Genomic DNA, 57,671 nt, shown 5'->3' with positions numbered 1-57,671 from the left:
CCAGCCCGAGGAAGTTGCTCTCTTGCACACCGACACCCCACACCAGGTTCTTGTACTTCCATTCGCGGCCACCGAACCCGAAACTTATCGGCAAGGTCAACGTCCAGTTATCGCTCGTGTGCACGCTCACCACATTCTTCCCGCTATCCTGTTCCACCGTGATGGTGGCATCGCTCAGGAACCGCTGTTCGCGCAGGAACCGCTCCGATTCGAGCATCAGGTCGAGATTCACTATATCGCCCGTATTGAAAAGGAGCAGTTTGCGGACAGTATGCTCGCGGGTTTCGATATGCACTATGTTCAGGATGTCGTAAACCAGCTTGTCGTACTTGGTATGCACCCGCGAATCGTCAAAGGCATCACCGATATCGTAGGCAATGCTATCGACGCGGAAAAGCGCAGAAGAATCAGGAGATTCAGCAACAGAAGAATCTATAGCGGAGGAATCTACAGCGGAGGAATCCGGTTCGGCGAATGCCGATACCACAAAGACAAGCGCAAAAAAATAGACGCGGAACGATTTAGCACTAAAAACCATAAAAACAAAGTAAATATACAAAAAAGTGGGGCAATCGCTCCTTGCACAAAGCAATCCCGTTTGCTAGATTTGTTCGCGGGTAGCGGATGACCGCCGGCAGCAATGCTGGAGGAAAGTCCGGGCACCACAGGGCAGGATGCTGGATAACGTCCAGGCGCGGTAACGCGACAGACAGTGCAACAGAAAGCAAACCGCCAGGTTCGGGCGCAAGTTCGGACAAGGTAAGGGTGAAACGGCGAGGTAAGAGCTCACCGCATTCCTGGTGACAGGGATGGCACGGTAAACCTCATCCGGTGCAAGACCAAGCAGGTCTCCGTCCGCAAGGACCAGTCGCTGCCCGCGGCTGTTGGATTCCGGGTAGGTCGCTTGAGGCGGTCGGTAACGATTCGTCCAGAGAGATGGTCATCGCCCCGTAAGGGGTACAGAACCCGGCTTATAACTACTCAACACGAAGGCCTCCGCTTACCGCGGGGGCCTTCTCCTTAAGTTATTGTTCGCGCTGAGTGATTTATGGCGCGCTACTGCTCGTCGTTGTAGAACGGGACGAGTTCCACGCGGCGGTTCTTCGCACGGCCGGCCTTTTTCTTGTTGTCGGCAATGGGCTTCGTGGGCCCGAATCCCTTCGCACGCAGGCGTTCCACAGGAATCCCCTTACGGATAAGGTAATCTACCGCCGACTGGGCACGGCCCTGCGAGAGGTTCATGTTGTACTCGTCCTCGCCCACGTTGTCCGTATGGCCCTGGATTTCGAGGTTCACATCCGGGAACTTCGTCAGCAACTTCACGATATCGTCCAGAGTCTTGAAACTCGGCTTGGTGAGCACGGTCGACCCGCTCTTGAAGTTGATTCCCTTCTTGAGGCGTTCCAGGTCTTCCCTCTTGTTCACGGGGCAGCCCTTCTTGTCGATCTTCACGCCGCGGAGCGTATTGGGGCACTTGTCCTGGTAATCGGGCACGCCGTCCTTGTCGGTATCCATCGGGCAACCCGTAGTATCCACGGGAATTCCCTTCCCTGTCGCCGGGCACTTGTCGTTATCGTCGGCAACGCCGTCGCGGTCCTCGTCCTTCGCGCATCCGGTCGAATCCACGCCGATGTTCGGGAGCGTGTTGGGGCACATATCCTGGTAATCGGGCACGCCATCCACGTCAAAGTCACGCGGGCAACCCGTAGTATCCACGGTAATACCCTTCGGGGAATCCGGGCACTTATCCAGGTCGTCCGAGACGCCATCTTCATCCGTATCGGACATCGGCAGAACCTTCACGAACGATTCCGTCTTCTCGACCGTATCGACCTTCACGAGAGTATCCACATGCACAAGCGTATCGACCTTGAACAGGGTATCCGTCTTCGCGACCGTATCCTGCGGCGGCAGCCCCTGCGGGCATTCGCGTTCCGTAGCCTTCTCCGCCCCGCCAAAGTACCACGTGAGCAACCCGGTGAACGCATAGGTCGCGGCAGGCACGTAGCCGTAAGTCTTCACGTAGCCCTTCTCGTCCCTGTAAGTAATCGTGTAGTCCTCGGCACCGCGCATTTCCTTCGACTTGCTGCGGCCAAAGTTACGCATGGAGCGTACCGACAGGTCGAGACCGCCCGCGATATCCACGCCGAACGGAGTGTGCAGGCGGATACCCGGCGTAAGTGTCATCGGGTCTTCGAAGACATCGATCGGGTACTTATCGCCTTCTACGCGGAACTCGCCGGAAAATTCGACAAACGGGATAATCCAGTCGGTCATGAACCAGTTAAGGCCCGTCGAGTAGACAACCGTGTTCGAGCCCAAGTTCGCGTACATGAACCCGCCCTCCAAGTTGAAACGCAGGGGAACATCGCGCTTGGTAAAATCAAGAGTCATGATGCCATGAGCCCCCACCACGACTTCATCGGCGGTATAGGGATTGGTATATCCTTTATCCTTAAGCATCCAGGCATGGCGCGGACGCAGGCCAATTTCCTTCGAGCCCGTCGGCAGCATCATGTGCAACTGCATCGCAAGCCCGAGAATGTTGTCTTCGGCCAGGAACGGAGCAGACACCTTCATGAACAAGTCAATGTCACCCGGACGTATGTTGCCGGTCGCTTCCATGTAGCTATCCGCATAGGAGCGGTCGTAGTTGATAGGGAGCGCAACCGCCACATCGATATTATCGGCCAAGCCAAACCCGATGTAGAAGCTTCCCGTCGCAGAGATTTTGAAATCCTGCAAGTGCTGCTCGACACCATCATCGTAAAAAACGCCACCACGGGTAAGCGCCCACGGGTCGATAGTCACGTTACCGCCGGTTCCGAGCGAGAACCTGTACTTGCCCAGCGTTTTCGAATTGATCTGGTGGATACCGTCGGTTCCGCCCATAAGGCCACTTTGAGCAAAGGCTAAGGCCGCGGCCATCAAAAGAACGAAAGTAAAAAAACGTATTTTCATAATATTTAAACCCAAAAATCCTCGCCAAATTTAGAAACTTCTTCCTATAATCCAACACTGCAAAAGGGTTCAAATCGCGTATTTTACGCAATAGCAGGTATTATTTACAAACCGGCAGGCAACGTTTTCATATTTTTGTAACGTACGTCACGCAATAATGCACATAGGCGAAATGCACCTTTTTTGAACAAGCCGAACAAGGAGAAGAGAGGCTTTAAATGATTTGCAAAAAATGCGGCAGGGAATACGCCGACGACATGTTCAATTGCCTCTGGTGCGACGCGCCCAACGAGCACCACGTTCCGCCCGAAGTTCCCGAAACGGTCGACATCTCCGAAGTTCTTGATGTGCAGCAGCACGTAGACGACATCATCCTCAGCAGGATACCCGAGGAACACAGGGAACTAGACGAAGCAGGCGAAGCAAAAGTCGCCAAACACCCCGCCGGAAACTTCATGTGGTGTGCAGCCATTCTCGGAGCGGGCGCCTACGCCATATTCCTCGTGCCATTCTACGTAGCCTTCTTTCACCGGAAAGAAATCCTGAAAAAAAGTTCCATGCTGAAATTCATCGGAGCGTACGTATCCTCGATGGCAGCATTCACCATCCTCATGAACATACTCGACCTCAAGAAGCTCATCGAAAAGCTTCCCCTGCACGGGAACTCGGCAAATATTCTCCAGGCCTTCACGACACTCGGACAAGCGCTCGTCTACCTTTTACTCTGCGGCTATACTTCAGCATTCATCATGAAAAGGCTCGCACCGGACTACAGTGCAGAAGATTACGCGAAATGCTCAAAGGCAGCAACGCTCTTTGCCGTACCGGCAATGATTCTCTCGTGTATTCTAGAGCAATATATAAAGTAACGTTGTACGGGCTACTTTGTTAGGTAGCCCGTACAAGGCTACTTTTCTTCGGGCGGAGGTGGGACCGGATCAAAGCGGTTCAGGATGCGGACAACAACCGCATAGACAATTCCGCCGATCAGGCCGCCGGTAAGGTCGGCCACGAGGTCGAACACGCTGCTTTCGCGACCATCCACGAAACTCTGGTGGAATTCATCGGTACAACCATATGCAAGCGCGAGTACGCCCACAACAAGTACGCGCAGCCACTGCCGCTTGGACCACTCGGCGCGGGACCAGAGCATGGCATAGCAACCGGCAAGAGTCGCGTATTCGCAGAAATGCGCCAGTTTGTCCCAGACCTGCGGGAAATCTTCCAGTTGCTCGTTCGTGAGCGAAGATATCTTGAAGATTATCGCCATGCAGAGAACAGCGGGAACAGCACGGAAAAACGGGTACTTGTCAAAAAGGCTTTCAAACATCTTGACGCCAAATATAAAAAAACGCCCCGCCCAAACTGCCATTTTTCTACATTTGTATGCATGAAAGCGATTACCCTGAAGGCCGGACGCGAGAAGTCCGCATTGCGTTACCACCCGTGGATTTTTAGCGGGGCCGTCGACGAAGTTGTCGGCGACCCGGAACTCGGCGATACCGTCGAGGTGTACAGCTACCGGAGCGATTTTCTGGGTCTTGCGGCGTACTCGCCCAAGTCCCAGATTCGCGGGCGCTTCTGGACGTTCGGCGAGAAGGCGAACATCGACCGCGAATTCTTCAGCGACATTCTGGACCGTGCGATTGCCGCCCGCAAGAGCCGCGGCTTCGACATCGAGGACAAGGAATCCGCTTTCCGCCTGATTAACGCCGAGAACGACGGCATTCCGGGCTGCATCATCGACAAGTACGCCGACATCTATTCTGTCGAAATCCTTGCAGCCGGTGCGGAAGTCCACCGCGAAACGATTTACGAGTTGCTTGCCGAAAAGACGCACTGCAAGGGCATCTACGAGCGCTGCGATTCCGAGGTGCGCCGCAAGGAAGGCCTGCAACTGCGCACGGGTGTCGTTTATGGCGAAGTGAGCGACGAGCCCGTAATCATCAACGAGAACGGCATCCTCTTCCCCATCGACGTGAAGAACGGCCACAAGACGGGTTACTACCTCGACCAGCGCGACGCACGCAGGCGCATCGGCGAACTTTCCAAGGGCAAGAAGGTCCTGAACTGCTTCTGCTATACCGGCGGGTTCGGGCTATACGCCCTCCGTGGCGGTTGCGAGAAGGTTTACCAGGTGGACGTCTCGAAGGACGCCCTCAAGCTCGCGAAGGAAGGCATCATGCGGAACAAGCTCAGCACCGCACATGCCACGCACGTAGAAGCGGATGTATTCCAGTACCTGCGCAAGTGCCGCGACAAGGCAGAAACCTTCGACCTCATCGTGCTGGACCCGCCCAAGTTCGTGGAAAGCAAGGATAACCTGCAGAAGGGCGCCCGCGGGTACAAGGACATCAATCTACTTGCAATGAAGCTGTTGGCCGAGGGCGGCATGCTCGCGACCTTCAGTTGCTCCGGGCTCATGGAAATGGACCTGTTCCAGAAGATTATCGCGGATGCCGCCGCCGATGCACATCGGCGCGTTCAAATCATTGAACGCTTCGGCCAACCCGCCGACCATCCCGTAAACACGGCATTCCCCGAAGGTCAGTACCTCAAGGGATTGCTCGTACAAGTCGTTTAACCATTCTCTTAAAACAGAAGATGCCCGACTTGATCGGGCATGACAACGTTTGAGCGAGCACGACAGCGGGCTCGCAAAAGTTGCTTCCTATTTCTTGAACCGCCGGATTTCCGTGCGGTTCTTGTTCTGCACGGCAACGTGGTAAATGCCCACGGGCAAGGCCTGCACGTCGAATGCAGCCGAACGCACCGCCTGCTTGCGCATCACCTCGCGCCCCTGCAGGTCAAGAATGCGCACCATCGCACCATCAATAAACGTGCTTCCGAGTTCTACAAACAGATGGTTGCCTGCATAATGGACCGAAGTTCCGTACACGCTTGTGAAATCACCCAGCGCCGTCGTACCCGTGTCGGTTTTTGCCGTATCCTTCTTCGTCGTATCCTTCGAGGGAACAACATCGTCCTTGCCCACCAGGCGCCACATCTGGTTCCATTCCCAGTCGTCGGCCCAGCTCTGCACCACGCGTTCGCCATCGGTAGTTGCACGCAGGTACATGTTGCTGTGTTGCATCTTCATGCGCACCACGGAGCCCTCGTAACCGGACTGCTTTTCCATTACCACCTTCTGGTGAGCGCCCCCATTCCACTTGTAAAGACCCATCGTGATGCCCGCATCCGTAGATTCGTTCGGGGTATCGAGAGAAATGTCGCCGAAGTTGATGCGGAACGTGGTAGAAGATAGCGGCGTAACCGTCGCAACAGCATTATCGCCATTGCAATCGCCGAGAGCAAGCTTGTCTTCGGATGTACGGACCATGCAGGTACCAAAATTCATTGACATGATGCGCACCGTATCGGGTTTCGCGGGCTTGGCCTGCCACACGCGCACCCAGTCCGCCTCGAAATACGCCGGCTTGTCGGAGGTAATCTCGATATCATCGCCCGCCCAGCCACCGATGGCGAGGTTCACGATGATGTACTGAGCCGCAAGCTGCTTGATTTCTGTCGGGCGCGTGTAGCTTGCAAACCGCTTGTCGTCAAAGTAAAAACTGAGGGTCGACTCGTCCCATTCCACGCCGTAGTTGTGGAAACCCGCGGAGCGGTCCACGTCATCGTCCTTGTGTCCGCCGAAGGACGCCTCGTGGTCCCACGCCGAACCGTGGCTGTTATACCAGCTGGGGTCAGTGTAATGCAGGTAGTAGTGGTGCTGCTTGCGCGACGCAGGGATTTCGAGAATGTCGATTTCCGGAGGCCAGCCGTCCTGCAGGGTCCAGAACGCAGGCCAAGTTCCCTTCTGCCACGGGGCCTTGAAGCGGCCCTCGATGTAGCCGTACTTCACCTCGAAATGGCCCTTCGTGTCAATCGCGCCGCTCGTATAGTCGACCGGGATTTCCTTGTTGTTGAACTTCGCCTTGCGCCCGTTGGCATCGGGGTGCACCTTCTTTTCGCCCTTCAGCTTGAGCGTACCGTCAGAGACAATCACGTTCTCTTCGGCACAGTAGGCGCGATGGTTGTGCGTCGGGCCCCAGTTGTACGTGGGGTTCCACTTCTTCTTGTCAAGAGAAGTACCGTCGAAGTTGTCCTCGAACACCTTCTCCCAGCCGCTGAAGTTCGCCGGCGGGTCTGCAAAAGCTAGCGTTGCTGCAGCCACACCCGCGAGAACCAAGAATTTTCTTTTCATATCCTAATCCAACCTCATCCAAACAAGGAAATTAGTATTCCTTCATTAATTAGACAATTCCTTTTGCCAGAAGTTACGTATATACTTTATAAAATCCGGAAACTCGACATCTGTGCCTTTCACGATTCGTTCACGAATCTCATCAAGACGGCCAGATTCATCGGCATCCTTTGCCCATTCGGCAATTTCCTTCTTCTTTTCCGGATTATTCCATTCACCATCTTCGGTAATACCATTTGCAATTTCAGTCAAAAGTCCCCTAAATTCAGGAATTTGTCCCTTTTTTAGTTGAAAATCCAGGTCTCCAACTGGTGTAAATCTAGGCTATTAGCGCTTCATTGTCAAGTAATTTCATGCTCTTTTCCCGAAGTTTTTCGACAAGTTCGGGGATTTCCGCATAGCCGTCCAACCGTCTCCAGTTCTTTTCGCGGTGGAGGACCTCAGCGGCCATCCAGCGTTTGAACATTCCAATGTCCCTGTAGCGCTTCACGTTCTTCTCGATGGCGTCGAGACCGTTGAAGGTGGACTCGATTATGTTGGTCGTTATGAGCGACTTGCGCAGGAGCGCGGGGATGCCCAGCCGGTGGACCGTAAGCAGCCTCTCGCCGCCCTCGGAAAGCGATTTGGCGGCACTCGTGTTTATGCCTTCGAGCCACTCGTGGACCTTGAGAAGTTCCCTTCTCGCGTCCTCGTAGCCCACCATCCCGATGGCGTTGTTGTAGCGCCTGTCGAACTCGGCCCGGTACATCTCGGGCAGATGGGACTCGACGTTGCGCCTCTTGTGGATCACGCAGCGCTGGTGCTTGAGGTCCTTGCCGAAGCGGTCCTTGAGGGCGCGGTTGAGGCCCGTCCCGCCGTCGGTCACGAAGATGATGTCGGGGTGCAGGGCGAGGCCCCTGCTCTCCATGTCGGAAAGGAACGAACGGCACATTTCGGTGTTTTCCGAACTGCCCTGCCAGAGGCCAAGCACGCGCTTGTAGCCTTCCGCGTCAACGCCTATGGCGGCCATCACGACCTCGCCGCAGCGATGCATTGCGTCCATGAAGACGGCAACCGCCTCGAAGTCCTCCAGCCTGCGCTCGTTCAGTTCCTTCAGTTTCCTTGTGCATGCGGCAACGACCTTGCGCGACACCGACGACTTGCTTACGCCGAACGCCTCCCCGGCAGTCGAGAACACATCCTCGTAACGCCTCCCGGACAGGCCTGAGAGGCATGCGTGCAGCAGGTGCTCGGAGAACGCGTCGGGGTCTTTCAGACGGGCGTAGATACGCGATTTGACCTCGCCGTTTTCGTCCCTGAGCCTGGGTACGCGCACCTTCGCCTTGCCACCCGCGATGTACACGGAACCACCCTGGCTGGACCACTTCTTGAAGCCCTTCCTGGGGTGGTATGCTGCACCGCCGAGCTGTTCCCTTTCGGCCAGGAGTATCGCCTCCACGAGCCTTGCGCCCATCTCCCTCGACAGCGCGTCAAGGCAGCTTTTCCCCTGTTCGGCAAGGTCGGCCAGAACCACCCCGACACTGGTCGAAATGTCGATTTCTTCGCGGCGGACGATTGACAGTTTGGGGGTTCTTTTTGTACTTTTCATCATGGTGGTTATCCTCTTGCTTGGTGTTTTTTTGCTGAACCAAATTTACAAGTTGGAGACCACCTTTTTCTTTTTGGTTGCAGAAATTTCAACTAACTTTGGGGCATCTTCAAATTCAGCGTCAGTCCTTTCACCCAACAATAAGATGGTAATCGCAAGCAATCGAGCATCGGTTTCGTGAGAACCAAACAATAACAGGCTTTCAGCATCAACATAATCCGTCGTATCAACATGGAACATATTCAATATTTCATAATTTGCCCGACGCTTCGCCTTTTTCACAGTAAGCGTATCACGCGTCACCAAGTAATAGACTCGGTCATATTCTAATTGCGTTAGCACATTTGCATTCACGACAGACCGCTTGCGCAAATCCGTCATCAATTTCAACCTGATAGGGGCCGCAGAAACCTTTCCCTGTACAACATTGTTATAGAAACCATCAAAAACAAACATCGAATAATGAGTATTTATATCGGCAGCAGTAAACTTATAGACACCATCATCGCGAACAATCTCTCTTTCCAGTACGTTGCCCGTTTGTTTCAAAGTTCTTCCATCGGAAAGTTCGTAATTATATACACTAGTTCCCTTAAGGAAAAAGCCCTTATGAGAGAAATCAGCACCGAGCCATTGTTCCGGCTTACCATCATCAATTTGAAGAACCGTGGTGTCACTATCACAGATAATTAGAGTGGTTGTATCCGACTGTTCTACAACAGAACAATCCGCACCATTCTCGCCAGAATCACCCTTATCTCCGACATCACCCTTGTCTCCCTTTTCTCCGGTGTCGCCCTTATCGCCCTTGACACCATTAAGAACAACACCGATACTGTCTCCATTGCAAATGATTTTCAGGCCACTACCATCTTCTAGGGGCTCCGTAGAGCAACTATAGTCTTCGCCCTTCACATATACAGTATCCTTGCCACCTTTTACAACAACCGTATCTTTGCCGCCCTGAACATAAACAGTATCGATTTTGCCCGAAAGAGAAATCCATTTTTCATCGGAGCAAATGCGCGCAGAAGATTCACCCTTCACAAAAGCCTGAGCACCTTCGTTTTCAGCAGTACATTCCGGCAAATCCTTTTCCGCAGAAACAACGTCCATGCCAACCTGATTGACCTGCGTGATGTTTTCTGTAGTACTTTCATCACAGGCCGTATAGAAAGAGGCAAACAAGAGCCCTAAGGCAATCTTTCCAAGAGTCAATTTATTGTTCATTGTTTTTGTTTCCATTTTTATTAAATCATTCCTTCACGCAGCGGACCGACTAAGGATACTTTGTCATAATTTACGTTTTTCCATTCCAAAACGCAATAGAGAGCCCCCGCACAAACGCAAAAATGCCCCTGTTTAGGGGCATTTTCAAGAAAACTTTTTTAAACGTTTATCTTGTGCGGCGCGGGAGCTCGGACGCATGCTTCTCAAGCCACACGGCATCTTCGAGGGCGCGTTCCGCCTCGGTCGCCCAGTCCGATTCCGGGTACTGCTGCACCACGGTGCGGTAGCGGGTCACCGCGCTATGGAAGTCACGCAGTTCGCGGTAGATGTTGCCCATCTGGAGCGTGGCAAAGTAACGTTCGTCAGGCGAAATTTCCGTTTCGAGGAGAGCCTTGTACATCTGGAGCGCGGCCTCGTAACTCCCCGCCTTGAAAAGCAGGTTCGCGTTCGCAATCGTCGGCGTATCGGACGGTCCCTTCGCTTCGCTCGCCACAGGCGCGGGCGCAACGGAGGCGGTTTCCACCGGAGCAGCCTTCTCGGCGACAGGAGCAGATTCCTTAGCGGGCGCAGCGGCTTCTGTTGCAGGGGCAGCACTCGCCACCTTCGCAGAATCGACGGCAGCCTTCATCTCGGCAAGACGGTCTTCCGCGGGCTTGCGGAACTTGGCATCCGGAGCGGCCTTCTTCAGGTAGGCGGCCAGGGCCTTCTTTTCAAGGTCGTTCTTCTTGCCTTTCTGATAAATTAACGCAAGGTAGTAGTTGGCATCGTTGCCCTCTTCCTTGTATTCAAGGCCCTTCTTCAGGTTGAATTCCGCCTTGTCGTACTCGCCCATGTAGTAGCGCGTGACACCGGCGTAAAAATAGGCACCCTTGTCGCCGGGCTTCTTGGCGAGCACTTCGCGCCAGAGCGGGGCGGCATCCTTGTACTTGCCCTCGGCAAGCAGCATCTTGCCCTTTTCAAACGGGTCTGTCGGCACCGCAGTTTCTGCCTTCGCAGGTTCTGCAGTCTTTGCCGGTTCTGCGGCGGGCTTTGCGGGTTCGGCAACCTTCGCGGGTTCCGGAGCCTTTTCCGCGGCCTTCGTTTCGATCGCTGCCGGCGCACTTTCCGGCTTTGCAGGTTCGGCAATCTTCGTCTCGGCAGGCTTCGCAGGTTCAGCGGCCTTGGATTCCGCAGACGGAGCTTCCGAAAGTTCCACCGCCGGGGCAGTAACCTCTTCCGTAGGCTTGTTCTTCGGGTCCTTCGCGCGTTCCTCTTCGGCCTTCGCCTTCTTGCCCATCAGTTCGTAGACCCTCGCAGCACCCTCGTACGCCTTGCTCATTGTCGGGGTAAACTTGTACGCCAGGCGGTAGTTGGCAAGGGCGCGGGCCAAGTCCTGCTTGGGCATCTTGAGGTAGACTTCCGCAGCAAGGAAATACGCCTCGGAATTCTGCGGCTGTTCCGCAAGGATAGCCCTGTATTCACCGAGGGCCATTTCGTATTCGCCCTTGGCCTCGAAAATCGCCCCCTGTTCTATGCGGGGGTCGGCAGCGAAGGAAGTACCAAACGAAAATGCAAGCGCAAGGGCCGTAGCGGCCACGGAAAGTCTGATGTTCATACGAAGTAATATAGCAATTTTCATCATGGACATCGCTGTCCTTACCCGGATATACAGGAAAAGGCCGCCGAAGCGACCTTTGCATGCGCACCTTCGGTGAGGAAATCTATGGTGCGGACTTCAGGATTTTTAACTGGAGCGCAGAGCCAGCCGACACCAGACGGACCACGTACACTCCCGCACGCAGGCCCGAGAGGTCGACAACGCGGGCAGAACTCGCAAGAACCCTGGTTCCGTCCATTCGCACGACATCCACACGAAACGAGCCTGCAACGCCGATTTCAAGACGGCGGTCAGCGGCGATGTAGCGCATTGCGGGGGCGCGCAAGGATTCTGCAATGGACACACTTGTCTCGCTGTCGCTTGACTGCGGTGTGACGCTAGAAGAACTGCTGCTAGACAGATCCTCGACCGTTGCCGAGGATGACGAGGCAAGAGAACTGCTGCTGGACAGATTCTCGACCGGTGCCGAGGATGACGAAGAAGCGAGAGTCGAGGATGACGAAGAAACCGGCACAACATTCCCGTTCCAGCCCTTGTACGCTACGAGCGCATCCTTGAGCGGTTGGTTCACATCAGAAGAAGCATCATCAACAGAATTTTCGAAAGTCCACTTGAAATCGCCGCCCTGCACTCGGCCCGCATACCGGACAACGTTGTCCCTAGCCGTTGCGGCATCGTCCGCCTTGTAGCTGTACATCACGGAATTGTCGGTATCGAAGTTGTTGTAGGTGTTTGCGCCGTCATACGACTTGACCGTAGAGGGAACCTTCGTGTCGCGGCTATCCACGACGTACGCATCGAAATCCTCGGAGGTATTGATTCCCTGGCTTGCCGCCGTCGTTTCCACTCCCTTTACCTTGTACGAAGTCGCGCCATACGGAACGAACGTGTAGGAACCTTCAAAATGGTTGCCGTAAGCCTTGATGGTTCCGCCCGCTTCCTTGCTGAAAGTGCCGTTGTTCGTCGGGTCGCGCTTGGTGCCGCTCGCATACACGTCAGTCCCCTGCATCGAAGTGAGCATCGGGTACTTGCAGTTACGGAAGTAGTTGTTTTCCATGAACACCGAGGAACCCAGCGTGGAACCCGCGCCGTATTTGGCATTGCCGTCGTAGTAGTTGTTGTACACGTGGGCGCTGTAGTAGCGCACGCGCGGGTGGCGGCTGTCGGAATGGTCGTACCAGTTGTGGTGATACGTGATGTAGTAGCCATCGTTCGTACCTTCCTTAAGCCCGAGCAGGTTCGACTTGCCGTTGTCCCAGAAATGGTTATAGCTGAACGTAATGTACGTGGAAAGTTTGCAGTCAAGCGCGCCATCGCCCTTCACCTGGTCCTTGTCGCTGCCCGCATCGCCGTAGAAGAAGTCGCAGTTGTGCACCCACACGTACTGGTTGTTCTGCTGCAGGCCAACGTTGTCGCCTTCATCGCTGTTCACGTTCATGATTCCGAGATTACGGACTTCCACGTTCTGCGCGTTCTTGACGCGAATTCCCCAGCCGTTCACCGTCGCGTCGGGACCGACACCCTCCACCGTTACGTAGGAGGTTTCAGACTTGCCGAGGTCAATCACCATGTCGCCCTGCACAAGCGAATCCGAATCCGTCACGTTGCCGACAAAGCGCAGGTCGAGCGGAGTCGTCTCGTAGCCCTTCTTGTAGCAGTTCAATATGCCCTGAAAACTCTTGCAAGTCGTCTTTGTACCCTTTGAACTTGTAGCCACGTCCATCGTCACGGTATTCTTGGTGCTTTCGGTAATGTAGAGCACCACGGCGCCATCCTTGAGCGTGCCATCGGCCTTGTACGCACCGGGAACGCGGCCATTGCTAAACGCGAAACCGCTGCGGTCGTGCGCCTTCACCGCAAGCGTCTTTGTAGAGGCAGAAGCGCCTTCCTTGCCGCCCTTCACGCCCACAATCTTGAGCGTGTAGTCGCCCGCCTTGAGCCCCGGAACGTCTACGCGCCAGGTAGAGCCGTACTTGCGGACAAGTTCCGCATCGACCTTAACATTGCTCTTGCCATTACCCGAGTAATACACGTTGTAACTGTCGGAGCCGTCCGACGCCCACTGGGCATAGGCAGATTCGAGCCAGCCACCGGCATCGCCGAGGGTCACCTGGGCACCCGCCACGGCCACCAAACCGAGGCAAGCGAGAACTGTCGTACAAGATTTCATAATCACATCCCTTTTTATTGTTCTCACTAAATATAATCACAATTCAAACAAAAAGCAACAATTTTTCTAAAATTTTTACAAAAACAATGTTTTTAAGAACAATTTGTTCTCAAAATTTACAAAATTGTTGTAAAACATAACATTTTTAATTTCATTATAATCCCCGCAAACCCCCTTCGTTAAGTTATCTTTGTTGTTGGAGAAAACATTTCGGACAAATTATGAGATTAAAACTGCACCTTTTCGCGTTAGCAACGATTGTCGCAGCCGCAATTGCGGAAAATCCGTCAGATACCGCAAATTTCAACGTTCTTCACGGAAACGCATACTACACCACAGCGAGAACGCCGGGCGAAGCGCCCTCCGTATTGAGGAACCTCTACACCCCATACCTCATGTACGGAAACAGCCTGGTATATCTCGCCCCATCGGACAACCAGGCCGTTGCCAGTTACGCATCTGGCGAGCACACGTCATTCTTCGCCTACCTGAACAGCCGTGCCATGCTCGGCATCGCCACTAAGTCATTCGGTTTTAGTTTTTCGCTCGATCTCGACGAAAAAGTGGAATTTTTTGACGAAAAGGACGCCTATCACAAGGACGAAAGGACTTCTGTCAGCGGTCATGGCAACGAATTTACCTTCCGCTTTTCGCTCCCCTTCCAGACCACCGACTTCCTGGCCACCCTGCGGTACAGCCAATACAACGATTCCCTCGCCAAGGTCGAGTACGCCGACAACGACGGCAAAATAAAGAAGGAATACCATAGCCACGACCACTATATTTCCGGGTCAGTCACCTTCACAAACAAGCCTTCCGCCAAGGACTTCTCCTGGAGCACCGGAGGAACCGCCGCCCGCAACATCGAAACCGTAAGGACCTACCTGAAAAGCACCATCGACCCCGATGACAACTACAAAGAAAAGCTCCGGGGGACCTCGAACTACATCTACACGTCCTTTTTCTACAACTTCGGCTACATCGTCCTGCAATCCGCAAACGCACGCGTCCACGTAGGCAACAACACTTCCGTAAACGCCTACATCTACGACCGCGTCAAGGACAATGATAACCGCCGCAAGGACTTCTACATACAGAGCAACCTCTACCTCACTCCCCACATCCTTGCAGAATATGCATTCAACGAAAACTGGATGATTTGGGGCGGTTCCTATTACACCTGGAGCAACTCCTTCAACCGCGAAGAATACCAGGAGGCATACGTAGTCGAAGACGAGGACAAGGACTTCACGGTAAAGAATTACCTTACGCAGATTACGACAAAGACAAACACTATCGGTTTGAGCACGGGCCTGCTTTTCAAGTACAAGCAACTGATACTTGAGGCGAGCATCCAGTCTGCGCTGTACCGCAACCCCTTTAGAGGTTTCGACGGAAGTTCCATGCTTATGGACTTCAGCGGGACCGTAACATTCTAGCCGGGAGGATAGCCATGAAAAAAGCAGTCATTCTCGTTATTAGCCTGGTTTTCGCCCTTGTAATCGCATGCTCCTCAGATTCCACCATCACGGGGCCGCACAACAGCAAGACCCCGCACGGTGACACGAGCCTCCGGAGCAGTTCCTCGAAAAAGAGTTCGTCGAGCAGCGCAGAAAGTTCGAGTTCTTCGGCAAAGTCTTCGAGCAGCAGTTACTCGAGTTCTTCCAGTTCAGACGAAGAAGAAAGTTCGTCGAGCACGGCATCCTCGAGTTCTGTCAGCAGTTCGAGCAGCATCGCCTCTTCAAGTTCCGTGAGCAGTTCGAGCAGCGCTCCGGAATCCAGCTCCTCCGAAGTTGCAGAAAGTTCCTCGAGCGATATCGCAGAATCTTCCAGCAGCGATGTTACGGAAAGTTCCTCGAGCGACTTCGCGGAATCCTCCAGCAGCGACGCTATCGAAAGTTCGTCCAGCGAAGAGGAATCCAGTTCTTCGTTCGAGATAGACAGCTCCTCGAGCGATACATTTGAATCGTCCCGCAGCGAGGATGCGGAAAGTTCTTCGAGCAGCGAAGATTTCGCAGAATCCTCCAGCAGTGAAGTTTAAAACAATAACAAAAGGAAAAACAATGGATATCAAACTGATTACCTTGACTGCGGCATTCGCCATCGCGAGCGCCATGGCCCAAGAAGGCGATACGGCACAGGTAGCACCGGAACAGAATCCCGCCCCTGCCGCCGAAGTTTCGACAAGCCAGACAACCGCAGCCCCCGCAAAGGCGGCTCCCGCTCCTGCCCCCGCAGCAAAGCCTGCACCTGCAGTGGACACGGCGACCACGGCCAAGGCGCCAGCAAAACCGCATGGCATCGCCTACAACAACGTGGGTAACCCTGCGGCAAGCCCCACCATCCGCGACAACCTCGACAAGCCCTACAAGATGGCAGGCATCAACCTCGTGTACATGGAACCCACGAGCGAATTCAGCGCGGTGGCATTCGGTTCGGGCAACACGAAGTTCATCTCCTTCGAGAACTACAACAACCTCGCCATGGCGACCTTCGGCCTTGCCAGCAGGAGCCTGGGTATTTCTCTTAGCTACGCGCTCGCCAAGGAACTCACCTTCACCGAGACGAAGGACCCCTACGAGAAGGAAGACGAAGACACCTACACCGTTGGCGCGAACGACATTCTGCGCCTGCGCTTGGCCCTCCCCCTCGGAGCCATCGACTTCAACGCATCCGCATTCTGGCTCACCTACCAGAACGAGACCTCGACCGATACCGAGCACAAGGATGCCGATAGCAAGTCGACCTCCGAAGTCGAATACGACTACTGGGATCTCGGCGCAACGGTCGCCATCAGTAACGACCCCTCCGCAAAGAACATCTTCTGGAATGCGGGAGTGAACTTCACCCGTCACGAGAATTCGTACTACCGTGAAACAAAGTCCGGTTCGTCTTCCACCAAGACCGAAACCACGGGCAAGGACGCGCACATCTACATCCAGCCCTCCTTCAACATCGGCGGCACGATTCTCCGTAACGAATTCGCCCGCGTGTTGCTCGGCGTGAACAGCCGCGCTCCCTTTATATTCTATGACGAATTCAAGGACGAGAGCAACCACAACAAGGACAGCTACTTCACGATGGGCGTGTACGCCACACCGAACATCTTTGCCGAACTCAAGCTCGGCAACTGCTGGCGCGTCTTTGGCGGTGCGAACTACACCTGGGCAGTGTTCTCCATGGAATCGGAAGAGTTCATTACCGACTACAACGACGAACTCGATATCGTGAAGAGCAACATCACCAGGATGTCTTCCCGTACCGGAGTCGCGACGGCTAGCCTCGGCGCCCGTTTCCAGTACGCAAGTTTCGCCGTGGAAGCCTCCATCGAGGACAACTTCTACTCCAACCCGTTCACCGGGTTTAGCGACACGAACAACGAATTCATCGCTAACTTCGGCGCATTCATCTACTTCTAGGCAGGAGGATAAATCATGAAAAAAGCGATTGCAACATTACTCGGCTCCATGGCGATAGCCGCACTCTCTGCCTGTTCCGCCGCAGACAACAGCACCATCACGAGCCCGCGCATGGGCACAACCATCGACAGCTACTGCCATTTCTACGAAAAGGTATCTGTTTCGGGTTCGTACACCACGTACTACTGCACCGACGATGGGGAAACGTACAAGTGTTCCGCCAGCGGCTGTGAGGAAGACTAAGAGAGTCGCCTACGGCTCACAAGAGTCCGCTCGCACATACACGAGTATAAGTGAAGAACGCGCCTGAAAGGGCGCGTTTTTTTATAGGTTTTCGAGTTCTACGTAGAGGTCGTACAGGCGCTGCACGCCGTTCTCGAGCCCATAATAGTGCTTTATGTAGGGCACGAGGAGCGCAAAGAACAGCACGTCCAGACAGAAAATCGGGATTTCGGGGAACGCCACGAAGAAGAACACCCCGCCCACACTCAAAAGCGCGAACAGAATCATCACGAACTCGTGTGCGAGCCGTTCATGCTGGAAAAAGGCGATGCGGGTCCGCACCGAAAGCAGTTCGGCATCGCTCACCGGGGAGCCTTCCTCAAGCCTTTTTTGCAGACTTTGCTCGTAATCCCGCAATTTTTTCAGCATATTCAACCCTTCCGTTACAAATTAAAGTAAAAAATAACGATTTTTTATGTACGTTCCAAAAATAGAATAGTATTTTTTGGGTATGGAGCCGCTACAGTACACATCGCTTGTCTCAATGTTCTTTGCAACATGTTCCCGCGACGACTTTGGCGGGTGGTACAAGCGCACCGACGGCCAGTGGCTCCATTATTCGCGCGATTTCTTGAGGGATAGCGCCATCTACCTTTCCATAGCGCTCAACAACCGCGGGCTAAAACCGCACGACAGCGTGAGCATTATCGCCCCGAGCTCTCCGGAATGGTTCATCGCGGATATCGCGACGCAAATCAACCACGCGCAGGTGGCCCCGCTATTCCCGAACATTTCTTCCGAGAATTTCACATTCCAGTGCGACGATTCGGGCGCACAGATTCTCTTCGTGAACACCATCGCCGAACTGGACGAACCCCTCCACAAGTTCCTGCCCCGGTTCAAGCTTATCATCTGCATCAATCCGGCATCGGAACTGCCCGAAAACGGCATTTACTGGAACAACCTTATCGACGAGGGCAAGGAACTCGCCGAAAGCAACCGCTACTTCAGCTGGGTCGATGACCAGATTCAGTCCATTCGCCCCGACGACCTCTTCAGCATCATCTACACGAGCGGTTCCCTGGGTTCCCCGAAAGGTGTTGACCTCTCGCAGCGCAACATGCTGGCACAAATCCAGAACCTGGTGGAACTCTTCCCGCTAAATAGCGAAGAAGACGTCTGCCTCACGATTTTGCCGGTCGCCCACATTCTCGAACGCATGGCGGTCTACTTCTACATGCTGAACGGCGTGCGCATCTACTTCGGCGACACACCGAAAAACGTGGCCACGATGCTCACCGAGGTCCACCCCACCGTGATGATTGTTGTGCCGCGCATACTGGAGCGCCTGTACGAAAGCATGACCATGATTGGCGACAAGGCGAAGGGATTCAAGCGTCTCGTTATCCAGAATGCGGTCAAGCTCGCAAAAATCAGCGAACCTGGGAAGGGCCGGTCCTTAATGCAGCGCATTTACGACAGGCTCGTGTACCGCAAGATGCGCGATGCCCTCGGTGGAAAGTTCAAGCTTATCGTGAGCGGAAGCTGCGCACTCAACAAGTCCATCCTCAGGTTCCTCCTGAACATCGGGCTCCCCGTGTACGAAGGCTACGGGATGACGGAATGTAGCCCGGTCGTTTCTGCGAACTGCCCGAAGGTCTCGAAGGCGGGCACCATCGGGAAACCCCTCTCGCAGCTCGAAGTAAAGATTGGAGACAACAGCGAAATCTGGGTGAAAGGCGACAGCGTGTTTGTCGGCTACCACAACGATCCCGTAACCAACAAGAGAGTCTTTACCGAGGACGGTTTCTTCAAGACTGGCGACCAAGGATTCTTTGACAGCGATGACTTCCTCAACTTCACGGGCCGCATCAAGGAACTCCTGAAAACGAGTACCGGCAAGTACGTGTGCCCGAGCCCCATCGAGCTCGAAATCAGCCGGCACCCCGTAATCGAGCAGGCGCTCGTGATTGCGAACAACCGCAAGTTCGCCTCCGCGGTCGTGTGGCTCAACCCCGAAGGCGCCCGCAGGCTCTTAAAATTCCAGAAAGAGGAATTCAGCGTAGAACGCGCAATGCAGTCGGAACGCGTGCGCGAGGCCATCAACAGGCACATTACCCGCGTCAACAAGAAGCTGAACCACTGGGAACAAATCCGCAAGTGGACCCTCGTCGGTGACGAACTCACCGTAGAATCCGGGCTACTTACACCCACGCTAAAGATACGCCGCAAAGTTGCCGAAGAGGTCTACTCTCAGCAAATCGAGGCTATGTATCTCTAGAACTTAGTCGACAGAAGGGAATTACTTCCCTACGGCCTTGAACTTGCCGGTCGGCGAAACTTCACCCGGAGGGAGAATCATCATGACCTTCTCCATGCGGGTGCCGTCCATCTTGAGCACGCGGAAGGTATAGCCCTTGAGCTTGACTTCTGCGCCCGGGGAGGGAATCACGCCAAGAGTCGCCTGGATAAGGCCCGAAAGCGTCTCGACATGCGAACCTTCGGGCGGGACAAGTTCCACGCCGAATTCGTCCTCGAGTTCCGAAAGCCTCATGAGCGGGTCGAGAATGTAGCGGCCATCCTTCAACTTCTGCACGTCGTCTTCTTCGTCCACGTCATCCTCGTCGCGGATTTCGCCGACGATTTCTTCCAGGATATCCTCGAGAGTCACGAGGCCCGCCGTTCCACCGTATTCGTCAATAACGATGGCCAGCTGGTTACCCGTCTTGCGCAGTTCGGTAAGCAGGTCGTCTATCTTCTTGTGGTAGGGCACGAACACCGGCGGCATCACAATCTTCATGATGTCGAACGGTTCTTCCCCATGCTCGGTGTACCACTCCAGGAAGTCGCGGTTCGAAAGGATACCCACGATGTTATCCATCGTGTCCTTGTACACGGGCAGGCGGGAATGGCGCTCGCTGTTCAGCACCTTCACCAAATCCTCGAGCGGCGTATCCACGTCGATAGCGCACATGTCCACGCGCGGGGTCATGATTTCGCGTACCGGAGTTTCCACGAAGTCGAAGATATTGAGGATCATCTGCTGTTCCTCTTTCTCGAGGCCTTCGTCTTCACCATCGGTCACGTCGGAGAGGTCCGCCTGGACCGCATCGCGCATTTCTTCGGGCAAGAAACTCAGCTTGGAATCGTACCCGAAGAGGTCGAGCAATTTCACGAACACCACGTGGCAGAACTTTGCCGCGGGCACAAACGGGAGCCTTACCAGCCTAAACAGCGGCACAAGAACGATAGACAACGTATCGGGCTTGAGACTCGCCAGCAAATACGGGATAAACACCGTAAGCACGTACAGCACGGCGCAGGCGATAATCAGGTACGCCGCCACCGAGATATAGGGGTACGTCTCGACCAGCGCGATGTTGGAATTGCCCAGCACGAAGAACCCGAGCACGCCCGCGCTCACGTTGCCAAAAATGCGCCCTATGGACACGCACTCGTTGAAGCCGTTCCATTTCACGATTTCTGCAATTTTTTCTTCGCGCTCGTTGCGTTCCTTGGGGTCACGCTTCGCGAAAATCAGGCTGAACGCGCACTTGGTCGCAGAGAACATTGCCGAGGTAAGGATGAACACGCAAAGGAATACGATGGCAAGTACTTCGGAATTATCCATTACTTACCTTCCTTGTACAGGTCAAGCCCGAGGAATTCGCATTCGCGCTTGCGCATTACCTTGCGGTCAGCGGCCTTGATGTGGTCGTAGCCCGAAAGATGCAACAGCCCGTGCACGAGCACGCGCTTGAGTTCGGCATAGAACGTGTTACCGTACTCCGGAGCCTGGCGCTTCACCTGGTCGCGGGCGATGTAGATTTCGCCCAGAAAGTCCTCTTCGTGCCATTCATACGAAAGCACGTCTGTTACCTTGTCCAGACCGCGATAATTCTTGTTCATCTCGCGGACAAATTCGTCTGTACAGAGGACCACGTTAACATTGTTTTCCGTGCCCTCCTCGTGCAAGAGCTTACGGGCAACGGATTCGAGCCGATCCTTCCACGGGAAAGACTCGATGTTTCCTTCACAAAGGAAATCTATCTTGTATTTCTTCTTTTTACTACTAGCAGGGTCTGCCATTAAATGTTGTACCACTTCTTTAAATTCTCGATAATGGCTTCGGCCTGGGCCTTGCCACTGATATTGAACTTGCTACGGGCCTTGAACGCCCCGCCGGCCTTCTGGTAACGGCGCAGGTACACCTTCGGTTCGCCAAATTCGCCCGTTTTAGCGTTTTTTTCCTGACAAAGGAACATCATGGTCTGCCAGGCGCCCTTGGTAAGGACGGCCTTGTCCAGTTCCTTGATGACCTGTTCGCCCGTTTCGGTATCGACCATTTCGACGGTGGGTTCTTCAGTTTCCATGCTCATGAGTAACCTCTTTAAAAAAACACAAAAATTCTTATACCAAAGATACAATTATTGTACGCAAAAGAACATTATTAAGATATATTTGTATCAGGTTTACATCTTGCAAGTGAGGCAATATGTCTTTTTCTGGAAAAATCAAGGCTTCCATGGTTCTGCTCCTGGCAGTTTCGTCGGTCGCCTTCGCCGCCAAGGGAACTTCCGGCAAGGTTATTGACAAACTAGGCGACGCCAAACTCCAAAAATCGACCAAGATAGGCGTCTGGGACGAAATAAACGTCGGAAACAGGGTCAGGGAAAAGGACCAGATTCGCACCGGGATAGAATCCCACGTGGCTATCACGCTTTCTGACGGTAGTTCCATCGTGGTCCAAGAAAACTCACTCGTAGAATTCACCACGCTCCAGGCCGAAGACGGCATCCAGACCGCCCTCACCGACATCAAGACCGGTAAAGTCAGATTTGACGCGCAAAAGCAGCACTCCGGCGGAAGCTTCAAGTTCAAGACCGCAACGGCGACTGCTGCCATCCGCGGTACGGACGGTTCCTTCGGAAAGACAATCAAGGACAAGGCAACATACCTTTCGCTCGGGCGAGGCAACGCAATCTTGCGCCACAACACCACTGGACAGGAATGCGAGGTCAACGGAGGCCAAACGGCAATATTCCGGGGAGAAAAGGGCAGCTGCCTGGTTCTCGACATAAAAAACTCGGGTAACAAGGAATTGGTAAACGCACTCGACACCCTGCTCGACAACGAGACCATCACCGAAGAAAAGCTCAAGGAAACCCTCGGCAAGCTTGACGCCGACCTCCAGGAGCGGATAAGCAAGGCCTTCGAATCCATCTCCTGCAAGTTCGAGCCGCTCGAAGACACCATCACCGTGAACAAGGTAAGCACCAAGGCCACCTGCCCTGAGGGAGTGCAACTGTCCATATCGGGAATGAATTTCAAAAGCAGCAACAATACGTACGATATCACGCTGGATTGGAAAGCTGACGCCAATGGCCCAAAGAAATTCAATGCGACCTGCACCGGCAGTCTAGAAGTTCCCTGCAAACAGCAAAAGGGAAAGAAAGGCAAGCAGCCCCTTTGCAAGAAAGACGTCTCCTTTGAATGCGGCACGCTTACCACATTCTACAAGAATTCCGCCGATACGGTCAAGGCCGACACAGCGAAAACGGATAGCGCTGCAGTCGATTCTTCCAGCGTAAAGAAATTCGCCGTTACGACCCCATCGCCGGTAACCGTCTGCGAACCCGGTTCCGTGACCATCGAAGGCACGTTTGACCAGACTGACCCCAAGGGAACCCTCTACGTAAAGATGGGCAAATACAAGTCCAGGAACCTCGTGCCCCTGAGCGCAAACGGTGAATTCGCACACACGATAAACATCAGCGACATGGCCGGCAACTGGAACGAAACGAAGGTAACGGTTGAATACAGCGGCGCAAGCGGAAACCACAAAGCGACAGTCCTCCTGAACGTAAACAAGACCTGCAAGCAGGTCAACATGAAGCGTCCGGCCCTCACCTTCGCAAGCGCAAGTCCCATCCGCTGCGATGCCAGGTTCGCGCTTGCCGAAGCGACAGACGACATCGTCATCGTTTCCAAGGAAATCGACGGCAACGCATATGGCGAGACAACGTACAGGCAGAATTCGAACCTCGCCATCAAGCTAACCCCGGGCATCCACAAGTACACACTCAAGGCGACCGACCAGGCAGGGAACTCCACACAAATTTCCAGAAAACTCGGATGCTTCCCGCCGCACTCTGCTACGATCGAAGTGGTTGGCGGTACTTACGAGTACGTCCCTGCGCCTCCCCCGCCGCCGAATACACCCGACGAAATCCGCAAAACAATGCGTTTCAGGTTGATTGGAGTGTTGCAGCAAGACCCCGCTCACATCAAGCACATCAGGGTTACGCACGAAAACAAGACACTCCTGGACCTGACCGGAGACCAGATTACCGAACTCGACTACGATGTGCCGGTAACGCTTTCCCGCGGAACTACTCCCTTTATCAAAATTTATGTCGAAATGATGAACGGCAAAAAGTATAACTCCGGCAAGACTTACAAGGTCAACTAATGAAGTACGCATACAAGACTCTCCTTTCGACCATCGCCCTCGGTTCGGCAGTAATCTTCGCACAGGCACCGGCAGCGACCGAGGCTACCGCGCAGGCCACACCTGCAGTACAAGCAGCGGCCCCTGCAACGGCGGAACAAGCTGCAGCCCCTGCAACGGCGGAACAAGCCGCGGCCCCTGCACAAGCCGCACCGGCCGCCGAGGCTTCGTCCGCGACTACCGCGCCGACGACTAACGCGCCGGCAGCTCCCGCAGCAGAAACCGCACCTGCAACAACCGCAGAAGCAGCCCCCGAAACCACCGCCAAGCCCGATTCTGTTGCCGCAGCCCCTGCAACCGCAGAACAGGCAACCGCTGCGACTGCAGAACAAACCGCAGCGACCGTGCCCGCCGATACGACACAAAAGGCCCCGGACAGCACCGTCGCCGCCGTAGCACCCGCAGATTCTGCAACAGGCGGATTCGTCGCCGACACGACAACTCCCCCGCCCACACTTCTTGAAGGTACCGAGATTGCCGGAGACATTCATGGGTTCTTGAAACTTGACAAGTCGCCCTACCTCGCGACCGACATGCTTATTGTACCCCCAAACATGAGCCTCGTCGTTGAACCGGGCGTAATCATCTACTTCAAGCCCGGCACCGGCCTGCAGGTGAACAAGGGCCAGTTAGTTATCGCCGGTTCCTCAGTTTCCCCGGTCACGTTCCGTTCGGCCTACGACCGCCCCAAGGCAGGCGACTGGCTCGGCGTAACCATCACGGGCGACCAGCGTGCAGAAATCCGCAACGTGCAGATTAGCGACGCGGCCGTCGGCATTGCCGTCGAAAACGGCTCGATGGACATGAAGGATGCAAAAATCGAGAACACTTCGGTTCGCGGCGTCTATGCACGCAACGCATCCATCGCGGTGAGCGACGTTGAATTCAGGAACAACCCTGTCGCATTGCAGGTTGCAAATTACGCAGACGCAATTATCGACCGAGCCACCTTCGAAAAGAACAAGGTCGCCATCATGAATTCCGAACTCGCCGAAGCGCACGTTTCTTCCTCCAAGATCGAGGATAACGAAGTCGGCTTGCTCAACATGGCGAACAGCCTCATCACGTTCAACAACACCGAAATCACGAAGAACGGGCAGGGCGTATCTTCTGCCGAAGTTCTCGCTCCCGAAATCATCGAGCGCGTCAAGGGCAATACGCTCGATCTCGACAACCAGGCCGAAGCAACAGTATCCACACTCCCGCCCGCACCCGAAATTCCGGGCATCGAGCAAAGGCCGCTCCGCGCTTCCGACAAGATTGGCGACATCGTGGCGCAAAGGCTTGAAGCCGAAACCAGGAGCGACTCCACGGTTGCCCGCTGGAGCGTTATCGGAAACGTAATGCTCGGAACCGGATACCACTTCGTGAACACGAGCAAGAACGACAGCGACGAAACAATCGAAATTGACACGGACACCATTGCGCCGGGCGATAAGTTCAGCAACAATTTCCAAGTTCCGGGCCTTGCCTCCCGCGCCAGTGTCTACATGTTTATGCAGTCTATTGATGGCAAAACAATTGAATTCAACACAGACCTCTCCATTGATTCGTGGAACAAGTTCTCCCCGAACCCAGTCTCCCTCACCTATACCGACTCATACAACAAGGTTACTCTAGGTGATTTCCAGCTTATGGGTGGAGATACTTACATGGCGGGCATTCCTGTTTTCGGTATTGACTATACGCTTTCGCTCCTCAGGAACAACGCCGACCAGCCCCTGTTCCAGCTAGGCGGGTTCTTCGGCGAAGCACAGCGCAGCCTTGTAGAAGGCGCCCGTCACCCCTACCTTTATAACGACTACATTGACGATGGCGAACTCCAGGCCCAGCGCCTCGCCTACGGAGGATTCGTCAAGTGGGCTCCGGTGCGCCGCTTTGACGCGAAGTTCGGAGCCATCTACGCAAACGACGAACTCAAGGACCCGCTGCTCCGCGACGGTGCCAGCGAAAAGTGGACAACGAGCGACCCGATGCAGGAATCGTTCACGCTCTACGCCGACGGTAACTGGCTATTCTTCCCGGGCGATATCGAACTTAACGGGCAAATCGCCGTCGGTCGCGCAGACACGCTCGACGTCACCCGCCAGCGCGCCATCAACAAGGTGTTCAGCGACGCGAGAATCACTCCGGTTTCGTACAGCACCATGCGCCAGCTGATGCAGAACCAGAACCGCATCAACTCGCTTTCCGATGCAGAACTCGCAAACATCTTCGGCGACAACACGACCCTCAGCAGGAGCGAAATGCGCGACTCCCTCCGTGCGCTTATCCGCGAAGCAAAGGAAGTGCAGAGAGACGAAGAAGACGACCGCGACGAAGACCGCGTACTCGGGCTCAACTGGGGCAGCCAGAACTTCGCCATTGGCGCATCGCTCAACTGGAACATCTACAAGACCAGCATCAATGGCCATATCAAGTACGTGGGCGAAGACTTCTACAGTGCAGGCTCCCCGAACCAGCTTTCGGACACGCGTGAATTCGGAGGCCGCATCGAGCAGGACATTCTCGGATTCTGGGATTTGGGAATTTCGTACCAGATTAACGTCGAGAACGCAGCCAAGGGCAACAAGACGAACATCTTCGGGCTTGGCGAAGGTACCCACTGGGGCCTGTTCCCCGACGAGGACTCCAAGTGGTTCGACGAGCACGAACTTGACAACGACCGCACCAAATACATCCAAAACGCAGGCATCGACAACACGTTCAAGATCAACAAGAATGTGGACGTGAGCGTGGGCTACAACTTCGAATACAAGACGCAGTACAGGCCATTCCAGTTGCACTACAACTATACGCTCACGGACGGCATTTACAAGGACGGCTGGTTCGACGCCCGCAAGGACCGCGACACCACGATGATTATCTACGAAGGCGACACCACCTACGTGGATGCCGAGCGCTGGAACGAATACGTGGCCCTAGCCAAGGAGCCGTTCCTTGCGACACGATTCCAGGAACGCCTCTTCAAGCACACCTGGAATCTGGGAACATCGATCCGCGCATACAATTCCGTGTTCAAAGTCGGAGGACAGTGGACATACCGTACCGACGGTTCCAAGTTCCACAGGGATAGCCTGATCAAGGACATGGATCTCGAAAACACTACATGGGACAAGCTGGGTTACTACTTCGGCGGCTCTGACTATTTTGAGCAGACCTACCCCATGTCGGTAACTACGACGCTTCCGATTCTCCAGAACAGGTTCTCGCTCACTCCGCGCTTCAAGAGCTACAACCGCGACGACATGAGCGAATTCGAAATCACCATCGAAGACGAATTCGAGATGCCGTTCAAGAACAACTTCTTTGTGCTCGGCGTGAACGCAGGCTTCCGCTACATGACAACCGACTGGGAAGAAGAAGACGAATCGTACGACGAGACCGAAACCGACATCCTCGGTGGAGTGAATCTGCGCGTGAACCACAACAAGCGCTTCTACACGGAATGGTATACCGGCACGGCGATTTACTTCCGCCCGGACAACCTGAGCAACGAATACAACGATATCTACCTAGGCGTGAACGCACACTTTGTATTCTAACGAGACCGTTCGCGCCTAGCCCAGGTTTTAAATTGCTCCGGCAAGCGCTCACTCTCACTCCAAAGGCCCGTTAACACGGGCCTTTTCCGTTCACGGGGTACTGCTAATTTCGAAATCACTTACCAGTTTTTTATTTTTGACACTGATGTTCACGTACCGCTACAGAGAATTGCCTGTCGCCCTCGAAAAGAAGGGCGAAGTACGCAGTGCGCTGGCGCGTGAACTTCGCCTGAACCCAGAACAGATTTTCAACCTGGAAGTGGAGCGGTTCGCGCTGGACAGCCGCCGCAAGGGGGCTCCACACTGGAGCTACAACGTAATTTTTGAAACGGAGCGCCCGCTGCGGGCTTCGGGCAATGCGGCCCGCGGGCTAATTGCGGCTTCACGGGAACGCGAAACTCTCGAAAGCGACCCGCTTACAGGCAGTGTTCCGATGGCAAGTCACGTGGATGTTATCGGGGCGGGCCCCGCAGGGCTGTGGGCAGCCCTCCACCTGCTGCGTCGCGGATTTACCGTAGACTTGTACGAGCAGGGCAAACCCGTAGAGGAGCGTTTCCGCGACATCCGCAGGTTCTTCGCCGAACGGAAATTCAACGAGCATTCCAACGTACTGTTCGGCGAAGGCGGGGCCGGCGCATTCAGTGACGGCAAGCTCAATACCCGCAGTCGCAATATTTTCTCGGAAACCGTCCTGCGCGACATGGTGGAATTCGGCGTGGATGAAAACGTCGTGACCTTCGCCAAACCGCATATCGGTACCGACAGGCTCGTGCTGATGCTGCGCCAGATTCGCGCAGAGATTGCACGGCTCGGCGGGAAGATACACTTCAATACCGCGCTTGAGGATGTGGAGATAAAGGACGGACGCGTTGTCGCAATAAAGATGCGCGATGTTGCGGGCTCATCACCGGCGTTAAACAGCGCAGCGGGTTCGACGCACGCGTTAAACAGCGCGCCGGCATTAAACAGCGCCGCCCGCTGGCAAAAGTGCGAGGCGCTGGTACTTGCCACGGGGCATTCCGCCCGCGGGATCTATGAACTCCTGGCAGCCCGCGGGGTTGCGCTCGAAAGCAAGGCGTTTGCGATGGGCGTGCGCGTAGAGCACCCGCAGGCGCTTATCAACCTGCGTCAGCTCGGGAAAGGCGTCGACACTCGCCTCACAGGAGCCGCAGAATACTTCCTCGCCACCCCGACGCTTAACAAGACGAGCAGTGCCTACAGTTTCTGCATGTGCCCGGGTGGCGTGCTGGTGCCCTGCGCATCGGAACCGGGAACGCTCGCCACCAACGGCATGAGCTACAGCCGCCGCAACGGCCACACCGCGAACGGCGCGATTGTCGTACCCGTGGAGGCGAGCGAAACAACCTTCGGTGGGCTCGATTTCCAGCGCAAGACAGAGCGTGATGCATTCGATGTCGGCGGCAAAGATTACGCTGCCCCCGCGCAGACCATCAAGGCCTTCCTCGCCCACCACGCAGACCGCAACCTGCCCAAGACAACTTACCCGTGCGGGCTTGTCGCCTGCAACATGTGGGACTGGCTCGACAAGAAAATCTGCAGTTCGCTTGCCGAAGGTTTCCAGAACTTTGACCGCAAGATTCCGGGATTTATTGAGCAGGGCCTGATTGTCGCGCCAGAAACACGCACGAGTTCACCGGTACGCATCACGCGCAACAACGACACGCTCGAAAGCATCAACACGCAGGGGCTATTCGTGCTCGGCGAAGGCGCGGGCTATTCCGGCGGAATCGTCACGAGCGCCGCAGACGGCGTAAGACTCGCCGTGCGTGCGAAGAAGTGCAAGTAAACCGAATAACACAATAAACGAAATTCGTGAACGGCAATCCCGCTAACAATTTGCTGTTGTTTGAATGTGTGAACGTGTGAATAGACTCTTGAAGCAAACACTTTAACAAACTTTACTTAAACTTTACGGCAGTCCCGTACACGATAATTTCTGACGACCCCGCCATGACAGATGACGTCGCAAACCGCACGTTCACGACAGCGTCACCACCGATACGGGACGCTTCCTCTATCATGCGCTGCATTGCAATGTTGCGGGCGTCGTTCAGCATCTCAGTATAACCGGCAATTTCGCCACCGATAATCGTCTTGAGGCCCGCAAAGATATCGCGCACCACGTTCTTGCTGAACACGACACTGCCCTTCACCACCTGGATAGTCTCGATTTCCTTACCCGTAATAAAATCTGTCGTTACAATCTGCATGTTCCATGCCTCCTTTTTGCACGAATATATAAAATTACTCCGGTGCAGAGTTTTTTTCAGGAGCGTCGCGCGACAAGACGTTCAATAAGCACGATAAGCAGCACATCGACCGCCACAAATATGGCAAGCCACATGGCGGTTCCACCCTGGAACCCGTAACTGTGCAGGCCAACCCCAAGCAAGTTCACGCCGAACCAGCAGAGGAACGTCACGATCACGTTGAAGCAGTTGAGCAAGGCAAATCCGTGCGTATCCACCAGGCGGCCAGCACGCAAATGAAGCAGGAGCATCGCCCACAGGATTACGAACAGCGCACCACATTCCTTCGGGTCGAACCCCCAGAAGCGACCCCATGCGAAATCGGCCCACACGCCGCCCAGGAGCGTACCAAGCATCGTGAATACCGCGCCAAAGACGAGCGTGCCATACAGGAGCGAATCGAGCGGGGTGCGCGGCGATTCACCCGAAGATACCGCGCAGTTCTCTTCTGAAGATGCATCCGAGCCAGCAAATTGCCCGCGGGAACGGAACAGCGCCATGTGCGCGACAACTCCCGAAAGAATCATGCCCGCAAATCCGAGCGCAATCGTGAACACGTGTATCGTGAGGAAAACCGAGGAATTCAATACGGCAGGAATCGGCCGGAAGGTATCGCCCGGTTCCAGCACGAATTTTGCGAAGAACAAAAGAAGAGCCGCCATGAACGTCACGGGAATCATGAGCGAGAACGTGCGGCGCTTACAGAATATAAATGCCCCGGCCTCAAAAGCCATCAGGAGCATCGCCACGAGCAACACAATTTCGTACAAACTAGAAAGCGGAACACGGACAGCAACATACGTGCGCAAGGCAAACAGAACCGCAAGTATACCTGCCGTCGCGATGCAGGCCAAATTTGCGGCAACATCCAACTTCCGCGACCTGAAAATTATATTCAACGAAGCAAGCAGGCAGGCGATAAACGCCAAGATAAAGGCAATCAACGCAAAATTCGCCTTGTGGTAAAACACTTCCGCCGCAAGCCGGTTTTCATCAACCGCCACCGACTCCGAAGAAGATTCCTCGACAATGGAAAACGCAGTTCCATTTTTCACCGCTTCATATTGCAGCACATTCGCATAAAGCCGCTTCATTTCGGATGTTGCCGGATGGCTGTCATCCCGGCTCGCATAGAGTTCCAGCAAATTCCGCGATGGCGCCAACTCCGCATAACTTACATAGCGAGAATCAGCCGGCAAACGCAAGGCTTCCAGCACATCGCTGCGCAAGACCTTGAACAGCGCAAGGTTGCTTGTTTTTTCTGGTAAATCCTTTATCCACCCAACAATGTTTACGGCAGGTTCCTTCCCATCGCAAAAATCATTTTTCCGGCACTTGTAAGTCACGCGCCCGCTCAAATCATCGAGGAACCCGCGGGCAAACGAATCGAACGGACGCACTACGCCATCCACAATCACCGGGGCGTCACGCCCCACCGAGAACCGTACCAAGGCATCACTCGGGATCTCATCCGCACGTGCATTCATCGGCATTGCGAACATCACAAGTGCCAGCAGCAGCACGATTTTTGCGCCCATACAAGCCGCCGACGTTTGCGCAACGCTCTTCCGCGCACTGCGCACCTTCACCACATAATGGAACACCGCTCCCAACAAGAACAGCACCATGAATGCGTACGGCACAAAGTGCAACGGGTCGTAATAAACCTTGTACATCGAGATGACCTTGTCCTTCGACATAGGCAGGTCACCCCGGAAATGCGCGTAGTAGGGCCAACCCGCGAGCAAAACGGATTCATCCAGATTCGCGGGCTCTGCGCCCAGGCTATCGTCTGCCGCATAGAACTTGAGCTTTTGCGCAGTTCCGCTAGAATCAGGGAGTTCCACCGAATTCAAAGAAAGCACTTCGAACCCGTTGTACTCCCGCTTGATTTCACTCCCGACAATGCCACCTGCGAGCAGCACGAGCAAAGCGACATGCATAAGCCAGAGTCCCGCATTTTTCCAACCGCGAGGCATCCGGAAAACCATGTTCGCGACAAGATTCACGCACGCAAGAATCGCAATACTCTTGAACGCAGGCAACGGCACCAAGCCCAGTGCCCATATAAAGTAACTGTCAAAGAAGCGGTCTACCGCTATCGATGCCGGATAACCCGCCGCCTCCGCATTCGCCTGCGCCAGGGTTCCCCAGAACGTGAGCACCAGGAACGCGACAAGCAAAACCACAGTCACCTTCAGCGAAGCCAACTTTTTCAAAAATTCTTTCGTTCTTCGTCTTTCCACTTTCGTCTAAACAGCCTCCACCCAAACGAACTTGCTTTCGTCGAGTTTCTGTTCGCCATCAAAACGATAAGCCACGAGCCGTCCATCGCCACGGTAACCCGCCACACTGTAGTCCAGGCAACACACGTTGTCGCGTATAAGCTTCGGGAGGCCCGTAAGCCAGTAGTGACCGAAGAACACGGGCCGTTCGTTCTCGCCGTAATAGCCATGCCCAAGGACTTCCACGGGCGCATCGCAGGCCGGCAGTTCCACTCCCGGCTGGAAGGCAAGTTCCCGCAGACTGCAGCCCTTCGGGTCAATCCACCATTTTACACGCGCCCGCTTGCGGAGCACATTTTCCCCATCGCGGAATGTAATCCCGTCGGGCAAGTTCATCTCGGGCCCCTTCAAGAAGTAGTTTATCGGGTCAAAGAGCGAATCATCATATTCGTTGAACTGGTCGTTCGCGCGGGCAATAAGTTCATCAAAGTTCCCGTCGGTAAAGCTGTGTATGCCCGCTGCATCTAGCGCACGTGCGGCACCCAAGTCAAAGCAGGCGTGCTGGGCCCGGAAGGCAGGCGTATCGATAAAGAACGGGAGCGTCTTCAAGAAGTCGAGCATGTCCTCGAATTCTGCACGGCGCCCGCGGTAGCTATCTACGGTCTTCGCGTGAATCGCCACCTTGTTGAAGCTGTGCTCGCGCAGGTAGCCCCCGGGAATGCAGTGAATCACGTGAGAGCCGCCGGCGCCGTTCAGTTGCCAGAAGCAGAGCGCATTGAATTCGTGGTTCCCCATCAGGGCGACCGCCGAACCTGCGTCGCGCATGGCACGCACCAGGTCAATCACTTCGCGCGACTGGCTCCCGCGATCAATGTAGTCGCCCAAAAACACGACAGAGCGCTCTCCACCCGGATAGCGGAACGCGCCCATGGATTCCTCGTAACCGAGTTTCGCGAGCAGGAGCCGCAACTCGGTGCAGTGCCCATGTATATCGCCGATAAAATCAACTGAGGAATTCATGACTGAAATATAATTTCTATTTGCCCGCCCGTCGGCATTTTTTATCTTTTTCGCATGTTCCACCCAATACGCCACTTTATCACCATCACAAAGCACAGGAACGAGGTCGTGCGCCTCTGCTTCAAGGCGGGAATCGGGTTCCAGGGACTCTTCCACGACCTTTCCAAGTACTCGCCTACGGAGTTCATTCCGGGAGCGCGCTACTACAGCGGCAAGGAATCCCCGAACAACGGGGAACGCCGCGATACGGGAATGAGCCTCGCATGGATGCACCACAAGGGCAGGAACAAGCACCACTTTGAATTCTGGTACGACTACGAACTAGCCACCAAGAAAATCGTGCCGATGGACATGCCCGACCGCTACATCAAGGAGATGTTCTGCGACCGCATCGCCGCATCGAAGACCTACAACAAGGCGGGCTACACGCAACGTTCCCCGCTCGAGTACCTCGAGAAAAGCACCGCCAGGGAAAAGATGACGGAAAACACCTACCGAAAGCTCCTGTACCTACTGCGTCTTCTTGCCGAAAAGGGCGAAAAGGAGACACTCCGGTTCGTGCGGCACTGCAAGGTTCTGCCTCTCGCCGAGATAGCCCCGAGCACGTCCCCGTAAAATCCTATATTTTTGATGTCGCGGATGGTCGCGACCATAACCCCGCGAAATACCAAAGGCGGGCAACCGAACGGAAAGGCCAATATGGAAATCGGAAAGATTAACCGCGCGCGCGTCGATGCAGTCATGCCCCAGGGATTCTACCTGGAACTCGAGACCGGAGGCCGCGTGCTCCTCCCCGGAAACAAGAACCAGTTTACGCTCGAAGAGGGCGAAATCATTGACGTCTTCGTCTATATGGATTCCGAAGACCGCCCCATTGCGACTCTCGACAAGCCGTTCGCGCAGGCGGGCGAATTTGCGGTACTTACCGTCAAGGACGTGAACCGCGTGGGCGCGTTCCTGGACTGGGGATTAAACAAGGACCTGTTCCTCCCCTACAAGCAGCAGTTAGGCGAGCTCGTGGAAGGCGACCGCTGCGTTGTCTACATTCTTGTGGACGAGAAGAGCGGAAGGCTTGTCGCCACCGAAAAAATCAAGACGTTTATCGACTACGACACCGAGGACCTGCACGTGGGCCAGCGCGTGGAACTTGCCGCCTACGAGGTGACCCGCGAATACGTCGACTTCCTGGTCGATTACCGCTACACGGGCAGGCTCATGCTTACCCCGGGAATGCAACGCATATACATCGGCGATACCATGCCCGGATTTATCCAGCGCATCACAAATGACGGAAAGATTACGCTGAACCTCACGCCCGTGGGCTACAAGGGCGTAATCAACAGCGACGCCCCGAGCGCTATTCTGAACAAACTAGCAGAAGCCGGCGGCTTTTTGCCCTACGGCGACCACACCGACCCCGAGACCATACGCCAAGAATTCGGCATCTCTAAAAAGACCTTCAAGAAGATTATCGGCGGGCTCTTCCGCGACGGAAAAATCGTCATCGCCGAAGACGGGATTCACTCCGTCTAGGGCAGGAACCGTTTTTACTACTCGCTTTTCGCGTTCACTTCGTCCGGGTTCACCACTCGGATTTCTATACGGCGGTTCGCCTTGCGGCCCGCTTCGGTAGCATTGTCTTCCTTGGGGCGGCTGGAGCCATAACCCACCGCTGTCACACGGTCTTTCGAGATGCCCTTGCTGATCATGTATTCCATGACGCTGTTCGCGCGGTCCTCGGAAAGTTTCTGGTTAAAGGAATCGCTCCCTTCGCTACTCGTGTGGCCTTCGATTTCGACCTTCGCCTTTGCATTGCGCTTGAGGCCAGCGATGGCGTTATCGAGCGTCTTGAGCGAGTTCGGGATAAGTTCGGCGCTGCCCACCTTGAAGTTCACGCCGGTAAGTTCCGCACGCGTATCGTCAAAGAGCACCGTCACGCCGCCCGTGCTTGCCGTCAGGGAAACATAAGGTGTCGTACCGCATTCAAACGGGCCCGTAAGGCTCTCGCAGAGCACCGTGTAGGAATCCTCGCGCGGAATCATGAAGGCGGCCTCGCCGTACATGTCGGTCACCACGGTAATCTTGTTCTTGGGCTTTTTCTGGCCCTGGAACACGAGTTTCTTCCTTGCCTGCGGAACATCGTCGTAATTCGTGTAGGTGACATTCAGAACTGCGTGCGTCTTGTTGGGAGCAAGTTCACCGGCAACAGAAAGGGCCGGAGCCATAAGACCAATTGCGGCACAGGCGCAGAGAGCAGCAGTCAAGCGGGAAAAAACGGGCATACACACCTCATCCATAATCAATAATCCGCGACAAAGATAAAAAAACGCGACAAATGGGGAAAGAGGGCATTTCCAAAACAGGTGTCAAATTCTATCTTTACGCGCGGAAACAATAAGGTGCCACGGGAACCACGTGGCCATCATAGGAGAAACGATGAAAAGCATCAAGATTGCGGCAGCACTCCTGACCATGGGGCTCGCCACCTCCGCATTCGCCATCGACGGCGAGTTCGGCCTCAAGGGCAACGTGCAGACCCAGGTCACCAAGTCCATCGCCGACGAAGACCACAACTTCAGCAGCGGCTGGATCCGCGCCAACGTGGGCGGCCAGTACAAGAGTGAAAACCTCGACGGGCTTATCATGCTGCGCATCTTCGCGCCGGAATTCGGCAACAAGATTGACGGCAAGAACTACGACAAGATTCTCGCCGACCTCTACTGGGTAAACTACAAGTGGAATCTGGGCGACAGCGACAAGCTCAACCTCAAGATTGGTCGCTGGAAGACAGACTGGTCGCAGTCCACCCACTTCGGTACCTACGTAGACAAGGACCTGACCAAGCGCGGGCTCTGGATGCGCGACTACAGCCACAACGCCCTTGAACTCGGCTGGAACCACGGGCTCAGCAACCTCACTGCCATGCTCGCCACGCAGGACGGCAACGCTAACCGCGGCTACCTGCGCGTAGAAGAAGACATGAAGTTCACCTTCCCGCTCGAAGTGAAGGTCGCCTACCGCGGAAACCTCATCGATGTCCTGCAGAACACCGCCTACGTGACTCACCGCGTGGCAGCCTATGCAAGCTACAACGTCCTCCCGATGTTCCGCGTCTACGGCGAATATGCCTGCGTGTACACCCAGGATGACGACCTGAACGAGGACGCTCCCAACTACATTGCTCCCGAAACCAAGTACTACCTGCCGGGCATCTACTTCCAGCCGTTCTACCTGGGTCTCGATTTCGCCCCGAAGACCGGCATCTTGAACACGCTCATGAGCAACCTCATGGTGGAATGGGAATACATCAACAAGCGCGACAACCTGTACGCCGTAACCGAGCACACCTACGACGACTGGGCATGGACTGTTGCATGGGTCAAGAAGATCGGATCTTCCAAGCTGCAGTTCAGCGTCTACAGCGAAAACGAGATGAGCAACGTGGGCCTCGCCTTCCGCCTCACCTCCACAATCAAGTAAAAATCAAACGGCTTCTGAAAGCGTAAACACATTTAATCCCCGTGCAAGCGGGGATTTTTTGTACCAGAAGCAGACCGACAAAATGAAAGCCCCGCATTGCTGCGGGGCCTTTCCTTTAAGTATCTCTTGGATTAGAACCAGTACTTGACAACAAGCTGGAGAGTCCACATCTTGGTTTCATCCTTGAACGTGGAACCATCGAGATCCGGCATTTCGGTATCATCCTTCTCGAGCTTGGTCATGTCCATGATGAAGCGGAGACCGATATCGAAGAGCTTGCCATCGAGATCAAGAGTTGCACCGCCACCAATCACGAGGGAGGCAAAGAACGTAGCGCATTCCCAGGAGCCCTTGGCATCGCTGTAAATCGTTTCGTCGGTGTAGCTATCAACGTAATCCACAGAGTGGTTCGCAACCAGCTTCAACGTGAACTGAGGACCGGCTTCGAAATAGATCTGGTGAGTCGGCATCACGCGGAGCAGAATCGGAAGTTCGATATCGAACATGAAGATGTCTTCGTTAACTTCAACGTAGGTATCGTACCAGTAGCTGTAGTAAGAATCCAGGTTACGGATAAAGCCCCTGATTCCGAAGTTGAATTCCGGAGACACGCTCAAGATATCCATGATGCGATAGTTGAACGCCATACCGAAGGCTACGCTGTAGCCGAGCCATTCATCGTACGGATTGGAATCCATTCCGTAAGCCTGGCGCCAGGTAGCATTGTCATACTGGTCCGGAGTGCTCCAGAAAGAACCATAACCGAGAGCAATGTGTGCGGCCATGTTGAACGGCCTGTCGAAGAATGCCGGCTTCGTACCTTCGTCGCGGCTTACCTTCTTGCCTTCGTCCATGTTCTTGTATTCAACATCAGATGCAGGCTTTTCTTCGGTAGTGGCCTTGTCGCCACTGTCCATATCGGTGTAGCCGTCATCGCTGCTGGTGGAGGCTTCGGTACCGTAGTCGTCACCGTAGTCGTAGTCGTCCTGTGCAAAAGCCATCGTGCTGACAAGGCTTGCCGCAGCGAGAGCGAGGAACATCTTTTTCATTGAGTCGTCTCCTTATGGATTGTTCTTTTAGTCCAAACTCAGAAATAATCTACCCCGAACCGCACTACTTGGTCAGTTCCTTGGTAACTTTAGTTATCTCTGCCACGGCCTTGCGCGCAAAATCGACCGTCATCTGGTCGTTCATCTCGCTGCAGGAACGGAGCGTGATTTCGGTGTGCTTGCAGATGGGCTTGTACGCACGCGGGTCGCCGGAACAGCCCGCCACTATACCCGACGACATCACGCCTACGCGCACATCGGTTTTCTTCTTGACTTCGCCCGTCTTGAAGTCGAGAATCTGGATAAAGCCAGAGGTCGAGGCCTTCTTCGTGAGCGAGTCGGTAATGATTGTGGCATACACGTTGGCATAGTCATTCACGTCGTAACAACGGCGCTTGCCGTTCTTGAGAATATCGCACTGCTGGTGGCTGCCGACCTTCACTCGGGCGGCATTTTCCTTCTCTTCGCGGTCGCGTTCCACCGCACTTTCGTCGTCGGAACACACGTGCTTCTCGATGGAACCAGCGATGAGGAATTCCGCAGTACGGAGATTGCCCATCATCTCATCGCCCTCGCCTTCCTTGAAATCGCCCGAAGATGCAAGCGTCTGCTCCTCGAGAATGCGGTCCAGGTCGGCGCGCGTTAGGAACTGCAGGAATTCGGAGGCTTCCTTGTTCTTCTGGAGTTCGGCAATCAGGGCGGCATCCATGCGGCCACTGTAGTCGTTGTTGAACGGGTCAACCGCCACGCGCACCGTACCGCGCTTCTTGCAGTCCGCATAGAGTTGCTTGGAATCTTCGTAGTCAGCATGGTAGGTGAACGCCTTGCGGAAATGGACCGCTGCAGCCTGTTGGGCAGCCTTGCCTCGCCCGTTCATCTTTTCGAGACCTGCGGCATAGTGCGATGCGGCAGCACTGTCGCGCGCGACCTTGATATCTTCGGGGTCAACTTCCACGCTCAGTTTAATCTTGTCGTTACGGCGGGCAATAAGCTTCAGCTGCTTCGCGTAATCGGCCTTCTGCTCTTCCATAAACACGATCTTGTCCCAGCGCTTGGGGTTCGGGTCGTCGCGCTTCTTGAACATCGCAATCGTATCGTTCTTTGCGGCAATCACGTCGTCGAACGTCTTGTTCAAAAACTCGATGGCGGGCTTGTAGTCGGGCTTGATTTTCAGGGCCTCGAGAGCCTCGGCAATAGCCTTGTCGTCCTTGCCGTCATTGTACGCCTTCTGCGCGCGGTTAAAGGCATCCACGTGCGGGCCAGAAGAGGCGCACGACATAAATACAAATGCAGCGGAAGCGATTGCGGAAAGCCAAATCTTCTTCATTATTCAAAAACTCCTTTGCAAGTCAGGCTCGCTCGCCTACTTCAAGAATTCAAAAACGACCTTACCGTCGATATCATGCGGACCGTCGAAGGACTTCTCGTCGAAGCCGGGCTTGTCGCCAATCGCCTCGAGAATCGCCGTGCCGAGATCGCCCTTAGACCCCTTGAACGTCACGGAGTAGGTCACCACATCCTTTGCGGGCTGGGTCTGCGAATTTATAGTAACGACGCCCTTGAGCGCCTTCTCGAACGGAATCTTCTGGCTGCGGGCGGACTTCATCTTGCGGAGTTCCACCACAAACTGCGAGCCGTTGTCGGCCGCATTGATCCAAGCTTCCATCACCTGTTCCGAAAGCGTGCGGGCAGCAATGACGGCAGCCTTGTTAATGCCGCCATTGCGGGCGACTTCCTTGCTGGTAGCGACAGTGTGCACGCCGTTCGAGAACGCGGCAATCACCTCGCCCGAATTCACGTCAATCACCTCGACCCCAATCTGGAGCGAAGCCTTAATCTTGTTGCCCTTCACCTTCGTGTAGCTAGTCACCGCGACTTCACCGCGGGCAACGAAGTTCACGCCTTCCTTCTCGGCATACTTCTTGACGGCGGCACGGTCAGAAGGGTTAACGCCGGTCTTTGCGAGCGAGGGGGCCAGGGCAATATTGCGTGCCATGTCGGAAGACTTCACGTTGAACTGCTGCTTCACGAACTGCTGCTGGAACTTGTCGACAATCTGGGCGTCGGGAATCTTTGTCCAGATATCCTCGCTGTAGGTCGCCTCGGTCGTTACTGCAACCGTCTTCGCACGAGCCTTGGTGGACTTACCCGATTCATCTTCGGCAGAACTTTCCGAAACGGTTTCCTCGCTTTCGGAATGAGTCAGTTCGGTGGTGACTTCAGCGCCCTTCTTTTCCCACGTGGTGAGCACGAAGGCGATGGAGGGGCGGGCCTTCTGTACGGCACCGTAACCATTACCGGTCAGGTCGTAGGCAAACCCGAAGGAAGCCAAAGCAAAAATGGCGAAAAACGCCAGGGCAAAAACGGATATCTTTTTCACAGATAAACCTCGCAATAAAAGAATTCTACTCGACTTAATTTAACTTTTAGAGGGGGGCAAGTCAATAGGGAAATGCGACACAAGTGTCTTCGTGGGCACCTTACGGTGCTAAAAAAATATATCCCCGCCACAGGCGGGGATAAAAGATTGTCTTTATGACACCTATTAGCGGTTAATGACGCGCACCTTCTTGAAGCCCTGGATATCCTTCACCATGTAGATGCCGGACTTCTGGAACTTGGCGGCGATAGCCTCGTTAACGCTCGTGCCAGCGGAGATTTCCACCTTGCCGAGGGACTTGCCCTGCATGTCGAACACCTGCACGGTACGGGCAACGTCGTTCATGCGGACGGTCTGGGCAATCGCGGTCGTACCAGGATCACCACCTTCGGAACCCGGTTCAGCATTGGTGAAGACCAGTTTGACGTCACTAATCTTGACTGTACCTGTAGCTTGTCCCAAATTGATGGCAAACTGAGCGGCATCATCAGAATCTTCTTCCATAGCAAAGATAAATGTGTATTCCTGTTCCGTAGTGGTGATGTCAAATTCCTTAGTGGCGTATGCACCCCAGGGGTCTACGGATTGTTGGAAATTAACTTCAATCTTGCGATCTACATCAGCGCTAGCCTTAAAGGACAACTTGTACTTCATGCCCTTATCAAGAGCCAGATTGTACTGAACAAGCTGCGGCTGGTAACTTTCTGTACCAATAGTGGTAACGTCAACCGTAGCCGTGCCACCAGAAACAGAAGTCTTTGCAGCAGAGTTACCCCAGTTTGTACCCTGACCCAAGAACCAGGATGCATCTTGGTTTGTAGAAATCACGCTGCTGCTCGGGAAATCACCATCCTTAAGAAGGTTCACTGTGGTTTCGCCGACCAATTCAAACTTGGCGACCACAGACTTTTCCTTGTCCATGGTTACAGAAATGGTTTCGGTAGAGCCGGTAGCATCACCTTCCCAACCCACAAACTTCCAGCCATCGTTGGCTTTGGCGGTGAGCTGAACAGCTGTTTTCGGAGCATAATAGTTAGCGCTGGGGCTCTTTGTCACAGTACCTGCAGCGGCCGGAGATGCAGTTACATTGAGGGCAAGTTCATCGGCACTGCCACCGATTTTCAGCAGGTTCTTCTTAACTTTAGCATAACCTTTTGCAGTGCCCGTATTTCCGGTGTAGGATTCAATTTTCATGGAAGCAACTTCATACAGTCTACCCATCTTCATACCCGCATCAGCCCATGCTTTGAAGTGCTTGGAAATAGAAATGGTACCCTTGGTGCGATGCTGGCTCGTATTCGACGGGATGGACCAATACTGCTTAAAGGTGCTGGTACCCGAAAGAGAAGGTTGCTGAACACGGTCGGTAGTATAGAAATCGTAGCTAATACCATCGATAACTGCAGAACCAAACTTTTTACCGCCTGAGGTAGGATTGTAGCTTCCGCGATCCTGGACAATGTAGTATTCAATTTCATTGCTAAAACCACTGGGAATGTCAGCCTGGTCGTAATAGCCCCAGCCATAGACACTGACATACTTCACGTTGTCGGAGGAGCTCCATTCCACATCAAATTCGGAGGTAATATTACCCACATTCTGTACGGTAACATTGGAGTTAGACCCCCAACGCTTTCCGGTACGGGCCAACATGTTGATAGTACCCTGCCATTCAACTTCGAAAGCACCACCATTTTCCTCGCTTACGTTAAGCTTCATAGTTGCGGTACCGGCACCATTCTGGCTCCAGAGTTCGTAATCATAGCCACCAGCGGTACCCATTTTCTGGGATGTACCACCAGAGCAGGTAACGGTCTGTCCCCAGGAAATGGATGACGAAATTGCGGCTATGGCAATCCCCATCTTGATAATTTTATTAAAGCTCCTATTCATTTTCTAACTCCTGAATGTTTAGGTTTCTACCCTAAAGATATATCTGTACACCCCAAACTGGAATACAATCAATAAAAAGGCGTTGTTGCAAAAAACAACGCGCAACGAGCAAAAAATTGCCGTTTTTAGCGAAAATTCCCCACTTTCGCAGGGAATTTCGTTCAGGAGTATCTGAAGATTAAGCGATTTTTACGGAGTCACCTTCACGCGGAGGAATGTCTTGCCCTGCTTCACGAGGTAGATGCCCGTATTCTTGAACTTCGCCTTGATGGCAGATGCAACCGTAGAACCGGCCGGCACATCGATTGCGCCAAGAGAGCGGCCCTGCATGTCGAACACCATGAACTGGCCATCCATAGTCGCGAGAGCCTGGGTCATGAACGGGAGAGCATCCGTAGCGCTACTGCTGCGGCCCCAGTTCCACCCGCCACGGCTAGAGCTGGATTTAACACTGCCGCTGGAGCTGGACTTGGCCACGTTGGAGCTAGATTCCGGTTCCGGCTGCGGGAGCGGATGCTTGGCGTCGGTCATCTTGAAGTAGGTCACGTCGAACGAACCCGTTCCACCACCCGCTTCTACGAGTACCTTGGCTTCGTACATCTTGCCCATCTTCATGCCGAGGGATTCCCACTTCTTGAAGTGAGCCGTGATGTCGATATGGCCACACTGACGGGCACTCTTACGCACGCTGAAGTACTGCGGGAAGGTCTGGTCGCCCTTGATAGAGGGGGCGTTGTAGCGGGTATTCTGGTAAATTTCGTAGGTATCGCCGTCAACCGTGAATTCACCCTTTCTCTGGCCGAGGAGGTTTGCGCCCGGCTTGTTGAACCAGTCGTCCACGATGTAGTATTCTACGAGCGGGTCAACTGTCCAGCCGTAGATACCGATGTAGTTGTAACCGCCTGCGCTGCCCTGGTGGCTCCACTTGTAGTAAGCATCGATGGGGCCAACCTGATCGTAAGTCTTGTCCTCGTTGTACTTGAAGCCTACGCGGGCAAGGAAATCGTTTGTGCCGCTCCATTTGGCGGTGTAGGTTCCGTTGTCGTAGTAGGTCATGGAGTTGTTGCCACCCTGGTACCAGATTTCGTAATGGTAACCGGTGGAGCCGATATTGCCCGTAGAGCTTGAGTTATTGCGGCCATTGTCCGTCTTGCTCTGGCCTTCATGGCCCATAGCGTCCTTGCAGGCGTCGATGGTGCCCGAAACTGCAGTTCCACCCTTAGAAGAGCTAGACTTTGCCACAGATGAGCTGGACTTCGGCGCAGAACCGCTAGAAGTCGGCGACGACGTGGCATTGTCGACCATATTGAAGTAAGTGTAGTCCACGGAACCCGTAGCATTGCCACCCGCTTCGGTCATGAGCATCACTTCGGTCACGTTACCGAACTTGAGCGAAGCAGATCCACCGCCCTTCGAACCGCGGAGTTGCTTCTGCTGGCCGGTGAAGAGTTCATCCCACTTCTTGAAGTGGGCAGAAATGTCGATATGGCCACACTGACGCGGAGTCTCGCGAATGCTGAAGAACTGCACAAACGTAGAAGTGCCCGACTTGGAGGGTTCCTGCTGGCGGAGGAACGCGTGGATGGAGTACTTGGCGCCATCCACCGTGATTTCGCCGAACTTTTCACCCACATACTGTTCGCTCGGCTTACTGAACCAGTCGTCCACGATGTAGTATTCCGTTTCCGGGTTCTTGGTCCAGCCGTAAACGCCGATGTAACCGTACTGGGCGTTACCTGTCTTGGTGTACTTGTAATCGACTGCAAAGTTCTTTGTTTTGTGGCTGATGCCGTTGCCGTTGTACTGGTAGCCCACGCGAGTCAGGTAGTCGCTAGAACCACTCCAGTTGGCCTTGAACGTACCATTGCTGTAGTAGGTCATCGAGGCGTTGCCACCCTGATACCACTGTTCGTAGCCCCAAGGGGTCCCATTGATAGACCCCACCCTGTTGCCGCTCACTTGTGAGCCGTTTCCTGTATGACCCATGTTGTCGTTGCAGGCATCAGCAGCGAAAGCCGATACCGCTAACCCCAGCGTCATGGCAAGGCCGATACCGGCCAAAGAACATTTCTTCATGATTACTCCTATAAAGAATCGATGCGATCCCTTATCTGTAATTTATATTGAAAACGTTCTTTTCTTTTACACAAGATATACAAAGCGTTGTTGTAAATTTCAACGCCGAATTTGTCAAAATTCCGCCAGTTTTTGTAAACTTATTTCACGACAAAAGGCGCCCGGAGGCGCCTTTGTTAATATATGTTATATGTATTGCCGGAGCTATTCTTCGGCGGGAGCTTCCGGAGCGGCATCGGCGGGGTCGACCTTCTCGACGGAATCGTCATCGACTTCCACGCCCTGCACTTGGTCGAAGGTTTCCTTCGCCTCGGCGCTATCCTGCTCGATGTCTTCCACGCTCGGGAGCGCGGTGGCGTCTTGCACCATGTCGCCGTCACGCAGGCTAATCGCCTTCACGCCCTGGGCATTGCGGCCCGTAAGGCGGATGGAATCGGCCTTGATGCGGATAACCTGGCCTTCCTTACTCGTGATAATCAGGTCGTAATCGTCGGCAACGCTATCCACGAATACGGCCGGGCCAATCTTGTCGGTAACGTTGAGGTTCTTCACGCCCTTGCTTCCGCGCTTGGTAACGCGGTAGGTGCCCGGTTCACTGCGCTTGCCGTAGCCCTTTTCGGTAATGGTAAGCACCTTGTTGCCTTCCTTGAGCCACAGGAGCGAAATCACCTCGTCGCCTTCGGCAAGCTTGATACCGCGAACACCGTGAGTGCCTCGGCCCATCGGGCGGAAGCACGTAATCGGGAACGTGACAGCCTGGCCGTTGCGGGTCGCAAGCATCAGCAGGTCCTTCGGAATCGGGCGGCCTTCGAGATCGTCGGCATCATCCGCTTCAGGAACCTCTGTCTCAGGCCCTTCGGCAAGCTCAGTGGCCTGATCGTCGCCCGCACTGAGCGAGGCCTTGTATTCCTCTTCGCTCATGCCCACGAGCTGCACCTTCACGAGTTCGTCACCCTCGTCGAGGGTAATGGCGTTCACGCCGGCCTTGCGCGGGCGGCTGAACAGCGTAAGGTCCATCTTGTTGATGATACCCTTCTTGGTCGCAAACACGAGGCAGAAGAACCCGCCGAACTTGCGCACGGGCACAATCGCCTGAACCTTTTCGCCTTCGGTGAGGCCCACGAAGTTCACAATCGGGCGGCCCTTGCCGTTACGCGTGCCTTCGGGCAGGCGGTAGACCTTCGTCCAGTAGGCACGGCCCTTGTTGGTAAACACGAGCAGGTAACTGTGCGTGCTTGCCGTAAAGATCTGGTCCACGTCGTCTTCTTCCTTGAGGCCGGCACCGATAATGCCCTTGCCGCCACGGCTCTGGGTCTTGAAGGTGTCAATCGGGAGGCGCTTGATGTAGCCTTCCTTGCTCAAGGTAATTACCTGTTCCTCTTCGGCAATCAGGTCTTCGTAGTCGCTGTCGTCGACGGATTCGCCGATGGTGGTGCGGCGTTCGTCACCGAACTTGTCCACTACTTCGTCAAGGCGCTTGAGGATAATCGCAATGCGGCGTTCGCGCTTGGCGAGGATATCTTCGAGGTCGGCAACCGTCGCGATGAGCTCGTTGTATTCCGCTTCCAGTTTTTCGAGGTTGAGGCCCGTCAACTGGGCAAGTCGCATGTCGACAATCGCCTGAGACTGGATTTCGTCGAGACTGAAGCGTTCCTGCAAGTTCTGCTTCGCGATTTCGGTCGTCTTGCTCGACTTGATAATCTGCACGACCTCGTCGATGTTCTGGGTCGCAATGCGCAGGCCTTCGATAATGTGCAGGCGGGCCTTCGCCTTCTTCAGGTCGAACTGCGTAGCGCGAGTCACCACGTCCATACGGTGGTCAATGTAAATCTGAACCAAGTCCTTGAGGGTCAACAACTTAGGCAAGTTATTCACGAGGGCCAGGTTGTAGATGCTGAAGGTGGTCTGCAACTGCGTGTACTTGAACAGGTTGTTGAGGACAACCTCGCCCACCGCATCGCGCCTGAGTTCAATCACGATGCGAACATCCTTCGCAGATTCGTCGCGGATATCGGTGATGCCGTCCACGCGCTTTTCGCGAACAAGGTCCGCAATTTTTTTGCAGAGTTCGGACTTGTTCACCATGTACGGGATTTCCGTCACGATGATGCGCGGTTTGCCCTTCGAATCAATCTCGATGTCGGTGCGGGCGCGCACACGCACGCGGCCGTGACCCGTGAGGTAGGCATCGCGGATACCTGCACGCCCGCAAATGATTGCACCCGTCGGGAAGTCCGGACCGGAAACGTACTGCAAGAGTTCTTCGCCCGTAATTTCCGGGTTTTCTGCCACCGCGTGGATAGCGTTCGCGATTTCGCGCAGGTTGTGCGGAGCCATCGAGGTAGCCATACCCACGGCGATACCCGTAGTACCGTTCACGAGCATGTTCGGGAGCACGGACGGGAGCACCAGCGGTTCGTCGAGAGTCTCGTCGAAGTTCGGGCCCATGTCCACGGTGTCCTTCTCGAGGTCTTCGAGCATCAGGGCGCCCATGTTGTTCATCTTCGCTTCGGTGTAACGCATTGCGGCGGCACCGTCGCCGTCGATGTTACCGAAGTTACCCTGACCGAACACCAGCGGGTAACGCAGCGAGAAATCCTGCGCCATGCGGACGAGAGTCTCGTAAACAGCGGAGTCGCCATGCGGGTGGTACTTACCAATCACGTCGCCCACGATACGCGCGCTCTTCACCGTCGGCTTGTTGGGCACCACGCCCAGCTTGTGCATACTGAACATCACGCGACGGTGCACCGGCTTGAAGCCGTCTCGTGCGTCCGGGAGCGCACGCGCCACAATGACGCTCATGGAGTAGCGGAGATAGCAATCCTGCATGTCCTTTTCGATAAGGCTCTTGAACTGCGTTCCTGGTACCAATTCTTCTGACATTCGTTATCCTCTTGGTGATTAGCCGTTTCCGGCCAACATCTCGTTTATCTTTTTCAAACTTTCTTCGTCGGTCTGGTCGATGCGGTGCGGCGTAACCGTCGCGTAGCCCTTGTGGAGCAGGTAATCGTCCGTATAGTCGGGTTGCCTGTCCCAGAGTTTTTCGCCATCGAGCTGCCACAGGCGGCCTTCGTTCGTGTAGTGGTCCGTAAACATGCCGCACGCCATACATGCAGGCCTAACGCCCTTGAATCCGTCAACATGCGCCTTCGGGAAGTTCACGTTCCAGAACACGCCCGCGGGGATATTCCTGAACATTCCCTCGCGCACGACCCGCACGGCAAAATCAATCGATTCCTGCAAAAGCGCATCGCCGCCATGCAGCGAGAGGGCTATTCCCGGAACACTCCAGAGGGCAGCCTCGCGCGCTCCGGCGACCGTGCCCGAATAAAGCGCGGACACGCCCGAATTCTCGCCGATGTTTACGCCCGAGAAGCACACGTCGAACTTACCCGGACCGGCCCCCTCGGTTTGTTCCAGGCCAAAAGCGGCATAGTGCCCGAGGGCAAACTTCACGCAATCGGCAGGGGTCCCGTCGACCGAAAACACCCTATAATCGCCCGCAGAATGACATTCCCCGATACAGAGCGGGCGACGCAACGTAAATGCGTGAGAAACGCCGCTCTGTTCCGTTTGCGGGGCAAACACGAAAACCTCCCCACAGGGAGCAAGAGCACGCGCCAAAGCGTGCATATTCGCGCTATTCACCCCATCGTCGTTCGTGATGAGGATACGCGGTTTTCGAGGGCTTTGCATACAGCCCGAAATATAGAAAAATCCCCAAAATTTTAAGGAAAAAAACAGATTTTCAAGACCCATTTTCGGGGCTATTTTCCAGGCTATTTTCGGGTAGCTCGGAACAGCGAATCCAGGCGTTCCGAAAGCTGCTTTGCGCCCTCACGACCGAGATGGTCGGTATTGAACGCCATGCTCGATTTGTAGTCGTGATTACCCATCTTGTTTTCATCCAAGAACAGCACGTCCAGCGCCTTCGCGCGCTCCAGAAGTTCCTGCGCTACCGAGCGGCGCACCCCATAAACACCGTACGCGCCCGTTTTCGCATAACGCGGATTTTGCGGTGTCACGAGCAGCACGACTTCTATACCACGGGCACGAGCCTCCCCTACCAGTTTTTCGAGCGTAGCCATGTTGTTTACGACAGCGGGCAAATCCAGGCGGAACAGTGTAGAATCGTTCGATACCGAAGGTTCACCCCAGCCACCCGAGGGCAACAGGAATTCATCGAAACTGTAGGGCAGCATCTGGCCGGGCCTCGCCTTATACGATTTTTCAACAAGCGTTTCAAAGCCCTTCGGGAGCGAATCCACCCAGAAACCGTGAGATTCGTCGTACCTGAGCCCCGGGGAATTCTCGTAAATCGAGTTCCACGACGAATTCTCGGTTACCCACATGAAATCTGGCGAGAATTCAAGTACCAGGAACCGGAGCTTTGGCAAATGGCTGAACACGTAATGCTCCGTCAGGAATTCCATTCCGAAAATGTCACCCGAGGAGTACGCCATGTTCAGGAGCTTTTCCGACTGCACGTAAGAAGCGTTCACGCCGAACATCGCCCTCGAGGACCCGAGCACCACTGCCGTAACGCTATCGCGGGATTTCCAGAAATATTCCATCTTTACGCGCAATTCCAGCCCGTAGAATTCCATCTGCGGCGTGAAATAAACTCCCGCGCTATCGATATCCAAATCGGGATTGACGACCGCACGATCATACGCATTGACCCATACGGCGGGGTGCCAGAGTTCCTCGCCGCCCAACATTTCGAGCACATCGCCCGTGAATGCGTTCAAGGCAACCACCTTGCGATGCGCGCCATCGACATCCACCAGGGTCGCCACCACAAGGGAATCTGCACCGTATATCCATTCTGTATGGTCAAAAGTGTAGGGTGCAGGAGCCTTCGTAAAACGTTCCAGCGTTCCCGTACTATCGGCAAAAAGAATCACCTCGTGCGTCGCGTAGTCTTCCCCTACAAACTTGCGGCCCGTCGTTCCCGCAAAATCCAGGAAGAGGGTTCGTTTCGACTTATCGCGCGAAAGGCTTGCGTTGCACGCCTGTTCGCCGTTGTACCAGAGCGTATCATGCCCAGAAACGCGGGCGCGCAGGAGTCTCGCTCCGCTCACGGCAAGTTTTCCATCCCGGCTTATACCCCCGTGGTACGCGCCATCGAACAATTTCTCGGGTTCACCGAACTTCCCTTCCGAAAAACGAACTTGCCACGTGCTCGCCTGCCTAAACGCAGATTCATCCTTGTTGTTGCCTGCATCGGTCACGAAAACAACCACCGTATCGCCCGATTCAAGCACGCGCCATCGGGGAATCGCCGCATTTTCCACATCAAGCTTTACGAGCCCCGAACCTATAGAATCAAGCGTTCGTACATACACGCTTGACTTGCCCGATACACCTTCAAGCCCCGTGCAGAAAGCAACGCGGTTCCCGTCGGGCGATATATCCGGATGGTACACTTCTATAGAATCGTCAATTTCTACCACGCGCGGATTATCGCCCGAATAGTCCACGAAGGCGAGTTTTCCCGTTTCGTCATCGCGGAACGCGATTTTTACTTTATTCGTACCCAACTCATGACGCATATCCATCGAATTTGCCAAAATCGACACGATGATGCTTTTCTGCTGTCCATCCCTGTTCAGCCACATCGGACTCCTTATCGGGCCAAACGCTAGCCTAAACCCCACATACTCCGCCTTCGAAACAGACGTGACCGTGTAGATGTCGCCACGGGAATACAAATGCATCGATGCGGCAGAATTCCTGTAGCTTCCGCCCTTCACGACACGCTCGCCAAGCACACCACCATCAATCCCGCCGACATAATCCGCAACCGGTTCCTTACGGAACGGCACATACCAGTCGTTTACCCATTCCATCACGTTGCCCGCCATGTCACAGACCCCATTACCATCGATAAACGCGCTGCAGACCTCATGTGCACGGTAATCAGAATTGTCCGCATTCCAGCCCGAATCGGGCTTCCACCCCCCACTTGCCGCATACACCCATTCCGCTTCCGTGGGAAGGCGATACGCGCTTACCGCCGGCAGGAACACGAGCCCCTCCAGATTCACACACGAGCCCTCGTTATCGAACATGGCCCCGGTGTAGACATAGGCCGTATCGAACCCTTCGGCAACACTCCGGCGGTTGGCATACAGGACGGCATCGTAGTAGGTGACGTTTATCGCAGGGAGCGAGTCTCCGCAGTCCTTGCCCATTTCGGCGCAGGTAACCTCGTGCTTACCGATAAAGTAATCGTAATCAAACGACACCTGCATCGCAGGCCGCGCATGCGCAAGAGCGTTAGAGTCGTCCGTCCCCAGGGTAACGGATTCACCGAGAGCGTAAACCGGCACCATGCTGGCAAGGTCGAACGAATCCAGCAGGGACTTGCGGGCACCCCCTTCCCGCTCACCAGAAGCGCTTGCGGAATTCGAACACGCCCCAAGCACCGCGAACGCAGCAAACAGCAGAAAAACCAACACCCCTTTCATCGCAATCACTCCATCTGCCTTAGCACGTAATAGACACGCGATGTAAGAATCGCAGAACCCACGTAGTTGATGTGGTCGTAATCAAACCCTACTTCGAGCGGATAATCGTGATCGCCCATCTTGTTCTCGTCAAGGAACCTGAAATAGTCCTCGCGAGCATCGTATGCATGAATTTTTTCGAAGAATTCCTTCGCCTGGCTGCGTCTGAGCCCGTAGCGCCCGTAAGCACCCGTTTTCTTGTAGCAGGGGCATAGCGGGGCAGTCACACCCAAGACCTTCACGCCACGGTCCTTCGCCATGTTCACGAGGTTCACGAGCATTTCCAATTCCTGGTCAAGCGTTTTCGAAAGGTCGCTATCCGTGGTATCGTTCACGATTTCCGTCGACGACAAATCCTTGTCCCAGCCGTGTTCCCCGATAAGCTGAATCCACCCACGATAAGGGGCAGCATTGTTGTAATCGTTGTCCGCGCGGAAGTTGTTATCCACCATCTGTAGAAATTCATCGCTCACGCCCTCCTTCCAAAAACCGTGATAGGCATCGTAGGCAAAGCCGGGCACGTACTTGATATTGTTGTCGATATTCCATTCCGTATCTTCAATCCACCACATATCAGGGTCTATCCCGACCACAATGAATTTCAGGTTCGGGGAATGTGGCAACACATAGTTCGAGAACATGTAGTACGAAGCGTTCATGTCGCAGGGGACCGTTCCGAAATTGAACACGTAGTAATCTTCCATCTGCATGGGGTTCACGCCAAACAACATGCGGGAATTACCAAACACAACAACCTCAATGGAATCGTGGTTGTGCCAGAACATGTGCATCTTGCCGGCCAACACGTGATTTTCCTTGCCCTCCACAAAGTAGAGGCCGGCACTGTCCGGATTGAGCGACGACTCACCCGAAACGTCCATCGGCAAAGCCCAGAAGGCGGGGTGCCAGATTTCTTCGCCTTCAAGGAGAACGACTGACTTGCCACTGTACGAATCAACCATCGCGATACGGGCATGCCTGCCGTTTGCATCGGTAAGCGAGGCGACAAACATGTGGTTTGTCCCCTGCATCCATTCGGTATGGTCAAAGGCATAGCCCTCGGGAGCCATCACGTAGCGCACCAAGCGACCCGCACTATCCGCCACGAAGGCGACCTCGTGCGCACCGTAGGATTTCCCTACAAAGTCAGTACCCGTACGCGAGGCAAAATCCAGGAACAGCGTCTGTTTAGAATTGTCCTTACTGAGCGAAGCATTGCACGCCTGTTCGCCGTTGTACCAAACGGTATCGACCCCCGCCACGCGCGCACGCAATAATCTCGCACCACTTACCGCAAAGGAATTGCCATCGCTCACGCCTCCGTGATAAGCACCGCCGAATAATTTTTCGGGCGTGCCGAACTTTCCTTTCGAAAAGCGAACCTGCCACGTACTCGCCTGCTTAAATACAGATTCGTCCTTGTTGTTGCCCGCATCGGTTACGTAAACAATCACCGTATCCCCCGATTCAAGCACGCGCCATCGGGGAATCGCCGCATTTTCCACATCAAGCTTCACAAGCCCCGAGCCTATGGAATCCAGCGAACGCACATACACGCTAGACTTACCACGAACGCCTTCAAGGCCCGTGCAGAACGCCACCCAGTTTCCATCGGGTGAAATATCCGGATGGTAAACATTGAGCGTATCCTCAATCTCGGTCACCACGGAACCACCCTGAGTATAGTCCACAAACGCAAGGTTGCCCGTTTCGTCATTACGGAACGCGAGTTTCGCCTTGAACGTGCCCGCCCACCTGCGGATATCCATCGCCCCCGCAAGCACCGACACTACCGAATTCACCTGCTTGCCATCCTTGCCCAGCCACACCGGAGATTCGATTGCACCGAACGCAAGCCTGAACCCAACGTAATCGGACTGCGATGCCGACGTGACCGTGTAGATGTCACCTCGCGAATAACGGTTAATCGAGCCAACGGCGTTCCTGTAACTGCCACCTTTCACGACACGTTCCCCGAGAGTCCCGCCATCAGGGGCTCCAACGAAATTGTGGACTGTCGTATCGCGCAAGGGCGTAAACCAGTCGTTCACCCATTCCATCACGTTGCCTGCCATGTCACACAGGCTATCCTCGCCAACAAACGACGTGCACACGTTCTGCAGTTCAAAACCGGAATTGCCGTTGTGCCAGCCTTTCTCCGGATTCCAGTTGCGTTCCGCCGCATAGACCCACTCCGCCTCTGTCGGCAAGCGATACGCCATCACCGAAGGCGAAAACACCAGCCCGTCCAGATTCATGCACGAACCGAACGCGTCGAACGTAGCCCCGGTATAACTGTACGCAGTATCAAAGCCCTCCTCGATACTGCGCTTGTTGGCATAAAGCACCGCATCAAAATAGGTAACCCTCGTTGCAGGTAGAGAGTCCTCGCAGGGGCGGCCCATTTCGGCACAAGTAATCTCGTGGGTCCCGATAAAAAAGTCGTAATCAAAAACAACGCGCATCGAAGGGCGGTCCTTCAGCGACGCAGACGAATTGTCCGTCCCGATAGAAACCTTCTTCCCGAATGAACGGACGAGCGACATATCCTTGAGTTCAAAGGAATCGAGCGGAGAAATCCTGTTTTGTTCTTCGCGTTCCCATTCAGAAACGGAATTGGAACAGGAACACAAAAAGCAAAGACAAAAAACAACAAACGGAACTAAAAAACGCATACCCTAAAATATACAAAGAATAGGGGCAACAAAGCAGGCGGGAACACTCCCGGCATTCTCATTTTTTCTAGTTTATTCCCCGATGTATACGGAACCGAAATTCCTCGCGATGAAAGAGACTTCCAAGGCCAAGCGCATGGCGGAACTCCTGCGCGTCATCATCTTGCAACTGGGCGACGACGTGCCCCGCGCTAGGCGTGAATACGAGACATACGCTGGATGGATGAAACTCCCCGAAGCAGAATGCCTCACGGGCAAGAACCAGGCGCAGATGATTGACCTGTACAAGACATTCCGCACGCGGGCGGGCCTCGGGTTCGAACGCGATGTCTACCTGGAGCAGGAACCGGGGGACCGCGATGTCGCGAACGAAAAACCGATACAGTTTGCCGTGCTGGTACATAACCTGAGGAGCGCCTTCAACGTAGGTTCCATCATCAGGAGCACGGACTGCTTCGGGCTCGAAGGAGTCCACCTGAGCGGCTACAGCTGCGGGCCCGACCACGTGACCGTCAAGAGCGCTGCCCGCGGGTGCCAGGAATGGATCCCGATCAAGCGCTGGGACAGCCCCTTCGATTGCGTGAAGTGGCACAAGGAAAATGGCTACGAGATTATCGCGCTCGAAACCGGCGAAGATATCCCGAGCATAAACGATGTCAAGTGGCCCGAAAAAGGCCTGATTATCCTCGGGAACGAAGAACTGGGAATTGCCCCCGAGATTATGGCAGAGGCGACGATGAAGGTGACCATCCCGATGGCTGGCCGCAAGGCGAGCATGAACGTCGCCGGTGCGTTCGCCATTATGGCATTCTGCCTACGGAGCCGTTGCGGCAGGGGCTGACGATTTCTCGTTGTTCAACGCCTTCACCGCTTCGGTCAGACGGTCAATGGCCTGAATAAGTTCATCCATCTTGGCTTCGCTCACGCCACCCGCAACGGCGGCAGGCACATTTGCAACAGTTGCAGCGGCTTCGGCAGCGGGCTTCGGAGTTTCTTTAACAGGGAGTTTGCCGAACCAAATATCGGGCCAGCGGTCGTTACCCGTGTGGTAGGTAATGCGGGTCGCGGTTTCTACCGGTTCGCCAATCTTCCAAATGTAGAGTTCGTAGTCGAACATATCGTGGTCGTGGCCCTTGTCGGTAGCTCCCCACACGAGCCACTTACCATCGGGCGAAAGGCGCGGGAAGTATTCGTGACTGCGGCGGCCGGGCAAGTCCATCAACTTCACGTTCTTCGGTATGCCGAAGAAACCGACCTTCTCGATCTGCTTGCCGTCCTTGGCAGAGAACCACAAAATTTCGCTCGGGGCTGCAGTACCGCCGTTACCCGTCGGGTTCACGCGGTAAATCTTGCTTCCGTCGAAGTTCCAGTCAATCTGGCAACCGTCGCCGGACTTGGTCCACTGGGCCTTTTCCAGGTCCCACACACCCGTCTCACGCATGGAACCGCGAAGCGTAATCGCCAAATGCTTGCCATCGGGGCTCATGTTCGGTTCCTGCAGAATCACGCCAGACTTCTTGAAGGCGGCCTCGCCATCCAGAATCATCTTTTCAGCCTTGCTCGCGAGGTCCATCGTAAAGACTTTCCCTGCGCGGCTAAACACGATGGACTTGCCATCGGGCCTCCAGGTGCCCCACGTGGCATTGTCCACCACCTTGCGAGCATTTTCGCCGGAGATGTCGACCATCCACAGGTCCCACTTTTCGGGATAGTTCGCGTCGTTTTCGGGAACCCAGCCGCCCTTGCTGCGGTTAAACATCACCGTGGCGCCATCCGGAGAAATCCTCGGGAACCAGTCCACATTATCGCCCTGCGTCAAGGCACGCGGGTTCGTGCCGTCGGCATTCATAATCCAGATATCGTGATGCGAGTTTGCACGGCTCGTCGCCCAGACAATCGCCCCTTCGAGTTTTCCCTTCAAGGCATTGAGGGCTTTCTGCTCATCTGCAGTCGGGTCAACGGCAGCCCCTGTCGGGGCGCCCTGCTGGGCAAAAACAGAAGTTGCAGCAAATGCCGCACAGGCGCAAATCTTCACAATCTTATTCATGCCCTAAAAATACGAAAAAAAAAGCGCCCGCCTTTACGGCAAGCGCATTTTTTCTTTGGAATCGGCAAAATTCCTAAGCAAGTATCTACTCCAGGCGGATTTTTTTCATGTGCGAGCCATCCGCAGTCTGAACGCGCAGCACATATATGCCTGCAGGGATTCCCTTGAGGCTCATCTCCATACTGCCAGAAACATTCCCGTTCCAGAGAGTCTTTACCGCGGTTCCCGTTACGCTGAACATATCCACACGCACGTGGCCCACAGCATTCACATGCAATGTGCGGCCCTGCTGCGACATTCCTACCGCCGAGGGCAAGCGGGCCTCAGGAACAGCGACACTCCCGTCGGAACTGGAACTCAAATCCACGTTCATCTCGCTCGAACTGGAAGACTGCGGAGGTTCAGCGCTCGAGGAACTCTGCGGCGGCGGATTCGAGCCCGCCGTCATGAGGTTAGGCATGTTGCCCGAAACCAAGAGGCCGTTCAAGAGCTTGAGCGACTGGTTAAAGTAATTTTCGTCACCGAGCGCCACCGCTTCTTTCCAGTATTCGTCAAGTTTGGACTGGTACTTGGCATCCGAGATGAGAGCCGTCATCAAGGATGTCACGAACGTACTGTTGTGATCGTTGCCGAGACTGCCGGAAGAACGAAGTACAGGCCCCTTCATGTTCGATGCGGGAACAGTCGACACGAACTCAGCCATCTTCTTGTCTATTGCAAGAGCACGCTGGTCGCCATGCCAGCAGACAGCCTTCGCGTTACGCCACGGGGCGCGCGATGCATCGTAGCTGTAGTAATCGTCTTCACTCTTGCCGTTCTTGTCAGTCCAGTCGTCCACAAGGCCCGTATTCACTTCGCCCGAACTCGCCTCGTAAAGCTTCATGTTGGCGTCGTAGGCGGTCTTGCTCCAGAACTCGGCGTTTTCCGTATCAACGGCGGCGAAAAGCGGCATGTAGGCCGGGTCGAAGTAACCCGGGTTCTTGCGGTTTAAGGCGGCATCGCCCCACTTGTCTCCAGGCATATGCAAGCCGTTGCTTTCGAATTCGGACTTTTTCATGGCCTGAATCAGTTTCTTGGCGTCTTCCTTGTACTTCTCGTCGCCAAACTGGTAGTATGCCATCACCAAGGCTGCTGCGGCATCGATATCGCCATCCAGAGCGGCACCGTTGCCCGCATCCCACGATTCCGAAAGATTACCGATTTTCCAAATCATGAGTCCGTTTTCGTTCTGGAACTTCTTATAGAAATTCCAAATCTTGTCGAACTGGCTCTGGTAACTCGTAGTATTGTCACTGAAATAGACCATCAGGAGCATGCCGTAGCCGACACCTTCCGAAAAATACTGGTTGGACCCAGGATCAGAACGCACACCGGCGATATCGCCCTGTTCGTTGTACATGTCCCTCATCCAGGCAGCGAACTGCGTTTTCAGCTGTTCCGAGGCGGCCGCCTTATCGACTCAAAAGAGTCGCGTTTCCGCCATAATCCGACATCTGCGGGAACGGGAAGTTCACCGCCGCCTGCGAAAGTCCAAAAGCCATAAGGCCCGCGAGGCCCATTTTCACCAAACAATTCATAAACACTCCTTGTCGTTACGCGACTTATCTAAATTACAAGTTCTCACCTTTTTTTGCAACCTATTTTTTTGTGATTCTGTCAAAATAAAGGGCAAAATGTGATTTAGTTCAACAAAAAACTTTCCTCCGGAACTTCGCGAATCACTTTTTCGCATCAAGTTCCGCCCGAAGCGAGTCCAGTTTTGTCAGAACCGAATCTAACCGAGCCGTATACTGCCTTGCACCGAGTTCGCTCAGGTGCGTCGCATTGAACGCCATGTCATCGGTATAGTCGTGTTCGCCCATCCTGTATTCGTCAAACACGATAAACCCGCTTTCCTTGAACATCGATATGATGGATTCCGCAACGGCCCAGCGCGGGCCAAAGTAGTCGTAGGCTTCCGTTTCCCGGTACATCGGGCTTCGCGGGGTAATGTTGACAAAGAACTTTATCCCAAGAGTTTCCATATTCTTCTTGAGGCCCTTGAACGTTTCAAAATCCACCTTGAAATGCGAATTCGTCGTGTACATCCACGCGATGTCATCGATGTACGTCGGTTCCTTCCAGCCAGCCGAGGGCAACAGGTATGTTCCCTCGATATACGACGACGAGAGCATGTCCTTCGTGAATTCCTGTTCAGTAGCACTCTTGACTATGGCATCGAACTGCGCGTCCAGATGCTTTTCGTCGTAGGCAAACCCGGGGGAATTGTCGTAGAGGTCTTCCCACATATCCTCTTCCAGATGGAAAAGGAACCCGGGAGTCAGTTCCATCGACACGACCTTCAACGAGGATGCGTACGGGAGCACATAGTTCTTCAGCAGGTAAATCGCCCCGAATACATCGCCCAGCGTGTAAGACATATTGAGCGTCTTGTAGGTTTTCACCGAATCGTCGATAAGCGCATTCAGCGTCATGGAACTGCCGAATGCCACGTACTCGACATCCTTGTACACCGACCAGAACTTAGACATCTTGCTTGCGAGTTCTACCGCGGAGGTCGCATACTCGTAGCCCCCCTCCGGGTCATAGTAGAC

General features: G+C 54.5%; 44 protein-coding genes and 1 other RNA gene (2 of these 45 only partly in view). 15 read left to right on the top strand and 30 right to left on the bottom strand.

The genetic code is table 11. The features are described 5' to 3' along the window. A protein-coding gene (locus CRO08_RS03835; RefSeq protein ID WP_255252232.1) for a hypothetical protein crosses the window boundary here: on the bottom strand, nt 1-538 show its 5' portion. Its footprint begins 1,256 nt before the window's first position; the window shows 538 of its 1,794 coding nt (coding positions 1-538); the start codon lies at nt 536-538; its stop codon lies off the left edge, out of view. Between the two features lie 76 nt (nt 539-614). Between CRO08_RS03835 and rnpB the strand changes: the two genes are divergently transcribed. Continuing rightward, an RNA gene (rnpB, locus tag CRO08_RS03830) (RNase P RNA component class A) lies at nt 615-988 on the top strand. Between the two features lie 68 nt (nt 989-1,056). Here the strand turns inward: rnpB and CRO08_RS03825 are convergent. Then, complete coding sequence (locus CRO08_RS03825; protein WP_176495051.1) at nt 1,057-2,928, bottom strand: OmpA family protein; 1,872 nt, start codon at nt 2,926-2,928, stop codon at nt 1,057-1,059. A 251-nt stretch (nt 2,929-3,179) separates the two neighbouring features. On the opposite strand from CRO08_RS03825, the gene CRO08_RS03820 reads away from it, so the two are divergent. Then, nucleotides 3,180-3,830 carry a hypothetical protein gene (locus tag CRO08_RS03820; protein ID WP_097035113.1) on the top strand — a complete coding sequence of 217 codons (651 nt, stop codon included), beginning with the start codon at nt 3,180-3,182 and terminating at the stop codon, nt 3,828-3,830. A 38-nt stretch (nt 3,831-3,868) separates the two neighbouring features. Here the strand turns inward: CRO08_RS03820 and CRO08_RS03815 are convergent, their stop codons facing one another. Beyond that, a complete protein-coding gene (locus CRO08_RS03815) occupies nt 3,869-4,291 on the bottom strand; it encodes a VanZ family protein (RefSeq protein WP_072810435.1) in 423 nt (140 codons plus the stop codon). 60 nt (nt 4,292-4,351) lie between these two features. On the opposite strand from CRO08_RS03815, the gene CRO08_RS03810 reads away from it, so the two are divergent. Then, on the top strand, nt 4,352-5,545 hold the full coding sequence (locus tag CRO08_RS03810; RefSeq protein WP_072810033.1) for a class I SAM-dependent rRNA methyltransferase: 1,194 nt from the start codon (nt 4,352-4,354) through the stop codon (nt 5,543-5,545). Between the two features lie 87 nt (nt 5,546-5,632). On the opposite strand, the gene CRO08_RS03805 is transcribed toward CRO08_RS03810, so the two are convergent. The 6 genes from CRO08_RS03805 to CRO08_RS03770 form a co-directional block, all read right to left on the bottom strand. Further along, nucleotides 5,633-7,165: a family 16 glycosylhydrolase gene (locus tag CRO08_RS03805; protein ID WP_176495050.1), complete on the bottom strand. Its 1,533-nt coding sequence runs from the start codon at nt 7,163-7,165 to the stop codon at nt 5,633-5,635. Nucleotides 7,166-7,210: 45 nt separating this feature from the next. Then, entirely contained in the window at nt 7,211-7,417 is a 207-nt protein-coding gene (locus tag CRO08_RS03800; RefSeq protein WP_097035112.1) for a hypothetical protein, read from the bottom strand. Between the two features lie 67 nt (nt 7,418-7,484). After that, entirely contained in the window at nt 7,485-8,756 is a 1,272-nt protein-coding gene (locus tag CRO08_RS03795; protein ID WP_097034567.1) for an IS256 family transposase, read from the bottom strand. 42 nt (nt 8,757-8,798) lie between these two features. Then, nucleotides 8,799-9,998: a hypothetical protein gene (locus CRO08_RS16525; RefSeq protein ID WP_101956412.1), complete on the bottom strand. Its 1,200-nt coding sequence runs from the start codon at nt 9,996-9,998 to the stop codon at nt 8,799-8,801. A gap of 151 nt (nt 9,999-10,149) precedes the next feature. After that, nucleotides 10,150-11,577 carry a tetratricopeptide repeat protein gene (locus tag CRO08_RS03775; RefSeq protein WP_255252231.1) on the bottom strand — a complete coding sequence of 476 codons (1,428 nt, stop codon included), beginning with the start codon at nt 11,575-11,577 and terminating at the stop codon, nt 10,150-10,152. A 106-nt stretch (nt 11,578-11,683) separates the two neighbouring features. After that, entirely contained in the window at nt 11,684-13,750 is a 2,067-nt protein-coding gene (locus CRO08_RS03770; RefSeq protein ID WP_097035108.1) for a polysaccharide lyase family 1 protein, read from the bottom strand. 221 nt (nt 13,751-13,971) lie between these two features. Between CRO08_RS03770 and CRO08_RS03765 the strand changes: the two genes are divergently transcribed. The 4 genes from CRO08_RS03765 to CRO08_RS03750 are packed head-to-tail and all read left to right on the top strand — an operon-like array spanning nt 13,972 to nt 17,412. Beyond that, a complete protein-coding gene (locus tag CRO08_RS03765) occupies nt 13,972-15,189 on the top strand; it encodes a hypothetical protein (RefSeq protein ID WP_097035107.1) in 1,218 nt (405 codons plus the stop codon). A 14-nt stretch (nt 15,190-15,203) separates the two neighbouring features. Further along, nucleotides 15,204-15,791 (top strand): hypothetical protein, encoded by a 588-nt coding sequence (locus tag CRO08_RS03760; protein ID WP_097035106.1) that lies wholly within the window; start codon nt 15,204-15,206, stop codon nt 15,789-15,791. Between the two features lie 22 nt (nt 15,792-15,813). Continuing rightward, nucleotides 15,814-17,169 carry a hypothetical protein gene (locus tag CRO08_RS03755; RefSeq protein ID WP_097035105.1) on the top strand — a complete coding sequence of 452 codons (1,356 nt, stop codon included), beginning with the start codon at nt 15,814-15,816 and terminating at the stop codon, nt 17,167-17,169. A gap of 15 nt (nt 17,170-17,184) precedes the next feature. Further along, nucleotides 17,185-17,412, top strand: a complete 228-nt coding sequence (locus CRO08_RS03750; RefSeq protein ID WP_139258672.1) for a hypothetical protein — start codon at nt 17,185-17,187, stop codon at nt 17,410-17,412. Between the two features lie 81 nt (nt 17,413-17,493). Here CRO08_RS03750 and CRO08_RS03745 read toward each other — a convergent pair whose 3' ends face one another. Beyond that, nucleotides 17,494-17,820, bottom strand: coding sequence for a hypothetical protein (locus tag CRO08_RS03745; RefSeq protein WP_097035104.1), 327 nt, complete (start codon nt 17,818-17,820; stop codon nt 17,494-17,496). An 82-nt stretch (nt 17,821-17,902) separates the two neighbouring features. On the opposite strand from CRO08_RS03745, the gene CRO08_RS03740 reads away from it, so the two are divergent. Further along, nucleotides 17,903-19,672 carry a long-chain fatty acid--CoA ligase gene (locus tag CRO08_RS03740; RefSeq protein ID WP_255252230.1) on the top strand — a complete coding sequence of 590 codons (1,770 nt, stop codon included), beginning with the start codon at nt 17,903-17,905 and terminating at the stop codon, nt 19,670-19,672. 21 nt (nt 19,673-19,693) lie between these two features. On the opposite strand, the gene CRO08_RS03735 is transcribed toward CRO08_RS03740, so the two are convergent. Genes CRO08_RS03735 through CRO08_RS03725 form a run of 3 tightly spaced genes read right to left on the bottom strand, consistent with a single transcriptional unit; the run spans nt 19,694 to nt 21,770 of the window. Beyond that, entirely contained in the window at nt 19,694-21,022 is a 1,329-nt protein-coding gene (locus CRO08_RS03735) for a hemolysin family protein (protein WP_097035103.1), read from the bottom strand. Continuing rightward, a complete protein-coding gene (ybeY, locus tag CRO08_RS03730; RefSeq protein WP_083579514.1) occupies nt 21,022-21,480 on the bottom strand; it encodes an rRNA maturation RNase YbeY in 459 nt (152 codons plus the stop codon). Before ybeY ends, CRO08_RS03735 begins: the two co-directional genes overlap by 1 nt. Beyond that, the gene (locus tag CRO08_RS03725; protein WP_073113764.1) at nt 21,480-21,770 is read right to left on the bottom strand and encodes a hypothetical protein; all 291 of its coding nucleotides are present in this window, start codon (nt 21,768-21,770) and stop codon (nt 21,480-21,482) included. Before CRO08_RS03725 ends, ybeY begins: the two co-directional genes overlap by 1 nt. Before the next feature lie 116 nt (nt 21,771-21,886). Between CRO08_RS03725 and CRO08_RS03720 the strand changes: the two genes are divergently transcribed. The 3 genes from CRO08_RS03720 to CRO08_RS03705 all read left to right on the top strand — a co-directional run bounded on the left by CRO08_RS03720 (nt 21,887) and on the right by CRO08_RS03705 (nt 29,254). Beyond that, a complete protein-coding gene (locus tag CRO08_RS03720) occupies nt 21,887-23,863 on the top strand; it encodes a FecR domain-containing protein (protein WP_097035102.1) in 1,977 nt (658 codons plus the stop codon). Continuing rightward, nucleotides 23,863-27,447, top strand: coding sequence for a right-handed parallel beta-helix repeat-containing protein (locus CRO08_RS03710; protein ID WP_141398222.1), 3,585 nt, complete (start codon nt 23,863-23,865; stop codon nt 27,445-27,447). The genes CRO08_RS03720 and CRO08_RS03710 overlap by 1 nt, the downstream gene beginning before the upstream one ends. Nucleotides 27,448-27,592: 145 nt before the next feature. Beyond that, nucleotides 27,593-29,254 (top strand): NAD(P)/FAD-dependent oxidoreductase, encoded by a 1,662-nt coding sequence (locus tag CRO08_RS03705; RefSeq protein ID WP_097035099.1) that lies wholly within the window; start codon nt 27,593-27,595, stop codon nt 29,252-29,254. A gap of 112 nt (nt 29,255-29,366) precedes the next feature. Here the strand turns inward: CRO08_RS03705 and CRO08_RS03700 are convergent, their stop codons facing one another. From CRO08_RS03700 to CRO08_RS03690, 3 genes are read right to left on the bottom strand one after another with little or no spacing between them, the layout of a single operon-like run. Continuing rightward, a complete protein-coding gene (locus tag CRO08_RS03700; protein ID WP_097035098.1) occupies nt 29,367-29,678 on the bottom strand; it encodes a YbjQ family protein in 312 nt (103 codons plus the stop codon). Nucleotides 29,679-29,734: 56 nt separating this feature from the next. Further along, nucleotides 29,735-31,936 carry a cytochrome c biogenesis protein gene (locus CRO08_RS03695; RefSeq protein WP_141398221.1) on the bottom strand — a complete coding sequence of 734 codons (2,202 nt, stop codon included), beginning with the start codon at nt 31,934-31,936 and terminating at the stop codon, nt 29,735-29,737. Nucleotides 31,937-31,969: 33 nt separating this feature from the next. After that, complete coding sequence (locus CRO08_RS03690; RefSeq protein ID WP_097035096.1) at nt 31,970-32,962, bottom strand: metallophosphoesterase; 993 nt, start codon at nt 32,960-32,962, stop codon at nt 31,970-31,972. Between the two features lie 54 nt (nt 32,963-33,016). Between CRO08_RS03690 and CRO08_RS03685 the strand changes: the two genes are divergently transcribed. Beyond that, nucleotides 33,017-33,577: a DUF5662 family protein gene (locus CRO08_RS03685; protein ID WP_072809999.1), complete on the top strand. Its 561-nt coding sequence runs from the start codon at nt 33,017-33,019 to the stop codon at nt 33,575-33,577. An 84-nt stretch (nt 33,578-33,661) separates the two neighbouring features. Next, nucleotides 33,662-34,495, top strand: a complete 834-nt coding sequence (locus tag CRO08_RS03680) for a S1 RNA-binding domain-containing protein (protein ID WP_097035715.1) — start codon at nt 33,662-33,664, stop codon at nt 34,493-34,495. A 17-nt stretch (nt 34,496-34,512) separates the two neighbouring features. On the opposite strand, the gene CRO08_RS03675 is transcribed toward CRO08_RS03680, so the two are convergent. Further along, entirely contained in the window at nt 34,513-35,244 is a 732-nt protein-coding gene (locus CRO08_RS03675; RefSeq protein WP_097035714.1) for an OmpA family protein, read from the bottom strand. Between the two features lie 154 nt (nt 35,245-35,398). Between CRO08_RS03675 and CRO08_RS03670 the strand changes: the two genes are divergently transcribed. Then, nucleotides 35,399-36,442 (top strand): hypothetical protein, encoded by a 1,044-nt coding sequence (locus CRO08_RS03670; protein ID WP_097035713.1) that lies wholly within the window; start codon nt 35,399-35,401, stop codon nt 36,440-36,442. A 131-nt stretch (nt 36,443-36,573) separates the two neighbouring features. On the opposite strand, the gene CRO08_RS03665 is transcribed toward CRO08_RS03670, so the two are convergent. From CRO08_RS03665 to CRO08_RS03625, 9 genes are all read right to left on the bottom strand, one after another. Further along, nucleotides 36,574-37,491 carry a porin family protein gene (locus CRO08_RS03665; RefSeq protein WP_097035095.1) on the bottom strand — a complete coding sequence of 306 codons (918 nt, stop codon included), beginning with the start codon at nt 37,489-37,491 and terminating at the stop codon, nt 36,574-36,576. 64 nt (nt 37,492-37,555) lie between these two features. Then, entirely contained in the window at nt 37,556-38,818 is a 1,263-nt protein-coding gene (locus CRO08_RS03660) for a CsgG/HfaB family protein (protein WP_097035094.1), read from the bottom strand. Nucleotides 38,819-38,854: 36 nt separating this feature from the next. Beyond that, complete coding sequence (locus CRO08_RS03655) at nt 38,855-39,871, bottom strand: hypothetical protein (protein ID WP_097035093.1); 1,017 nt, start codon at nt 39,869-39,871, stop codon at nt 38,855-38,857. A gap of 165 nt (nt 39,872-40,036) precedes the next feature. Further along, nucleotides 40,037-41,653 carry a glycoside hydrolase family 11 protein gene (locus tag CRO08_RS03650; protein ID WP_255252287.1) on the bottom strand — a complete coding sequence of 539 codons (1,617 nt, stop codon included), beginning with the start codon at nt 41,651-41,653 and terminating at the stop codon, nt 40,037-40,039. Between the two features lie 300 nt (nt 41,654-41,953). Continuing rightward, on the bottom strand, nt 41,954-43,840 hold the full coding sequence (locus CRO08_RS03645; RefSeq protein WP_097035091.1) for a glycoside hydrolase family 11 protein: 1,887 nt from the start codon (nt 43,838-43,840) through the stop codon (nt 41,954-41,956). 204 nt (nt 43,841-44,044) lie between these two features. Next, entirely contained in the window at nt 44,045-46,726 is a 2,682-nt protein-coding gene (gyrA, locus tag CRO08_RS03640) for a DNA gyrase subunit A (protein WP_097035090.1), read from the bottom strand. A gap of 18 nt (nt 46,727-46,744) precedes the next feature. Next, a complete protein-coding gene (gene surE / locus CRO08_RS03635; protein WP_097035089.1) occupies nt 46,745-47,539 on the bottom strand; it encodes a 5'/3'-nucleotidase SurE in 795 nt (264 codons plus the stop codon). Nucleotides 47,540-47,622: 83 nt separating this feature from the next. Further along, a complete protein-coding gene (locus CRO08_RS03630; protein ID WP_097035088.1) occupies nt 47,623-50,316 on the bottom strand; it encodes a TIGR02171 family protein in 2,694 nt (897 codons plus the stop codon). 5 nt (nt 50,317-50,321) lie between these two features. Next, nucleotides 50,322-53,030: a TIGR02171 family protein gene (locus tag CRO08_RS03625; protein ID WP_097035087.1), complete on the bottom strand. Its 2,709-nt coding sequence runs from the start codon at nt 53,028-53,030 to the stop codon at nt 50,322-50,324. A 109-nt stretch (nt 53,031-53,139) separates the two neighbouring features. Between CRO08_RS03625 and CRO08_RS03620 the strand changes: the two genes are divergently transcribed. Next, nucleotides 53,140-53,871, top strand: coding sequence for a TrmH family RNA methyltransferase (locus CRO08_RS03620; protein WP_255252229.1), 732 nt, complete (start codon nt 53,140-53,142; stop codon nt 53,869-53,871). Here CRO08_RS03620 and CRO08_RS03615 read toward each other — a convergent pair. The 4 genes from CRO08_RS03615 to CRO08_RS03605 form a co-directional block, all read right to left on the bottom strand. Further along, a complete protein-coding gene (locus CRO08_RS03615) occupies nt 53,845-55,077 on the bottom strand; it encodes a PD40 domain-containing protein (RefSeq protein WP_097035085.1) in 1,233 nt (410 codons plus the stop codon). The two genes, CRO08_RS03620 and CRO08_RS03615, sit on opposite strands and share 27 nt — an antisense overlap. Before the next feature lie 85 nt (nt 55,078-55,162). Beyond that, nucleotides 55,163-56,476 carry a glycosyl hydrolase family 8 gene (locus CRO08_RS03610; protein ID WP_255252228.1) on the bottom strand — a complete coding sequence of 438 codons (1,314 nt, stop codon included), beginning with the start codon at nt 56,474-56,476 and terminating at the stop codon, nt 55,163-55,165. Between the two features lie 52 nt (nt 56,477-56,528). Continuing rightward, the gene (locus CRO08_RS17265; protein ID WP_255252227.1) at nt 56,529-56,654 is read right to left on the bottom strand and encodes a hypothetical protein; all 126 of its coding nucleotides are present in this window, start codon (nt 56,652-56,654) and stop codon (nt 56,529-56,531) included. Between the two features lie 141 nt (nt 56,655-56,795). Next, on the bottom strand, nt 56,796-57,671 hold the end of the coding sequence (locus CRO08_RS03605; protein WP_097035084.1) for a TIGR02171 family protein. The gene runs 1,986 nt beyond the window's last position; only the last 876 of its 2,862 coding nucleotides appear in the window; its start codon lies beyond the right edge, outside the window — the gene reads right to left on this strand; the stop codon is at nt 56,796-56,798.

The organism is Fibrobacter sp. UWT3 (genome assembly GCF_900230125.1).
Classification (GTDB): Bacteria; Fibrobacterota; Fibrobacteria; order Fibrobacterales; family Fibrobacteraceae; genus Fibrobacter.
Note: the sequence above shows the minus strand (reverse complement) of the source record. Positions and strands in the feature narration are given on the sequence as shown.

Bases quoted from the DNA above. Each gene is read 5' to 3' on its own strand.
- CRO08_RS03825 (WP_176495051.1), bottom strand. From the start codon at position 2,928: ATGGCCGCGGCCTTAGCCTTTGCTCAAAGTGGCCTTATGGGCGGAACC.
- CRO08_RS03820 (WP_097035113.1), top strand. From the start codon at position 3,180: ATGATTTGCAAAAAATGCGGCAGGGAATACGCCGACGACATGTTCAAT.
- CRO08_RS03815 (WP_072810435.1), bottom strand. From the start codon at position 4,291: ATGTTTGAAAGCCTTTTTGACAAGTACCCGTTTTTCCGTGCTGTTCCC.
- CRO08_RS03810 (WP_072810033.1), top strand. From the start codon at position 4,352: ATGAAAGCGATTACCCTGAAGGCCGGACGCGAGAAGTCCGCATTGCGT.
- CRO08_RS03805 (WP_176495050.1), bottom strand. From the start codon at position 7,165: ATGAAAAGAAAATTCTTGGTTCTCGCGGGTGTGGCTGCAGCAACGCTA.
- CRO08_RS03795 (WP_097034567.1), bottom strand. From the start codon at position 8,756: ATGATGAAAAGTACAAAAAGAACCCCCAAACTGTCAATCGTCCGCCGC.
- CRO08_RS16525 (WP_101956412.1), bottom strand. From the start codon at position 9,998: ATGGAAACAAAAACAATGAACAATAAATTGACTCTTGGAAAGATTGCC.
- CRO08_RS03775 (WP_255252231.1), bottom strand. From the start codon at position 11,577: ATGAACATCAGACTTTCCGTGGCCGCTACGGCCCTTGCGCTTGCATTT.
- CRO08_RS03770 (WP_097035108.1), bottom strand. From the start codon at position 13,750: ATGAAATCTTGTACGACAGTTCTCGCTTGCCTCGGTTTGGTGGCCGTG.
- CRO08_RS03765 (WP_097035107.1), top strand. From the start codon at position 13,972: ATGAGATTAAAACTGCACCTTTTCGCGTTAGCAACGATTGTCGCAGCC.
- CRO08_RS03760 (WP_097035106.1), top strand. From the start codon at position 15,204: ATGAAAAAAGCAGTCATTCTCGTTATTAGCCTGGTTTTCGCCCTTGTA.
- CRO08_RS03755 (WP_097035105.1), top strand. From the start codon at position 15,814: ATGGATATCAAACTGATTACCTTGACTGCGGCATTCGCCATCGCGAGC.
- CRO08_RS03750 (WP_139258672.1), top strand. From the start codon at position 17,185: ATGAAAAAAGCGATTGCAACATTACTCGGCTCCATGGCGATAGCCGCA.
- CRO08_RS03745 (WP_097035104.1), bottom strand. From the start codon at position 17,820: ATGCTGAAAAAATTGCGGGATTACGAGCAAAGTCTGCAAAAAAGGCTT.
- CRO08_RS03740 (WP_255252230.1), top strand. From the start codon at position 17,903: ATGGAGCCGCTACAGTACACATCGCTTGTCTCAATGTTCTTTGCAACA.
- CRO08_RS03735 (WP_097035103.1), bottom strand. From the start codon at position 21,022: ATGGATAATTCCGAAGTACTTGCCATCGTATTCCTTTGCGTGTTCATC.
- ybeY (WP_083579514.1), bottom strand. From the start codon at position 21,480: ATGGCAGACCCTGCTAGTAGTAAAAAGAAGAAATACAAGATAGATTTC.
- CRO08_RS03725 (WP_073113764.1), bottom strand. From the start codon at position 21,770: ATGAGCATGGAAACTGAAGAACCCACCGTCGAAATGGTCGATACCGAA.
- CRO08_RS03720 (WP_097035102.1), top strand. From the start codon at position 21,887: ATGTCTTTTTCTGGAAAAATCAAGGCTTCCATGGTTCTGCTCCTGGCA.
- CRO08_RS03710 (WP_141398222.1), top strand. From the start codon at position 23,863: ATGAAGTACGCATACAAGACTCTCCTTTCGACCATCGCCCTCGGTTCG.
- CRO08_RS03705 (WP_097035099.1), top strand. From the start codon at position 27,593: ATGTTCACGTACCGCTACAGAGAATTGCCTGTCGCCCTCGAAAAGAAG.
- CRO08_RS03700 (WP_097035098.1), bottom strand. From the start codon at position 29,678: ATGCAGATTGTAACGACAGATTTTATTACGGGTAAGGAAATCGAGACT.
- CRO08_RS03690 (WP_097035096.1), bottom strand. From the start codon at position 32,962: ATGAATTCCTCAGTTGATTTTATCGGCGATATACATGGGCACTGCACC.
- CRO08_RS03685 (WP_072809999.1), top strand. From the start codon at position 33,017: ATGTTCCACCCAATACGCCACTTTATCACCATCACAAAGCACAGGAAC.
- CRO08_RS03680 (WP_097035715.1), top strand. From the start codon at position 33,662: ATGGAAATCGGAAAGATTAACCGCGCGCGCGTCGATGCAGTCATGCCC.
- CRO08_RS03675 (WP_097035714.1), bottom strand. From the start codon at position 35,244: ATGCCCGTTTTTTCCCGCTTGACTGCTGCTCTCTGCGCCTGTGCCGCA.
- CRO08_RS03670 (WP_097035713.1), top strand. From the start codon at position 35,399: ATGAAAAGCATCAAGATTGCGGCAGCACTCCTGACCATGGGGCTCGCC.
- CRO08_RS03665 (WP_097035095.1), bottom strand. From the start codon at position 37,491: ATGAAAAAGATGTTCCTCGCTCTCGCTGCGGCAAGCCTTGTCAGCACG.
- CRO08_RS03660 (WP_097035094.1), bottom strand. From the start codon at position 38,818: ATGAAGAAGATTTGGCTTTCCGCAATCGCTTCCGCTGCATTTGTATTT.
- CRO08_RS03650 (WP_255252287.1), bottom strand. From the start codon at position 41,653: ATGGGTACCGCTGGTGGCTATGATTACGAACTCTGGAGCCAGAATGGT.
- CRO08_RS03645 (WP_097035091.1), bottom strand. From the start codon at position 43,840: ATGAAGAAATGTTCTTTGGCCGGTATCGGCCTTGCCATGACGCTGGGG.
- gyrA (WP_097035090.1), bottom strand. From the start codon at position 46,726: ATGTCAGAAGAATTGGTACCAGGAACGCAGTTCAAGAGCCTTATCGAA.
- surE (WP_097035089.1), bottom strand. From the start codon at position 47,539: ATGCAAAGCCCTCGAAAACCGCGTATCCTCATCACGAACGACGATGGG.
- CRO08_RS03630 (WP_097035088.1), bottom strand. From the start codon at position 50,316: ATGAAAGGGGTGTTGGTTTTTCTGCTGTTTGCTGCGTTCGCGGTGCTT.
- CRO08_RS03625 (WP_097035087.1), bottom strand. From the start codon at position 53,030: ATGCGTTTTTTAGTTCCGTTTGTTGTTTTTTGTCTTTGCTTTTTGTGT.
- CRO08_RS03620 (WP_255252229.1), top strand. From the start codon at position 53,140: ATGAAAGAGACTTCCAAGGCCAAGCGCATGGCGGAACTCCTGCGCGTC.
- CRO08_RS03615 (WP_097035085.1), bottom strand. From the start codon at position 55,077: ATGAATAAGATTGTGAAGATTTGCGCCTGTGCGGCATTTGCTGCAACT.
- CRO08_RS03610 (WP_255252228.1), bottom strand. From the start codon at position 56,476: ATGTACAACGAACAGGGCGATATCGCCGGTGTGCGTTCTGATCCTGGG.
- CRO08_RS17265 (WP_255252227.1), bottom strand. From the start codon at position 56,654: ATGAATTGTTTGGTGAAAATGGGCCTCGCGGGCCTTATGGCTTTTGGA.